Source organism: Xanthomonas euroxanthea (assembly GCF_900476395.1).
GTDB classification, from domain to species: domain Bacteria; phylum Pseudomonadota; class Gammaproteobacteria; order Xanthomonadales; family Xanthomonadaceae; genus Xanthomonas; species Xanthomonas euroxanthea.
In genome coordinates this window covers 57,672-115,342 of the sequence record NZ_UIHB01000001.1, presented here as the reverse complement: position 1 = coordinate 115,342, position 57,671 = coordinate 57,672, and the positions used below count along the sequence as shown (strand labels likewise).

Annotated in this window: 49 protein-coding genes and 1 pseudogene (2 of these 50 cut by a window edge); 29 read left to right on the top strand and 21 right to left on the bottom strand. The window is 66.3% G+C overall.

From position 1 onward, the window contains the following. The 9 genes from CPBF1521_RS00465 to CPBF1521_RS00420 form a co-directional block, all read left to right on the top strand. Positions 1–799, top strand: partial view of a TldD/PmbA family protein gene (locus CPBF1521_RS00465; protein WP_181901048.1) — the end only. It extends 830 nt beyond the left edge of the window; the window shows 799 of its 1,629 coding nt (coding positions 831–1,629); the start codon falls outside the window, past its left edge; the stop codon is at positions 797–799. A 1,159-nt stretch (positions 800–1,958) separates the two neighbouring features. Then, positions 1,959–3,593, top strand: coding sequence for a TldD/PmbA family protein (locus CPBF1521_RS00455; RefSeq protein WP_164740131.1), 1,635 nt, complete (start codon positions 1,959–1,961; stop codon positions 3,591–3,593). Between the two features lie 14 nt (positions 3,594–3,607). Further along, positions 3,608–4,942 carry a TldD/PmbA family protein gene (locus CPBF1521_RS00450; RefSeq protein ID WP_115675549.1) on the top strand — a complete coding sequence of 445 codons (1,335 nt, stop codon included), beginning with the start codon at positions 3,608–3,610 and terminating at the stop codon, positions 4,940–4,942. A gap of 101 nt (positions 4,943–5,043) precedes the next feature. Further along, on the top strand, positions 5,044–5,751 hold the full coding sequence (locus CPBF1521_RS00445) for a DUF4159 domain-containing protein (protein WP_370659357.1): 708 nt from the start codon (positions 5,044–5,046) through the stop codon (positions 5,749–5,751). 239 nt (positions 5,752–5,990) lie between these two features. Then, positions 5,991–6,983 (top strand): AAA family ATPase, encoded by a 993-nt coding sequence (locus CPBF1521_RS00440; protein WP_115675547.1) that lies wholly within the window; start codon positions 5,991–5,993, stop codon positions 6,981–6,983. A gap of 13 nt (positions 6,984–6,996) precedes the next feature. After that, positions 6,997–7,893 carry a DUF58 domain-containing protein gene (locus CPBF1521_RS00435; RefSeq protein ID WP_115676449.1) on the top strand — a complete coding sequence of 299 codons (897 nt, stop codon included), beginning with the start codon at positions 6,997–6,999 and terminating at the stop codon, positions 7,891–7,893. Positions 7,894–7,936: 43 nt separating this feature from the next. After that, positions 7,937–9,124, top strand: a complete 1,188-nt coding sequence (locus CPBF1521_RS00430) for a BatA domain-containing protein (RefSeq protein WP_115675546.1) — start codon at positions 7,937–7,939, stop codon at positions 9,122–9,124. After that, positions 9,121–11,406, top strand: a complete 2,286-nt coding sequence (locus CPBF1521_RS00425; RefSeq protein WP_181901047.1) for a hypothetical protein — start codon at positions 9,121–9,123, stop codon at positions 11,404–11,406. The genes CPBF1521_RS00430 and CPBF1521_RS00425 overlap by 4 nt, the downstream gene beginning before the upstream one ends. Next, a complete protein-coding gene (locus CPBF1521_RS00420) occupies positions 11,403–13,163 on the top strand; it encodes a carboxypeptidase regulatory-like domain-containing protein (protein ID WP_115675544.1) in 1,761 nt (586 codons plus the stop codon). The genes CPBF1521_RS00425 and CPBF1521_RS00420 overlap by 4 nt, the downstream gene beginning before the upstream one ends. Before the next feature lie 125 nt (positions 13,164–13,288). Here the strand turns inward: CPBF1521_RS00420 and CPBF1521_RS00415 are convergent, their stop codons facing one another. Together CPBF1521_RS00415 and CPBF1521_RS00410 are read right to left on the bottom strand one after the other, a co-directional pair. After that, positions 13,289–13,933 carry a DUF938 domain-containing protein gene (locus tag CPBF1521_RS00415; RefSeq protein WP_115676448.1) on the bottom strand — a complete coding sequence of 215 codons (645 nt, stop codon included), beginning with the start codon at positions 13,931–13,933 and terminating at the stop codon, positions 13,289–13,291. Between the two features lie 216 nt (positions 13,934–14,149). Continuing rightward, entirely contained in the window at positions 14,150–14,944 is a 795-nt protein-coding gene (locus tag CPBF1521_RS00410) for an EcsC family protein (protein ID WP_104586091.1), read from the bottom strand. Positions 14,945–15,114: 170 nt separating this feature from the next. Here CPBF1521_RS00410 and CPBF1521_RS00405 point away from each other — a divergent pair, with 170 nt between their 5' ends. Beyond that, complete coding sequence (locus tag CPBF1521_RS00405; RefSeq protein WP_115676447.1) at positions 15,115–15,579, top strand: SRPBCC family protein; 465 nt, start codon at positions 15,115–15,117, stop codon at positions 15,577–15,579. Between the two features lie 127 nt (positions 15,580–15,706). Here the strand turns inward: CPBF1521_RS00405 and proP are convergent, their stop codons facing one another. From proP to CPBF1521_RS00380, 5 genes are all read right to left on the bottom strand, one after another. Then, positions 15,707–17,197, bottom strand: coding sequence for a glycine betaine/L-proline transporter ProP (gene proP, locus CPBF1521_RS00400; protein WP_104586093.1), 1,491 nt, complete (start codon positions 17,195–17,197; stop codon positions 15,707–15,709). Between the two features lie 355 nt (positions 17,198–17,552). After that, positions 17,553–17,888 (bottom strand): thioredoxin family protein, encoded by a 336-nt coding sequence (locus tag CPBF1521_RS00395; RefSeq protein ID WP_104586095.1) that lies wholly within the window; start codon positions 17,886–17,888, stop codon positions 17,553–17,555. Between the two features lie 21 nt (positions 17,889–17,909). Then, on the bottom strand, positions 17,910–18,308 hold the full coding sequence (locus CPBF1521_RS00390; RefSeq protein WP_104586097.1) for a host attachment family protein: 399 nt from the start codon (positions 18,306–18,308) through the stop codon (positions 17,910–17,912). 102 nt (positions 18,309–18,410) lie between these two features. Next, a complete protein-coding gene (locus CPBF1521_RS00385) occupies positions 18,411–19,487 on the bottom strand; it encodes an alpha/beta hydrolase (protein WP_181142099.1) in 1,077 nt (358 codons plus the stop codon). Between the two features lie 371 nt (positions 19,488–19,858). Further along, positions 19,859–20,308, bottom strand: a complete 450-nt coding sequence (locus CPBF1521_RS00380) for an NUDIX hydrolase (RefSeq protein WP_115675543.1) — start codon at positions 20,306–20,308, stop codon at positions 19,859–19,861. Positions 20,309–20,711: 403 nt separating this feature from the next. On the opposite strand from CPBF1521_RS00380, the gene CPBF1521_RS00375 reads away from it, so the two are divergent. The 4 genes from CPBF1521_RS00375 (at position 20,712) to CPBF1521_RS00360 (ending at position 24,369) form a co-directional block, all read left to right on the top strand. Next, positions 20,712–21,368, top strand: coding sequence for an SDR family oxidoreductase (locus CPBF1521_RS00375; protein ID WP_115675541.1), 657 nt, complete (start codon positions 20,712–20,714; stop codon positions 21,366–21,368). Positions 21,369–21,477: 109 nt separating this feature from the next. Next, the gene (locus tag CPBF1521_RS00370) at positions 21,478–22,548 is read left to right on the top strand and encodes a M4 family metallopeptidase (RefSeq protein WP_115675540.1); all 1,071 of its coding nucleotides are present in this window, start codon (positions 21,478–21,480) and stop codon (positions 22,546–22,548) included. Further along, on the top strand, positions 22,545–22,856 hold the full coding sequence (locus CPBF1521_RS00365; RefSeq protein WP_104586106.1) for a protealysin inhibitor emfourin: 312 nt from the start codon (positions 22,545–22,547) through the stop codon (positions 22,854–22,856). Before CPBF1521_RS00370 ends, CPBF1521_RS00365 begins: the two co-directional genes overlap by 4 nt. 367 nt (positions 22,857–23,223) lie before the next feature. Then, complete coding sequence (locus tag CPBF1521_RS00360; RefSeq protein ID WP_181901046.1) at positions 23,224–24,369, top strand: HDOD domain-containing protein; 1,146 nt, start codon at positions 23,224–23,226, stop codon at positions 24,367–24,369. 70 nt (positions 24,370–24,439) lie between these two features. On the opposite strand, the gene CPBF1521_RS00355 is transcribed toward CPBF1521_RS00360, so the two are convergent. Beyond that, a complete protein-coding gene (locus tag CPBF1521_RS00355) occupies positions 24,440–26,695 on the bottom strand; it encodes an ATP-binding protein (protein ID WP_115675539.1) in 2,256 nt (751 codons plus the stop codon). 214 nt (positions 26,696–26,909) lie between these two features. Here CPBF1521_RS00355 and CPBF1521_RS00350 point away from each other — a divergent pair, with 214 nt between their 5' ends. Beyond that, a complete protein-coding gene (locus tag CPBF1521_RS00350; protein WP_102580081.1) occupies positions 26,910–27,089 on the top strand; it encodes a CsbD family protein in 180 nt (59 codons plus the stop codon). A 306-nt stretch (positions 27,090–27,395) separates the two neighbouring features. Here the strand turns inward: CPBF1521_RS00350 and CPBF1521_RS00345 are convergent, their stop codons facing one another. Further along, positions 27,396–27,773, bottom strand: a complete 378-nt coding sequence (locus CPBF1521_RS00345; protein WP_115675538.1) for a winged helix-turn-helix transcriptional regulator — start codon at positions 27,771–27,773, stop codon at positions 27,396–27,398. Between the two features lie 92 nt (positions 27,774–27,865). On the opposite strand from CPBF1521_RS00345, the gene CPBF1521_RS00340 reads away from it, so the two are divergent. After that, the gene (locus CPBF1521_RS00340; RefSeq protein WP_115675537.1) at positions 27,866–28,270 is read left to right on the top strand and encodes a DoxX family protein; all 405 of its coding nucleotides are present in this window, start codon (positions 27,866–27,868) and stop codon (positions 28,268–28,270) included. Between the two features lie 134 nt (positions 28,271–28,404). Here the strand turns inward: CPBF1521_RS00340 and CPBF1521_RS00335 are convergent, their stop codons facing one another. From CPBF1521_RS00335 to CPBF1521_RS00315, 5 genes are all read right to left on the bottom strand, one after another. Beyond that, complete coding sequence (locus tag CPBF1521_RS00335) at positions 28,405–29,019, bottom strand: hypothetical protein (RefSeq protein ID WP_235858369.1); 615 nt, start codon at positions 29,017–29,019, stop codon at positions 28,405–28,407. 457 nt (positions 29,020–29,476) lie between these two features. Beyond that, complete coding sequence (locus CPBF1521_RS00330) at positions 29,477–30,754, bottom strand: pectate lyase family protein (RefSeq protein WP_115675536.1); 1,278 nt, start codon at positions 30,752–30,754, stop codon at positions 29,477–29,479. Between the two features lie 580 nt (positions 30,755–31,334). Then, positions 31,335–32,597, bottom strand: coding sequence for a pectate lyase family protein (locus CPBF1521_RS00325; protein WP_115675535.1), 1,263 nt, complete (start codon positions 32,595–32,597; stop codon positions 31,335–31,337). A 367-nt stretch (positions 32,598–32,964) separates the two neighbouring features. After that, complete coding sequence (locus CPBF1521_RS00320; protein WP_235858368.1) at positions 32,965–33,702, bottom strand: RNA polymerase sigma factor; 738 nt, start codon at positions 33,700–33,702, stop codon at positions 32,965–32,967. 60 nt (positions 33,703–33,762) lie between these two features. After that, complete coding sequence (locus CPBF1521_RS00315) at positions 33,763–34,116, bottom strand: SymE family type I addiction module toxin (RefSeq protein WP_115675534.1); 354 nt, start codon at positions 34,114–34,116, stop codon at positions 33,763–33,765. A gap of 604 nt (positions 34,117–34,720) precedes the next feature. Between CPBF1521_RS00315 and CPBF1521_RS00305 the strand changes: the two genes are divergently transcribed. From CPBF1521_RS00305 to CPBF1521_RS00295, 3 genes are all read left to right on the top strand, one after another. Then, positions 34,721–34,942: an XAC0095 family protein gene (locus tag CPBF1521_RS00305; protein ID WP_181901045.1), complete on the top strand. Its 222-nt coding sequence runs from the start codon at positions 34,721–34,723 to the stop codon at positions 34,940–34,942. Between the two features lie 351 nt (positions 34,943–35,293). Next, positions 35,294–36,583 (top strand): AAA family ATPase, encoded by a 1,290-nt coding sequence (locus CPBF1521_RS00300; RefSeq protein WP_115675531.1) that lies wholly within the window; start codon positions 35,294–35,296, stop codon positions 36,581–36,583. A 1-nt stretch (position 36,584) separates the two neighbouring features. After that, the gene (locus CPBF1521_RS00295; RefSeq protein WP_147295401.1) at positions 36,585–37,487 is read left to right on the top strand and encodes a hypothetical protein; all 903 of its coding nucleotides are present in this window, start codon (positions 36,585–36,587) and stop codon (positions 37,485–37,487) included. A 259-nt stretch (positions 37,488–37,746) separates the two neighbouring features. Here CPBF1521_RS00295 and CPBF1521_RS00290 read toward each other — a convergent pair whose 3' ends face one another. After that, a complete protein-coding gene (locus CPBF1521_RS00290) occupies positions 37,747–38,439 on the bottom strand; it encodes a glutathione S-transferase family protein (protein WP_115675530.1) in 693 nt (230 codons plus the stop codon). Between the two features lie 181 nt (positions 38,440–38,620). Further along, positions 38,621–39,373 carry an SDR family oxidoreductase gene (locus CPBF1521_RS00285; protein WP_039518017.1) on the bottom strand — a complete coding sequence of 251 codons (753 nt, stop codon included), beginning with the start codon at positions 39,371–39,373 and terminating at the stop codon, positions 38,621–38,623. 135 nt (positions 39,374–39,508) lie between these two features. On the opposite strand from CPBF1521_RS00285, the gene CPBF1521_RS00280 reads away from it, so the two are divergent. The 3 genes from CPBF1521_RS00280 (at position 39,509) to CPBF1521_RS00270 (ending at position 44,998) form a co-directional block, all read left to right on the top strand. After that, positions 39,509–40,396, top strand: a complete 888-nt coding sequence (locus tag CPBF1521_RS00280; protein WP_115675529.1) for a LysR family transcriptional regulator — start codon at positions 39,509–39,511, stop codon at positions 40,394–40,396. 172 nt (positions 40,397–40,568) lie between these two features. Further along, positions 40,569–42,650, top strand: coding sequence for a M13 family metallopeptidase (locus CPBF1521_RS00275; RefSeq protein ID WP_115675528.1), 2,082 nt, complete (start codon positions 40,569–40,571; stop codon positions 42,648–42,650). Positions 42,651–42,916: 266 nt separating this feature from the next. After that, positions 42,917–44,998, top strand: a complete 2,082-nt coding sequence (locus CPBF1521_RS00270; protein ID WP_115675527.1) for a M13 family metallopeptidase — start codon at positions 42,917–42,919, stop codon at positions 44,996–44,998. Positions 44,999–45,145: 147 nt separating this feature from the next. On the opposite strand, the gene CPBF1521_RS00265 is transcribed toward CPBF1521_RS00270, so the two are convergent. Together CPBF1521_RS00265 and CPBF1521_RS00260 are read right to left on the bottom strand one after the other, a co-directional pair. After that, positions 45,146–45,853 (bottom strand): hypothetical protein, encoded by a 708-nt coding sequence (locus tag CPBF1521_RS00265; protein ID WP_115675526.1) that lies wholly within the window; start codon positions 45,851–45,853, stop codon positions 45,146–45,148. Between the two features lie 138 nt (positions 45,854–45,991). Beyond that, positions 45,992–46,636 carry a glutathione S-transferase family protein gene (locus CPBF1521_RS00260; protein ID WP_115675525.1) on the bottom strand — a complete coding sequence of 215 codons (645 nt, stop codon included), beginning with the start codon at positions 46,634–46,636 and terminating at the stop codon, positions 45,992–45,994. A gap of 345 nt (positions 46,637–46,981) precedes the next feature. Between CPBF1521_RS00260 and CPBF1521_RS00255 the strand changes: the two genes are divergently transcribed. Beyond that, positions 46,982–48,079: an ATP-grasp fold amidoligase family protein gene (locus CPBF1521_RS00255; protein WP_235858367.1), complete on the top strand. Its 1,098-nt coding sequence runs from the start codon at positions 46,982–46,984 to the stop codon at positions 48,077–48,079. Between the two features lie 196 nt (positions 48,080–48,275). After that, positions 48,276–48,794, top strand: coding sequence for a hypothetical protein (locus CPBF1521_RS00250; protein WP_235858366.1), 519 nt, complete (start codon positions 48,276–48,278; stop codon positions 48,792–48,794). A gap of 13 nt (positions 48,795–48,807) precedes the next feature. Here CPBF1521_RS00250 and CPBF1521_RS00245 read toward each other — a convergent pair whose 3' ends face one another. From CPBF1521_RS00245 to trhA, 3 genes are all read right to left on the bottom strand, one after another. Beyond that, positions 48,808–49,107 (bottom strand): type II toxin-antitoxin system RelE/ParE family toxin, encoded by a 300-nt coding sequence (locus CPBF1521_RS00245; protein WP_104585946.1) that lies wholly within the window; start codon positions 49,105–49,107, stop codon positions 48,808–48,810. Further along, the gene (locus CPBF1521_RS00240; protein ID WP_104585948.1) at positions 49,095–49,352 is read right to left on the bottom strand and encodes a type II toxin-antitoxin system Phd/YefM family antitoxin; all 258 of its coding nucleotides are present in this window, start codon (positions 49,350–49,352) and stop codon (positions 49,095–49,097) included. Before CPBF1521_RS00240 ends, CPBF1521_RS00245 begins: the two co-directional genes overlap by 13 nt. A 67-nt stretch (positions 49,353–49,419) precedes the next feature. Continuing rightward, on the bottom strand, positions 49,420–50,082 hold the full coding sequence (gene trhA, locus CPBF1521_RS00235) for a PAQR family membrane homeostasis protein TrhA (RefSeq protein WP_104585950.1): 663 nt from the start codon (positions 50,080–50,082) through the stop codon (positions 49,420–49,422). Between the two features lie 173 nt (positions 50,083–50,255). Between trhA and CPBF1521_RS00230 the strand changes: the two genes are divergently transcribed. The 5 genes and pseudogenes from CPBF1521_RS00230 to CPBF1521_RS00215 all read left to right on the top strand — a co-directional run. Beyond that, positions 50,256–52,751, top strand: coding sequence for a DEAD/DEAH box helicase (locus tag CPBF1521_RS00230; RefSeq protein WP_166766693.1), 2,496 nt, complete (start codon positions 50,256–50,258; stop codon positions 52,749–52,751). Beyond that, a pseudogene (locus CPBF1521_RS21840) lies at positions 52,748–52,993 on the top strand (hypothetical protein); the annotation flags it as partial. The gene CPBF1521_RS00230 and the pseudogene CPBF1521_RS21840, both read left to right, overlap by 4 nt. Positions 52,994–53,479: 486 nt before the next feature. Continuing rightward, complete coding sequence (locus CPBF1521_RS21835) at positions 53,480–54,463, top strand: ribonuclease H-like domain-containing protein (RefSeq protein WP_370659367.1); 984 nt, start codon at positions 53,480–53,482, stop codon at positions 54,461–54,463. A 473-nt stretch (positions 54,464–54,936) separates the two neighbouring features. Beyond that, entirely contained in the window at positions 54,937–55,767 is an 831-nt protein-coding gene (locus CPBF1521_RS00220; RefSeq protein WP_115675523.1) for a S1 family peptidase, read from the top strand. Between the two features lie 133 nt (positions 55,768–55,900). Further along, positions 55,901–57,671, top strand: the beginning of a protein-coding gene (locus tag CPBF1521_RS00215; protein ID WP_115675522.1) for a glycoside hydrolase family 94 protein. It continues 6,887 nt past the right edge of the window; the window shows 1,771 of its 8,658 coding nt (coding positions 1–1,771); its start codon is at positions 55,901–55,903; the stop codon falls past the right edge of the window.

Genomic DNA, 57,671 nt, shown 5'->3' with positions numbered 1-57,671 from the left:
CGCCAAACTCACCGCGCCATCGGTGAAGGCCGGCAAGTACGATCTGGTGATCGACCCGAGCAACCTGTTCCTCACCATCCACGAGTCGGTGGGCCACCCGCTCGAGCTCGATCGCGTGCTCGGCTACGAGGCCAACTACGCCGGTACCAGCTTCGCCACGCTGGACAAGCGCGATGCCGGCTATCGCTGGGGCAGCGATGCGGTGACCTTCGTCGCCGACCGCACCCAGCCCGGCAGCCTGGGCGCGGTGGGGTACGACGACGAGGGCGTCAAGAGCAAGCAATGGGAGCTGGTGAAGGACGGCATCCTGGTCGACTACCAGTGCACGCGTGATCAGGCGCATCTGCTCGGCAAGACCGCGTCCGATGGCTGCAGCTATGCCGACTCGTGGTCCAGCGTGCAGTTCCAGCGTATGCCCAACGTCTCGCTGGCGGCAGGCAAGACGCCGCTGGCGGTTGCCGACATGATCAAGAACGTCGAGCGCGGGTTGTACATCCACGGGCGTGGCTCGTATTCGATCGACCAGCAGCGCTACAACGCGCAGTTCGGCGGGCAGTTGTTCTACGAAATCGAAAACGGCCAGGTCACGCGGCTGGTGGAAGACGGCGCCTACCAGATCCGCACGCCGGAGTTCTGGAACGCCTGCAGCGCGGTCTGCGACCAACGCGACTTCCGCCTGGGCGGCTCGTTCTTCGATGGCAAGGGCCAACCCAGCCAGGTATCAGCGGTCTCGCACGGGTCGTCCACGGCGCGCTTCGATGGCATCAACGTGATCAACACCGCGCGTGCGTTGGGTTGAGAGAAGCTGGTCGGTCGAGGGCGCGGTGCCCCAGAGATTGAGCTTGCGCACCAGCATCGAACAGCGCGCATCGCGCACTGCTCTTACCGCTCTTAACTGTGCACACCGACCATCGTGACCGGTCCTTGCCCGTCCACCGTCGCGGGACCTTACGCGGCATGGATGCCGCGTAAGAGCCTACATGGACGTACTTGCGGCGTGTCCTGCGATGGTGGGCGGGCAAGGGGCCTGCAGCCAGGGCGCAGATCATCCGCTCTGCAAGTGATCCAGCCGCACTGTCCCTGTCTATCGAGACGAACCACCTAAAGCGATCGGGACTTAGACCGCGGCGGCGTTTAGACGCGATCAGATGCCCAAGTCAAAAGGCCGGCGGGTCGAGGGCGCGGTGCCCTCACCGCTCGCGGGACACGCCGCAAGTACGTCCATGTAGGCTCGGTGGCGGCATCCATGCCGCCACACGGTCCCGCAATCGGCGAGGACACCGCACCAGACAGTTGATCGGCTGTTCTTTCGAAAGCGTGTCACTCGGCTTGCGGTGCGCAGGCGAGACGTTTGTAGATTGGGTGTTGGAGTCCGGTCTGTCGCTCGGCTTGCGATGGAAAATGGTGAGAGGTTGAGCGAATGCCCCGTGATCCAACCAGCGCTCGTCATGCACTGCTTGCAAACACACACACCGACCATCCCGACAGGTCCTTGCCCGCCTACCGTCGCAGGACCTTACGCGGCATGGATGCCGCGTAAGCGCCTACATGGACGTACTTGCGGCGTGTCCTGCGATGGTGGGCGGGCAAGGGCCCTGCAGCAACCCCGCAGACCATCGTTTCGTTTTCAGCCGCCGTGGGCCATGTGAAACAGCGACTGCGCGCGATGGCACGCGCGCGTGCATGCCACGATCGCCAGCGAGAAAGGCACGCGTGGTATCGATCGCACCGAGGGCAACGCGATGAGGCAGCACCACACGCAGCCAGCCGCGCTCGCCACATGTGCAGGCCTGCTGCGCCACCGGGTTCATGCACGTCTTGCGTTTGCAGACCTACCCCTGCCGAAAGTCATTTGACGCAGCGTTCATCGCCCGGCAAGAATCGGCGATACCGTGCAGATAGCGATCTGTGCGTCACCACACTACCTGCGCGCCGCGCGGGATCATTGGGGAGTTGCCGTGCAGCGACGTGATTTCCTGGCCCTGACCGGGCTGACCATGGGCGGGCTGATCGTGCCCGCCTACTTCGGCAAGGCGATCGCCGCCGAGCAGTTGGTGACGCAACTGGATGTGGGCCGCAAGAAGCGCCTGGCCGATGCCGGCCTCAACGCCGCGCGCCAGGCCGGTGCGAGCTATTGCGATGTCCGCATCGGCCGTTATCTGCGCCAGTTCGTCATCACCCGCGAGGACAAGGTGCAGAACGTGGTCAACACCGAATCCATCGGTGCCGGCGTGCGCGTTCTGGTGGCCGGCGCCTGGGGCTTTGCCGCCACCAACGTGCTCACCGAGCAAGGCGTGGCCAAGGCCGCGGCGCAGGCTGCCGCGATCGCCAAGGCCAATGCCAAGGTGCAGGGCACGCCGGTGCAGCTGGCGCCGACGCCGGGCGTGGGCGAGGTCAGCTGGAAGACGCCGATCAGCAAGAACGCGATGGAAGTGCCGATCAAGGACAAGGTGGACCTGCTGCTGGGCGTCAACGCGGCCGCCACCGCGGCCGGCGCCAGCTTCGTCAACTCGATGCTGTTCGTGGTCAACGAACAGAAGTACTTTGCCAGCACCGATGGCTCGTACATCGACCAAGACGTGCACCGCATCTGGGCGCCGCTGAGCGTGACCGCCATCGACAAGGCCAGCGGCAAGTTCCGCACCCGCGACGGCTTGTCCGCGCCGATGGGGCTGGGCTACGAGTATCTGGATGGCGCCGCCTCGGGCAAGTTCGTCTCGCCCAACGGCGTGGTCAATTACGGCCTGTCCTACGACATGAAGGAAGATGCGATTGCCGCGGCCAAACAGGCGCAGGAAAAGCTCAAGGCGCCGTCGGTCAAGCCGGGCAAGTACGACCTGGTGCTGGACCCCTCGCACACCTGGCTGACCATCCACGAGTCGGTTGGCCATCCGCTGGAGCTGGACCGCGTGCTCGGCTACGAGGCCAACTACGCCGGCACCAGTTTCGCCACGCTGGACAAGCTCAAGGCCGGTTTCCAGTACGGCAGCGACAAGGTGCATATCCTGGCCGACAAGCTCCAGCCCGGCAGCCTGGGCGCGGTGGGCTACGACGATGAAGGCGTCAAGACCAAGCAGTGGGACCTGATCCGCGACGGCAAGCTGGTGGACTATCAAGCCATCCGCGACCAGGCGCATATCCTCGGCAAGACCGCCTCCGATGGCTGCTGCTATGCCGACTCGTGGTCCAGCGTGCAGTTCCAGCGCATGGCCAATGTGTCGCTGGCCGCCGGCAAGACACCGCTGAGCGTGAGCGAGTTGATCAAGGACGTGGAAAACGGCATCTACATTATCGGCGACGGCTCGTTCTCCATCGACCAGCAGCGCTACAACGCACAGTTCGGTGGCCAGCTGTTCTACGAGATCAAGAACGGCGCCATCACCCGCATGCTCGAGGACGTGGCCTACCAGATCCGCACGCCGGAATTCTGGAATGCCTGCAGCGCCGTGGCCGATCAACGCGACTACCGCCTGGGCGGCTCGTTCTTCGACGGCAAGGGCCAGCCGAGCCAGTCCTCGGCGGTCTCGCATGGCTCGTCCACCGCCCGTTTCGACGGCATCAACGTCATCAACACCGCCCGCTCGCTCGGCTGACAGGAGAAACCCACATGAGCATCCTTACCGAAGCGCAGGCCAAGGCCATCCTGGACAAGGTCATCAAGCTGTCCAAGGCCGACGAGTGCACCGCCACGCTCAGCGGCTCGATCGACGGCAACATCCGTTTCGCACTGAATAACGTGTCCACCAGCGGCATCGTCGACAACACTGACCTGCAGGTGCAGGTGGCGTTCGGCAAGCGCGTGGGCGTCGCCACCATCAACGAGTTCGACGACGCCGCGCTGGAGCGCGTGGTGCGGCGCGCCGAAGACCTGGCACGGCTGGCGCCGGAAAACCCGGAGTTCATGCCGGCGGTGGACAAGCAGACCTATAAACCCAGCCCCACCTTCAGCGACTCCACCGCCGCCATCGACCCGGCATTCCGCGCGCAGGTGGCCGCCGATTCGATCGCCCCGTGCAAGGGCAAGGGATTGATCGCGGCCGGCTTCCTGGAAGATGGCCAGAGCTTTACCGCGTTCGCCAACAGCAAGGGCAACTTCGGCTACCAGCGCGGCGCGCGGTTCGACTACACCTGCACCGTGCGCACCGAAGACGGCCGCGGCTCGGGCTGGGTGGGGCGTAACCTGAAGGATGCCGCCGACTTCAAGGCCGAGCAGGACATCCGCATCGCCATGCGCAAGGCCAGCGATTCGTCCGAAGCCAAGGCGCTGGAGCCGGGCAAGTACACGGTGATCCTGGAGCCGGCGGCGGCAGCAGGCTTGATCTCCTTCATGATGCGCTACTTCGATGCGCGCATGGCCGACGAGGGCCGCAGCTTCCTGTCCAAGAAGGGCGGCGGCAACAAGCTGGGCGAACAGGTCTACGACCCGCGGGTGAACATCACCGCCGACCCGTGGGATGCGCGTGCCGCGGTGCTGCCGTGGGACGAGGAAGGCCTGCCGCGCGAGAAGATGGCCATCGTGGAGAACGGCAAGATCGCCAACCTGCAGTATTCGCGGTTCTGGGCGCAGAAGAACGGCAAGCGCGCGGTCGGTGAGCCGGGCAACCTGCTGATGGCCGGTGGCGAGAAGAACATCGCCGAGCTGGTGCGCGGCACCGAGAAGGGCATCCTGGTCACGCGCACCTGGTACATCCGCATGGTCGACCCGCAGACCGTGCTGCTGACCGGGCTGACCCGCGACGGCACCTTCTACATCGAGAACGGGCAGATCAAGTACCCGGTGAAGAATTTCCGCTTCAACGAATCGCCGATCATCATGCTCAACAACATCGACGAGCTGGGCAGGCCGGTGCGCGTGGCCGGCGATGAATCCAGCTACGTGATGATGATTCCACCGATGCGGCTGCGCGACTTTACGTTTACCTCGTTGTCGGATGCGGTGTGAGGAGGAGCCGGGAATCGGGATTGGGGAATCGGGAATGGGAGAGCAAGAGCCGCTCCTCCCAACCTGATTGTTTACCAGCGCTTCCGGTTCCCTGTTTCCTCATGGCCCCGACATCACGTCGTCATTTCCTTGGATTGCTGCTCGGTAGCGTCACTGCGTTGGCGTTGCCGCTGCGTGCGCGGGCGGCGGGCAATTACGATTTCTGGTTTACCCGGCTGCGTTATGATTCGGGCGATTGGGATGTGGATGCGCGCATGCCGTCCAACCTGATCACCTCGCTGATCGACTACACCCAGCTGCGCGTGGACCCGCAGGAGCACGTGCTGGACCTGGCCGATCCGCGCATGTTGCAGGCGCCGTTCTGCTACCTGTCCGGGCACAAGTTGGTGGAGTTCAATCCGGCCGAGCGGCGCAACTTCGAACGCTATGTGCGCAATGGCGGGTTCGTGTTCGTGGACGATTGCAATCACGATATCGACGGCCTGTTCGCCACCTCGTTCGAGGCGCAGATGGCAACGATCTTCGGCAAGAGCGCATTGCAGAAGCTGCCCAAAAGCCACCGTCTGTACAGCGCATTCTTCAAGTTCCCCGACGGCCCGCCGGCCACCAGTTTCGAGCTCAATGGCTGGGGCGACGATCTGGTGCACGATTATCTCAGGGGCATCAGCATCGATGGCCGGCTCGGCGTGTTGTACAGCAACAAGGACTACGGCTGCGAATGGGATTACGACTGGCGCAACAAGCGGTTTCTGGCCGAAGACAACACCAAGTTCGCAGTGAACATCGTGATGTATGCATTGACCAACTGAAATCGATCCGCAGGAGCGCGCTTGCGCGCGATGAGGCTTTATCGGTAACGCCACATCGCGCGCCAGCGCGCTCCTACAGGAATCACGCGAGATTTTCCCAGGCACGACACCACCGCCCGTCGCATACGCAAGCCGCGCACGCCTTTGTAGGAGCGCGCTTGCGCGCGATGAAGATTGACCGGTAACGCATCGCGCGCAGGCGCGCTCCTACGCCAGCAGCCAGACAACGAGACATCCCCATGACTTCCCCCAGCGACGACATCCTCACCGCACAGCTCTCCCAACTCGGCGCGCTGCGTGCAGCCCTGGCCCAGGCGGTGGTGGGACAGGACGCGGTGGTGGAGCAACTACTGATCGGCCTGCTGGCCGGCGGCCACTGCCTGCTGGAAGGCGCGCCCGGCCTGGGCAAGACGCTGCTGGTGCGCTCGCTGGGGCAGGCGCTGGAGCTGCAGTTCCGCCGCGTGCAGTTCACCCCCGACCTGATGCCCAGCGACATTCTCGGCACCGAGTTGCTGGAAGAGGAGCATGGCACCGGGCATCGGCAGTTCCGGTTCCAGCAGGGCCCGATCTTCACCAACCTGCTGCTGGCCGACGAGCTCAATCGCACCCCGCCCAAGACCCAGGCCGCGCTGCTGGAGGCGATGAGCGAGCGCACGGTGAGTTATGCCGGCACCACCTATGCGTTGCCGGCGCCGTTCTTCGTGCTGGCCACGCAGAACCCGATCGAACAGGCCGGCACCTATCCATTGCCGGAAGCGCAGCTGGACCGCTTCCTGCTGCATGTGCGGGTGGATTACCCCAGCGAGCAGGAAGAGCGCGACATCCTCACCCAGACCACCGGCACCACCAGTGCGCAGGTGCCCAGGGTGATGGATGCCGACAGCGTGCTGGCGCTGCAGCAACAGGTGCGGCACGTGCATGTGGGCGCGGACCTGCTGACCTGGATCAATCGCCTGGTGCGGGCCAGCCGCCCCGGCCCGCAGGCCAGCGAGGAGGTGCGCCAATGGATCAAATGGGGCGCTGGCCCGCGCGCCGGGCAATCGCTGGTGCTGGCGGCCAAGGCGCGTGCGTTGTTGCACGGCCGCCTTGCCGCCACCCGCGAGGACGTCACCGCGCTGGCCGCGCCGGTGATGCGCCATCGCCTGTTGCTGTCGTTCGCGGCCGAGGCCGAACAACGCAGCGCCGACGATGTGGTCGCCGCGCTGCTGCGCGCCGTGCCGTTCCCGGCGTGAGGCGCGCGGCAACGTGAGCGAGGACGTGCCGGCACTGCTTCCTGCCGAGCTGCGCAGCCGCCTGCGCGGCCTGCAGCTGCGCGCGCGGCAGGCGCAGGGCGCGCAGGGCATCGGCCAGCACGCCAGCCGCAGCCGCGGCGCCGGGCTGGAATTCTCGCAATACCGCGCGTACGAACCCGGCGATGCACTGCGCCAGATCGACTGGAAGCTCTACGCCCGCTCGGACCGCTTCTTCGTGCGCGAAGCAGAGCGCGAGAGTCCGCTGACGCTGTGGGTGTTGCTCGATGCCACCGCCTCCGCCGGCCAGGCCGATCAGGCGCGCCCGCACTACACGCGCCTGCAGGCGATGGCGACCCTGGCCGCGTGCGCTGCCGACGTCGCGCTGCGCCAGGGCGACCAGGTCGGCCTGTTCGCCGTGCATGGCGGCGGCCTGGTCGCCGTGCCGGCCGCTGGCGGGCCGCGCCAGCGCGACCGGCTCTGGCTGGCCCTGCACGGGCTGCGCGCCGGTGGGCGCTGGCCGGGCATGGACGCAGTGCGTCCGCTATGGGAACGCATTGCCGCACACACCCTGGTGCTGTCGATTGGCGACGGCTTCGACGAAGAACTGCTCGGCGCCCTGGAAAAACTCGCCGCCGCACGCCGCGAGGTGATGCAGCTGCAGGTGCTGACCTGCGACGAACGCGATTTCCCTTTCGACGGCGGGCATCGCTTCCGCGACCCGGAAACCGGCGAAGAACTGCTTGGCGATGGCGCTGCGATGCGCGCGGCGTATCTGCAACGCTTCGGCGCGGCCCAGCGCGCGCTGCAGGCACGCTGGCAGGCGGCCGGCATTGCGCACGCGGTGCATTATCTGGATGCGCCACCGGATGCGGCATTGCGCGCGCTGTTTGCGCACGGTGCGCGGCGATGAGCCGGCGCACCGGCGCGACCGCCGCAGCTGAGGGGGCGCAGCGGTGAACCTGCTCCTGCTGTTCCCCGCCGGCCTGGCCGCGTTGGCCGCGTTGCTGCTGCCGATGCTGATCCATCTGGCCCGACGTAGCGAACACCGCCCCACCGACTTTGCCGCACTGCGCTGGCTGCGCGCGCTGCCGCGCCCCCGGCACCGCGTTCGATTCGACGAATGGCCGCTGCTGCTGGTGCGCCTGCTGTTGCTGGCCGCCATGGCGCTGCTGCTGGCCGAGCCGGCGTTGCGCGAGCACCGGCAGGCGCGCCCGCGCATCGCGGTCAGCCCCGGCGTGGATCTGGCCGCCGCCCGGGCACTCACCCACGCGGCCAACGCGCAGTGGGTCTGGCTGGCGCCAGGCTTCCCGCCGATCGCTGCCGATGCGGCACGCCCACCCGCCACGCCCGCCGGCACCGCGCCGCCGGTCGGCAGCCTGCTGCGCGAACTCGATGCCAGCCTGCCGCCGGAGACCGCGCTCAGCGTGATCGTGCCCAGCCAGTGGGGGCCGCTGGATGCGCAACGCCTGCAGCTGTCGCGCGAGGTGCACTGGCAGGTGTTGCCCGGCCAGTCGCCGGCGGCCGCCGTGGCGGCCGTTCCACCGTTGCGGCTGCAGGCCATCGCCGACGCTCCCGCCGATCCGGCCCTGCGTTATCTGCGCGCGGTCCATGCCGCCTGGGCACTGCCCGGCGCACTGCCGGTGGGCACGCCCGCGGACGCCGCGCCGGCACGCTGGCCGGCCGGCACGGTGGTGGCCTGGCTGTCGCAGCGCCCACCGCCGGCGCCGGTCATCGCCTGGGTCGCCGCCGGCGGGCAACTGCTGCTCGCGGCGCAGACGCCGGCCCCGCCCGCACTCGCCGGCCCGCTGCAACCGCTGCTGCAGGATGCACACGGCGCCCCGCTGATCGATGCCAGCGCTGTGGGCCGCGGTCGCCTGCTGCGCTGGGCCGCGCCGCTGCAGCCGCAGCAGCTGCCGGCGCTGCTGGAGGCCGATTTTCCCACCCGCCTGCACAACGCGCTGCAGTCGGTACCCGCACCGCAGCGCGCGCTGGCGCAGACCCAGCAGCCGCAACGCGGCCCCGCCATCCGCCTGGCCAATGCCCCCCGACCGCTGGCGCCGTGGCTGATCGGCCTGGTGCTGCTGCTGTTTGCGGTCGAACGCTGGCTGGCCACCGCGCCGCGCCGGGGCACCGCGGCATGAGCACGCCTGCCCTGCACCGCGCATGGCAGGCCGCGCGACGGCGGCAGGCCGCAGGCGTGCTGCTGTGCGGGCTGCCGCTGGCCGTGCTGCCGGCGCTGCTGGCCTGGCGCGCCGGTGCGCAGCCGGCGCTCCTGCCGATGCTGCTGGGCCTGCTGGGCCTGCTGGTTCTGCTCGGCGTGGCAGTGCTGCCGGCACGCCGGCTCGACCAGGTCTGGCTGATCCGCCGGCTGGATCGCGATACGGATCTGGAAGACAGCAGCGACCTGCTGTTCGCCCCGCCCGGGCAGCTCGGCCCATTGCAGGCCCTGCAACGCCAGCGCCTGGAACAGCGCCTGCGCAGCACGCCGCGCGACCTGCGCCCGGCCTGGCCCTGGCGGCGCGGCTGGCCGTGGAGCCTGCTCGGCCTGCTCGCCTGCGCCGCCGTGCTGCTGTGGCCGCACTCCGCCCACCGGCCCACGGCAGGCAAGGACCGGATCGCCGCAACAGCCGGTGCCAACACCGGCACCCCCACGTTGGGTCAGGCACGGCTGCACAGCACCCCGCCCGCCTACACCGGCCTGCCGCCCACCCGCCTGCCCGGCCTGGATGCGCGCGTGCCGGCCGGCACCCGGCTGCACTGGCAGCTGCAGGTCCACCCGGCGCCGCGCAGCGTGGCGCTGCGGCTGACCGACGGACGCAGCGTCGCGCTGGCCCGGCAGGGCACTACCGATCACTGGCAGGGCCAGTGGATCGCCGAGCGCGCCAGCCTGTACCGCATCCTCATCGACGGCGCGCCGGCCGACCGCCGGCTGCACCGCCTCGACGTGCTGCCGGACCGCCCGCCGCAGGTGCGCGTGCTGGCGCCCGAACAGAGCCTGGTGCTGTGGACGCCCTCCAATGGCGGCTGGACGCTGCGCTTCGAGGCCAGCGACGACTACGCGGTGGCCGCCAGCGCCGAGCTGCGCCTGACCCTGGCCCAGGGCAGCGGCGAGAACATCACCTTCACCACCCAGCGCCGCACGCTCACCGGCAGCGGCCCGGCCAACCGCCGCAGCTTCGCCACCGCGCTGCAGCCGCAGGCGCTGGGCATGGCCGCAGGCGACGACCTGATCGCCCAGCTCATCGTCCACGACACCCGCCAGCCCGGCCCGCAGGAAGGCCGCAGCGCCAGCGTGATCCTGCGCTGGCCACCGCCGGAGCAGACCATGGCCGCCGGCCTGGAGGCCAGCATCAAGCAGACCTTGCCGGCCTACTTCCGCAGCCAGCGCCAGATCATCATCGACGCCGAGGCGCTGCTGAAGGAAAAACCGCGCCTGGACGCGGCCACCTACCTCAAGCGCGCCGACGCCATCGGCGTGGACCAGCGCCTGCTGCGGCTGCGCTACGGCCAGTTCCTGGGCGAAGAAAGCGAAGGTGCGCCCAAGGGCCCGCCGACCGCCGACGCGCCGCCCACCAGCGACGCCCCGGCCGACGATCTGCCCACCGCCGACATGCCCACCGCTGATGCACCGGCCGCCCCTGCGGCGGCGGCGCCCGCGCCCGCCCGGGACGAACACGGGCATGACGCGCACGACCACGACCACGCTGCCGCATCCGAGGCCGGCGCCGCCGCGCTGGACGACCACGACCATGCGCACGGCGACGGCGGGCCCGAACGCCACGGCTTCGGCCAGGCGCAGGATGTGCTGTCCGAGTTCGGGCACACCCACGACCATGCCGAAGCCGCCACCTTGCTCGACCCGCAGACCCGCGCGTTGCTGCGCGCCGCGCTGGACCAGATGTGGCAGTCCGAGGGCGAGCTGCGCCAGGGCCACCCCGAACGCGCCTTGCCGTTTGCCAACAAGGCGCTGGGCTTCATCAAGCAGGTGCAGCAGGCCGAACGCATCTACCTGGCGCGGGTCGGCACGCAGTTGCCGCCGATCGACCCCGGCCGGCGCCTGAGCGGCGACCGCGCCGGCCTGGGCGACCGCGCCGCCGGCCTGGACACCCGCCCGGATCCGGATCCGTCCGCGCTGCAGCTATGGGACGCGCTGGGCGAACAGGCGCCGGTCCCGGAGGCCGCCCTGGCCCGCTACGCGCAGTGGTTGCAGACCCGGCAGGACCGCCTGCCCGATCCGCTGAGCCTGGCCGCCGCGGTGGAAACCCTGCGCGCCGAACCGGACTGCGCCAGCTGCCGCGCCCAGCTGCGCGCCCAGGTCTGGCGCACGCTCGTTGCCCCGCCGGCGCCGGTCCGCCGGCGCCCCACGCCGGACGCGCGCGGCCAGCGCTATCTGGATGCCCTGCGCCGGGAGCCGCAGCCATGACGCTTTCGCTGCCCTGGCTGGTCGGCAGTGCCTTGCTGCTGCTGGTGCTGCTGAGCTGGTGGCGGCTGCTGCGCGCGCACGCGCGGCAGCCCCATGCGCGCTTCCGGCTGTGGCTGTTGCTCGCCGCCCAGCCGCTGCTCGCCGGCCTGCTCTACCCGGTGCTGCTGCCGCCGCCACGCGCCGGCAGTGCAAGCGAGCTGCATGTCGCCACCGCCGGCACCCAGGCAGATCGGGTTCGCCCCAATGCCGCGCCGTGGGTCGCGCTGCCCGAGGCGCCCGCCTTGCCAGGCGTGACCCGCATGCCGGATCTGGCCACCGCGTTGCGGCGTGCGCCCGGCACCACCGCGCTGGTCGTGCATGGCAGCGGCCTGCTCGCACGCGACCGCGACACCCTGCGCATCCCGGTGCGGCTGGCGCTGACCCCGGCGCCGGCAGGCCTGGTCGCCGTCTCCACGCCGCCCCCGGTCGCACCCGGCGAACGCATCGCGATCAGCGCGCGCGTGCAGGGCCTGCCGGGCGCGCGGGTGGAGCTGCTGGATCCCGCCGGGCAGGTAGTCGACACCGCCACCGCCGATGCGGCCGGCCAGGTGCAGCTGCGTGGCCAGGCGCGCGCACCCGGGCAGGTGGTGTTCGCGCTGCGCCTGCGCGATGGCGCAGGCGCAGAACGCGGCCGCGTGCCGGTGCCGGTGCTGATCGCCGCGGTGCCGTCCGCACGCGTGCTGGTGCTGGCCGGCGCCCCGCAGCCGGACCTGAAATACCTGCGCCGCTGGGCCAGCGATGCCGGCATGCAGGTGCGCAGCCAGATCGCCGTCGGACCCGGCATGCAGCTGGGCGAGGTGGCCGCCCTGGACGCAGCCAGCCTGGACACGCTGGACCTGCTGGTCATCGACCAGCGCCGCCTGCAGGCCCTGGGCAACGCGCAGCGCCAGGGCCTGCGTGCCGCGATCGGCCGCGGCCTGGGCGTGCTGGTGCGCACCGACGGCCCCGTGGATGCGGCCGCCCGCGCCGCGCTCGGCGCGCTGGGCCTGGCCGTGACAGGCGGCAGCAGCAGCGCCGCGGTCGCCGCGCCACTGGCGCTGGCAGCACCCGGCGCCAGCAATCCGGCCGCAGCGCCGGCCGACGCCACGCCCCTGCCGCCGCTGCAACGCCGCGAGCTGCAAGCGCAGGACGCCGACGCGGTGATCGCCGCACGCGCAGACGATGGCAGCGCGTTGGGCTGGTGGCGCCAGCAAGGCCGCGGCCGCATCGGCATCGGCCTGGTCGAAGACAGCTTCGCCCTGGTGCTGGCCGGCCGCAGCGACCTGCATGCCGCGCTATGGGCGCAGCTGTTCGGTGCGGTCGCCCGCGCCGGCGGCACGGCGCCCGCTGCGGTGCAGACAGGCTGGTCGCACCAACGCATGGCGCTGTGCGGTGTCGCCGCAGACGCGCATGTCACCGACTCCACCGGTCGCTCCCAGGCGCTGCTGATCGATGCCGCCAGCGGCGCCCGGGCCTGCGCCGGCTACTGGCCGACCAGCGCAGGCTGGCATCGCCTGCAGACCGGCACACAACAGCGCTGGCTCTATGTGCGCGCGCCCGGCGATGCCTCCGCGCTGTACAGCCAGCAAACCCGCGACGCCACCGTTGCGATGGCCGCCATCGACGCGCGCGCAGGCATCGGCACGCCTACATCGCTACCCGGTACCCGCTGGCCCTGGCTGCTGGCCTGGCTCACGCTGGCCGCAGCCCTGTGGTGGCTGGAACGGCGCAGGCGCTGACTGCCGCAGCGCACCGCCCTCTCCGTGCATGATCGGGTGCAGTGCGCTTCCCGGTCCTGGCCCTTGCAATCCACTGCACTGGAAAACAGCGCCGCTGCCGCATCGGCAACGTGTCGGCGACACACTCACCGCGACTGCCGCGACCACACCCGGCAACAGTTGTTCGCCGGCAACGCCACGTCGTCGATCAGCTGCAACCCCACCGACGCCGCCAGTGCGTCCACTGCTTCGGCATCGCGGATTCCCGACGCAGGGTCGCGCTCGCGCAACATCGCATCGAATGCGCGGTTGCTCTCGCTGGTGAATTGCCCATGGCGGTTGAACGGCCCATACACCACCAGCAGCGCATCCGGCGCCATCACCGCCGGCAACCCGGCAAACAAGGCCTGCACCTGCGGCCAGCCCATGATGTGCAAGGTGTTGGCGCTGTAGACCGCGTCATAGCCGGCAGGCACACCGGCCCGCGCGGGCGGCAATGGCGGTGCGGGCGCCAGGCCGGGCATCGGTGTCAGCACCGCCTGCAATGCGATCGGTGGCGGCGTGTTCGGCAGTGCCGCCTCGTCCAGCCACTGGCTCATTCCCGGCAGATGATCGGCATGGTCGCTGGCCTGCCAGCGCAGCCACGGCATCGCCGCCGCAAAATGCACCGCGTGCTGCCCGGTTCCCGCACCGATTTCCAAGACATTGCGACGGTCGGCAACGTGTCGTTGCAGCACCTCCAGGATCGGGTCGCGATTGCGTGCAGAAGCTGGCGAAAAAGACTTGGTCATGAAAAACGTCCGGGAAGAGCGAACGCGATTGTCGCGCGCGCAGACGGCGGCGTGCAGCCACACGACTGGATCGATGCAACGCCAGACCAGCATGCGGGTGCCAGTGCATCAGCGCAGGCCTGCAAATTCTGCGTTCTTGCATGTTGCCGGGATGGCGCGTACGCCCATCCGCCGCGCGATGTGCAGCATCGCCGTGCGCTACGCCGTGCATTACGTTCAACGCGCCGCAGGCAGCGCCTCATACGCACGCCGCACCGCATCCTGGCCATACCGTCGCTCCAGGCGGCGCACGATGAAGTGCCCGCGCGCCATTGCCTGGAAGTGGCGCATGAACACCGTATTGAGCGTGGCGCCGCTGACCGCTCCGACCAGCGGCACGGCCTGCACGGCGAGTTTTTCGCCGACATTGACCGAGAACTTGGCCGCAACACGCGACACCAGCGATACCAGCACCGGCGCGCCCTTGCTGGCAAACCCGTGCGCGGCAACGTAATGCGCCGCGGCGCTGAGTTGTTGCGCCATCGCGGCGCGCACCGCGAAGTAGCCCGATTCGGCGCCGTCGTCGCCGACACTGCGCCCACCATGCGCCAGCACTTCCAGGCAGGCCAATGCGGTCTCCGGATCGTGCAGCGATTCGCCCTCGGAACGGGCGATATCGGCGATGGAGCGCAGCATCACCGTGGTGGTCACCGGCAGCTCCACCAGCAGGCCGGGCAGGCCGAAGAATCCGCCCGCACCACCGGCGACGGCCACCGCCATGGTGTGGCGTGCGGTGGACGCGGGCTGTTGCGCATCGGTGCTGCCACGCAGGCTCAGTAATGCCGATTTCATCGCCACCTGCAGCGCGCGGCGGGTGACGCCATCGATGCTGCGGGTGACCAGTTTCGGTAGCCGCCGGGTCATCAGGTTCTCGATCGGTGCGCCCAACGCATTGGCCAGCTGGGCTGCCACACCGGGGTTTTCCAGCAGCGCGTGCGCGGTGGCCAGATCGCGTTGCGCGGCAACGTCCATCACCGTTATCGGAAGCGTCGTCATGCCTGCTCTTCGTTGTTGGGCTCGCGCCGATGGTACCCAGCGCCATGTGAGCGCCGGACGAGCGAACCCGGCAGTCAGGAAAAAGCATTCTGCAATCGGCCGGCAAAATGCGCGATCATCGGGATCAGGCAGCCAATGCTGGTCAGATGAATCGTGAGATCCGCCACAGCATCGTCATCGCGGCCGCACCGGAAGTGGTCTGCGTCGCGTTGTCCGAGCCCATGCAGCTGGCCTGCTGGTGGACGCGTGAGGTAAGCCTGGTCGGGAACCGGGTGCGGCTGGAGTGGAGCCGGCAGGGCTGGCGGGTGGAGCTGAGCATCGACGACGGCGCCGACTACCGCCTGGTGCTGTGGCGCTGCCACGCCTCCAACATGCTCGACACCGATGCCTGGGAGGGCACGGTGATGCGCTTCGATCTGCATTCCACCAGCCAGGGCACGCAGGTGGAGTTCGCACACTCCGGCTATCGCGACTCGCCCTGCAGGGACGCCTGCGTCCGCGGCTGGCGCTTCTTCCTGGGCAGCAGCCTCAAACGCTATGTGGAAACCGGCCAAGGCATGCCCTCGGCCGATATGCGCGCCCCCGAGCCGCACGGCCACGCGCCGCGCTAGCGGCGGCAACTGCAGGCACCCGGTGGCAGGGCGGCTGCACGGTCGCCACCGCTGCGCCGGACCATGGCCTTGCGTGCCAACCGCACAGGCGGGCCGGTGACGGCCCGGCCGCGCGCCCCGAGCCCGCCTACGCCGTGCGTGCCGGGCCGATGGACGGTGCCGTGCTGCCGGGCAGCTGCGCATCCACCGTCACCGGGCTGTCGGCGCGCAGCAAAGCGCGTGCCTCGGCATCGCTGGCCACCGCCGGCGGCGAGCCACGCAGCGGCAGGCCGGCGGTTTCGCGCACGAACAGCATGGTCACCAGGCCGATCGCCGCCGCGCCCATCAGGTAGTAGGCCGGCACCAGCGGGTCGCCGCTGCGCTCCACCAACCAGGCCGTCACCAGCGGCGTGGTGCCACCGAACAGCGACACCGACACGTTGAACGCGATCGACAGCGCGCTGTAGCGCACCGGCGTGTAGAACAGCGCCGGCAGCGTGGACGGCATCGAACTGGTGAAGCACACCAGCGCCAGGCCGAGCAGCATCAGGCCGGCGAAGATCAGCCCGTCGTGGCCGCTGCCGATCAGCAGCAGGCAGGGGATGGCCAGCGCGAACAGCGCGATGCAGGCACCGATGATCATCGGCCGGCGCCCCAGCCGGTCGCTGAACAGGCCGCCGACGATGTTGAGCGGCATCATCACCAGCATCACCAGGATGATCAGCAACAGGCCCTTGCTCTCGGCATAGCCCATGGTGACGCTGAGGTAGCTGGGCATGTAGGTCAGCAGCATGTAGTCGGTGACGTTGAAGACCAGCACCAGGCCCACGCACTTGAGCAGCTGCGGCCAATGCAGGCGCAGCATGGTCAGCAGGCCCTGCGCGGCGGTTTCCCGTTCGCGCTGTTCGGATTGCTCGGCATAGGCGCGAAACGCCGGGGTTTCTTCCAGCTTCATGCGCATGTACAGGCCCAGCAGCCCCAGCGGGCCGGCAATCAGGAACGGCACCCGCCAGCCCCAGTCGAGCATCTGCGCCGGGGTCACGGTCATGTGCAGCGCCGTCACCGTGGCCGCACCGGCGATGTAGCCGCCCAGGGTGCCGAATTCCAGCCAGCTGCCCATCAATCCCCGATTGCGGTCGGTGGCGTATTCGGCAATGAAGGTGGCCGCGCCACCGTATTCGCCACCGGTGGAAAACCCCTGCAGCAGCCGCGCCAGCAACAGCAGCGCCGGTGCCCACAGGCCGATCTTGGCGTAGGACGGAATCAGGCCGATGCTGAAGGTGCCCAGCGCCATCAGGATCATGGTGGCCGCCAGTACCTTCTGCCGCCCGTAGCGGTCGCCGAGCGGGCCGAACACCAGCCCGCCGATCGGCCGCACCAGAAACGCGACGGTGAACGTGGCAAAGGTGGCGATCAACTGCGCAGTGGGATTGCTGGCCGGGAAGAACACCTGCCCCAGCGTCACCGCCAGATAGCCGTACACGCCGAAGTCGAACCACTCCATCGCATTGCCCAGCGCCGCAGCGCCCACGGCCTTGCGCAGCATGCCGCGATCGACCACCGTGACCTCGTCCAGTTGCAGTTGGCGGCGGCGCTTGAACCAACCGAAGTGCGAGGCAATTGCGCGCGTATCGTGCATATGTCGTGTCTCCAGGTGCGGCCATCGCTGCCCACTCGCCCTGGCAACGCACAGGACACGGCGCATCAGTCAGGCATGGCAATGGCACAGGCACTGGATGACGCCGGAGGCATTCCCGGACGGCCGCGTGAACTCAGCGACGCTGCGGGACAGACGACCAAGGGATGGGCAATGCCCAAGGGCTTGATCAGCCCGCTATGGTACTACAGCGCGCAGGTCGCTGCAGGCGGGATGCCGCCAGATGGCGAAAACCCGCTTGTTTCAAGGCATCTGGCGCAATGCGCGCCTGCATCGCGTCATCGATGCGCAGGGCATCTGCACGCCATGGCGAGCCATCGATCAGGCGCGTTGCGCGCTAGACCGGCGCCTCGCCCAGCTGCGACAGCAGCGGCTGCAGGTCTTCGCGCGTCTGCGGGCGCACGGCGCGTGCGACTTCCACGCCGTCGCGCAGCAGGATGATGGTTGGCCATAATTTGACGCGAAACGAGCGGCCCAGGGGCCGCCCTTTTCCATCTTCGACCTTGCGGTAGTCCAGCGCCGCAATGCCACCCAGCAACTTCTGCAGCAGCGGCTGCGCGGCGATGCAGTGGCCGCACCAGTCGGTACCGAACTCCAGCACCTGCAGGCCGGCCTGTGCATCCACCTCGCTACGTTCGGGCGCCTGGGTGGCGTAGTCGCGAACAAACCCCATCGTCTCGCCGCTCCGGTGTGCTTACGACAATGCGCGCTGGATGTCTTCCAGCGGCAGGTTGGTCAGGTCCTTGGCCAGGTCGCCCACCAGGCGCTGCTGGGTTTCCTTGTGCAGCAGCGGGCGCACGCGGCCCAGCGTGGTCGGGTCGGCCACCAAGACCAGATGCGTGTACTCGTGCTTCAGCGCGCCATCGTTCAGGGCATGCGAGAGCTGCTTGGCAAAGGTCATCTCGTCCATGTCCGCCTCGCTGAGATCCTGCGGCGCCTTGCCGGCCGGGCCATCGTCGTCGACGTTCTGCACATCGGTGCGCGCGTGCTGGCGCAGCACCACGTTGGCTTCGTTGCCGGTATTGGTGAACCAGCGTGCTTCGCCGCCATCGGCCACCACCACCAACGCACCTTGAGGAATTTGCAGACTCATTCGATTCTCCTGATCAACGGCGGCGTTGCATGTGCAACGCCAGTCGGCCTCAACCTAGGTTAGAGGATGTAAGCACCGCGCCTAGCCGGTGTCAGCGTGGCGTTAGCGTGGCGCGGCCAGCGTCGGTGGCGGCAGGCCCAGGTGCTTGCTGAAGAAACGCGCGGCCACTCGCAGCGCCTGCTGGCTTTCCGGCAGTGCGTTGGTGAGGTGGAAGGCGTGGCCCAGCCCGTCCCACACATGCAGATCCGATTCACGGCCCAGGTCCACCAGGCGCGCATGCGTGTAGGCGGCATTGCTCAGCTCGGCCGCACGCGTGGCGGTCAGAAACAGCGTTGGCGGGAACTGCTGCAGCACCGCATCGGAAAACACCGGCGACACCAGCGGGTCGTGGAAGTCCACGTTGTCGCCGTAGTACAGGTCTTCCCAGATCGGCAACGCACCGGCCTTGTCCGGCAACAAGGCATCGTTCACTGCCGCCACCACGATGCGCGAATCGCCGCGGTAGCGTGCATCGCCTGCGGCGCAGAACAGCCCGGCCGCTGCCGGCATCGGCAACTTTTCCTTGGCGAACCATGCCAGCGATTCGCCGGTGAGCACGCCGCCGGCCGAACACCCGAACAAGCCGATGCGCTCGGGCGCGTAGGTCTTGAGCGCGGCGCGATACACCGCCGCCACGTCCTCGCTGGCGGCCGGGAACTGGTGCTCGGGGCCCATCCGGTAATCCACCGCGACCACCGTCATGCCGGTCATTGCCGCCAGCGGAATGGCCTCCATCAACCCGAACGAGGCGGCGCTGCCCATCACGAAGCTACCGCCATGCAGCTCGATCAATACGCGCCTGGCCTGCTCGGGTGTGCGCGTGCGCGGCTCCACCCGCAGCACCGGCACGCCGTTCCAGGTTTCGGGCGTGATCTCCACCGCGTAGCGCGTGCGCAGCTGCGCAATCACGCCCTTGGCCCACCGTTCGGTGTCGGCACGGATGCCCGGCAGTTGCTTGAGCAAGGTGGCGTTGTCGGCCTTGTCCAACGGATCGGCGCGGGCCACCCCGTTGGCCATATGCGCACGTGCAGCCGGGCTCAGAAACTCCGACACCGGCAGGTCGAATGCAGGCACGTGCCGGATGCCATCCGGGGTGGATGCGGTGGCCGGTGTGGCCGGCTCGGCGGCGGTTGCGTGCATGCTGCACGCGGTGCAGGCCAACGTGAGCGCTAGCGTTTTGTTCAACCAATGACGTGTCATGCGGTGCCCTCCCAGGCAAGTCGAACCGGCGAGGATAGCGCCAGCAGACAGCGCAGATGATGTGCTGGAAGTCGTGCAGACACGCACGTTGCATGTAACGACGCGATGTAACGCAAATGCGGCAACTACGCACACCGCAGCGCGCAATCAGGCCACCGCATCAAACGTACGCAAGCGGTCGGCATCGCAGGCAGCGCACGCGTCGCCCTGCATCCGCGCGGACATCGCGTTGCTGCAAGCATCAGCACCAACACTGCGCAGGCCGGTGCATCGCCGCCGGCACCGGGTCCAGCGGCATCGATGCATCGCACTCAGGCGGCAGGTGCCGACGCCGCAGTTGGCAGATGCTGCAACGCCTGCAACGTGGAGGTGGTCAGCGGCGACGGCAGCGCGTCCAGCGCAAACCAGCCGATGTCGGCAATCGCCTCGGGCTCGCGCCGCACGGCGTGCTCGCTGCCCTGGATCGCGGCCAGATACACCGGCGCGACCCAATGCTGCGGCGGCGCCAGGTCCGGCTCGAAGTAGCTGACGATGCACAGCACGGCCTGCAACTGCACGTGCAGGCCGGTTTCTTCCAGCACTTCGCGCACCACGGCATGTTCCACCGTTTCCATCCAGTCCACCTTGCCGCCGGGCAGGCCCCAATGGCCCTGCTCGGGCGCACGCCCGCGCTGCACCAGCAGCAGGCGGCCATCGGAGCGGCGGATGAACGCGCCGCATCCGACGCGTGGACGAAGATCGCTATCGATTGGACTGGACATGGGCATCCCGAAGGTGTGGCGCCGTAGTGTCCCAGATGTGCGGCAGGCAGGCGCCACCCCGATGATCGGCAGCGGGCTGACCGAAAGGATCGTGGGCGACGGTCTACCTTGCATCTGCGCCTTGCACGCTGGTAGCGACAGCCGAGAGATGCCAGCGCTGCTGCGCGATGCCGCCTGATCGGCGCAGTGCATCGCCTGCGGGTGGTTGCGTGATGCGCAGGGTGGTCGCGATGCCGCTGCACTGCGTGCGTCACCGCCCCCTCGCATCCGGACCTCCACGCACCGCATGCCGGGAAGCAGCGTTTGGCCATGCGCCTGCGCGGCCGATAACGCTGCCTTAGCGCCCTGTTGGCGAGGATGCGGGCAGTCCGCGCCGCGAGGGCGCGCCGTCTTGGAGGTTGGGATGTCTCGTATCGTGTTGATCGGCGGCCATGGCAAGGTCGCACGCCTGCTCACGCCGCTGCTGGTGCGCGGCGGGCATTCGGTGACTGCACTGTTTCGCAATCCTGCGCACGCAGACGATGTGATTGCCGACGGCGCCACCCCGCAGCTGTTCGATATCGAACAGGCCGACACCGACGCCATCGCCGCGCAACTGGCCGGCCACGATGCGGTGGTATGGTCGGCCGGCGCCGGCGGCGGCAATGCCGCGCGCACCTACGCGGTGGACCGCGATGCGGCGATCCGCTCGATGCAGGCCGCCGAACAGGCCCGCGTGCGCCGCTACGTGATGGTGTCCTATCTCGGCGCCGGGCTGGAACACGGCATTGGCCCGGACGATGCCTTTTTCGCCTACGCGCAGGCCAAGGCCGCGGCCGATGCACACCTGCGCACTACCCCGCTGGACTGGACCGTGCTGGGGCCGGGGCGCCTCACCCAGGACCCGCCCTCGGGCCGCATCACCCGTGATCCGGGCGGCGATGCCGACGGCGGCGTGTCGCGTGCCAACGTCGCGCAGGTCATCGCAGCGGCATTGGCGCTGCCGGCCACCATCGGCAAGACGGTGGGCTTCATCGACGGGCAGACGCCGATCCAGCAGGCCTTGTCGCAGCTGGAATGAACGCCAGGCCTATCGCGATGCCTGCGCGGGGCGCACAGTGGGCCTGCCTAACGAATTCCTAAAGCCGGCCTCGGCATAGTCGCGGGCGCAGTCCTTGTGGAGGTCGCTCATGTCTGCAGTTGTCACCCCACGCCGTGCCGGCATCCTGCCGCCGTATCTGCTGGACCATGTGGCCCAGGCCGCACCCGAGCGTGCGCGGCAGTGCGCGCGGTTGTCCCGGCAGATCACCGCCCAGCTGCGGCAGCAGCGCGCGCTCGGCCTGCTTGCACGCACCCGGCCGTCGGCCGCCGATGCAGCGAGCGCGCCCACTGAGCAAGCAGTACAGCGGCAGATCTACGATGCGCAGCAAGGCACCGCACTGCCCGGCACCCTGGTCCGTGCCGAAGGCGCGGCCGCCACCGACGATGTGGCAGTGACCGAGGCCTACGACTATCTCGGCGCCACGCACGCCTTCTTCCAGACCGTGTACGCGCGCAATTCCATCGACGGCGACGGCATGCCGTTGATCGGCACCGTGCATTACGAGCGTGGCTACGACAACGCCTTCTGGAACGGCGAGCAGATGGTGTTCGGCGATGGCGACGGCGAGATCTTCAACCGCTTCACCATCGCCATCGACGTGGTGGGCCACGAGCTGACCCACGGCGTCACCGAGCGCACCGCCAACCTGATCTACCAGGACCAGTCCGGTGCCTTGAACGAGTCGCTGTCGGATGTGTTCGGCGTGTTGATCAAGCAGTACACATTGCAGCAGCAGGCCAGCGAGGCGGACTGGATCATCGGCGCCGGCTTGCTGATGCCCGGCATCAACGGGGTGGGCCTGCGCTCGATGCGCGCGCCCGGCACGGCCTACGACGACCCGGCGCTGGGCAAGGATCCGCAACCGGCCAGCATGGACGGCTTTGTCGACACCCAGGAGGACGATGGCGGCGTGCACTACAACTCCGGCATTCCCAACCACGCGTTCTATCGCGCTGCGGTGGCCATCGGTGGTTACGCGTGGGAGAAGACCGGCCGCATCTGGTACCGCGCGCTCACCGGCGACGAGCTGGCCGCCGGCGCGGACTTCGCCACCTTTGCCGCGCTCACCGTCCGCATCGCCGGTGCGGACTATGGCGCCAGCAGTGCCGAGGCAACCGCGGTGCAACAGGCCTGGCGTGACGTGGGCGTGCTCACATGAGTGCACAACGTCCGCCGGTGGAGGCAGGCGTGACCTTGCGGCTGGCCCGCGAAGGCGGGGTGGCCGCCTTCCCCGCCATGCGGCGCGAACGGCAGCTGGTGATGGACGAGCTGGACGATGCCCAGCGCCTGCAGCTGCGCAGCGTGCTGGACCAGTGCCTGGCGCATGCGCTGCCGCGCCCGCAGGCCGGTGGTGGCGATCGCCGCTATTTCAGCATTGCCTGGGACGGCGCCAGCGAGCCGCTGCGCATCCCCGAAGAACATGCACCGGCCGCGATCGTGCGGCTGTGGAAGCAGGGCACGCTGTAGCGCGTTTGTGCCGCGATGCCGCCGCCCGCGACATCGCGTGCGCATCCATCCCCCGCGCACAAACGAAGACACCGCGCCATGCGCGGTGTCTGTCGTATCGAAAGTGGTCCAACTGCGGATGCCTGCACCCTTTAAGCTGCCTAGATGCTCTAGGGCTGCACAGCTGGTGACGCATAGTGCTGCCTGCTCCGTTAGCGCCACGTGCAGCGCAGTGGTCAGCTGGAAGACACGCCGCTCATCCCCGCAGTGCAGCATGGCAGTGCCGGTGTGCGGGTCTGCCTGCACCGCGCGCCACGCACGCCTGCATTGCCGTGAACAGCGGCTTCGCGGATAGTCGCTGCACCGATCAGACGACCCCTGGACCTCCGTGATTGTGTTGCTGCTTGCTGCCGGACTGCTTGCCGGCCTGGGACTGGCCGGCGTCATCACATGGCTGCTGCTGCGCCAGCGTGCGCGCACCGCCAGCGCTGCGGCCGCGCCTGCCGCCGCCGACACCGGCCTGCAGGACGCACCCGCGGCGCCCGCGCCCGGGCACACGCAGGCACAGGCGCAGCGCGCGGCTACACCCCACCCCCTGCTGTGCGGGCCGCCGCCGATGCAGCCGCTGCTGCGCCGCATGTATGCCGCAGTGATGTCCAACCCATCGCTGGCCGAGGGCCGCCTGCCCACCGACCCGGCCCAGGCCGCGGTGCTGGATGCGGTCGGCGCTGCGCTCGCCCATGTCGACCTGCGCCCGCAGCTGTTGCCACGCCGCCCGCAGTTGTTGCCGCAGCTGATGCGCGCGGTCAACGACCCGGATGCCTCCGGCCGCGGCATCGCCGCGATCATCGCGCAGGACCCGGCGCTGGCCGCCAACCTGTTGCGCATCGCCAACAGCGCGCTGTACCGCCCGCAGGGCGGTCCGCTGGAAAGCCTGGAGCGGGCCGTGGTGCATATCGGCACCGAGGGCGTGCGCCAGATCGTCGCTGCCGCCGTCATGCAGCCGGTGCTGAGCCTGGAGGGCGGCCTCTACGCGCGCCTGCCGGCCGCGGTTTGGGATTACGCCCTGCGGACCGCCGCCGCCGCGGCTGCCTACATGCGCGAGCGCGCCGGCGATACCTTGGCGGCGCAGCTGGCCGGCCTGCTGCAAGGCCTGGGCGCGGTGGTGATCCTGCGCGTGCTGCGCGATGCCTACGCCGAACGCCCCAGCGTGCCCTATAGCCTGGAGGTGGCCGCCGTGCTGGTCGAGCGCCATACCGCCGCCGTCGCCAAGACCATCGCCACCACCTGGGAGCTGCCCGCCGCGCTGGGCACCGCGTTGGACGAGCAACGCCCCGGGCACGACCCCACCCTGCTCACCAGCTCGCTCGGCATGGCGCTGCGGTACGGCCGGCTGGCCGCCGCGCTGGCCATGCTCGCCCGCCACGGCGCCGAGCAGCAGGAGCATGCGCTGAGCGTACTGTCCACGCTGGAGCCGGACCACGCCGCCAATGCCGCGCTATGGCAGCGGCTGGTCGCCTCCAGCGTGGAGTGAGGCCGGCGCGGTCGCCGCAGGCCGGGCACACGCGCGCGCGCAGGCAAGCGCCTGCACAGCACCGCATCACTCAGCACTCGCTGGCGATCATCTCCTTCACCCGCGTGGCGAGCACGCTCACGCTGAAGGGCTTGGCCAGCACCGCCATGCCCGGCTCCAGGTGGCCGTCGTTCAATTGCGCGTGTTCGGCAAAGCCGGTGACGAACAACACCTTGAGGTTGGGCCGGCCCACGCGCGCGGCGTCGGCCATCTGCCGGCCGTTCATGCCGCCGGGCAGGCCCACGTCGCTGATCAGCAGGTCGATCCGCACCGGCGACTGCAGGATGCCCAACCCCGCGGCGCTGTCGCCGGCCTCCAGCACGGTGTAGCCCAGCTCTTCCAGCACCTCGGTGAACAGCAGGCGGATGGAGGGTTCGTCGTCCACGATCAACACCGTTTCGCCGGCCAGCGACGGCGCCAGTTCCAGCGCGGCGGTGCTGCCATCGCTGCTGTCATCGGCACCGGCGTGCCGCGGCAGGTAGATGCACACCGTCGAGCCCTTGCCCACTTCCGAGTGGATGCGCACCTGCCCGCCGGATTGCTTGGCAAACCCGTAGATCATCGACAGGCCCAGGCCGGTGCCTTCGCCGATCGGCTTGGTGGTGAAGAACGGATCGAACGCGCGCGCCACCACCTCCGGCGGCATGCCGGTGCCGGTATCGCTCACGCACAACGACAGGTAGTGGCCTTCCGGCATGCCCAGTTGCTGGCCCATCTCGCGGTCGATCCGGCGGTTGCTGGTCTGCACGCGCACGCGCCCGCCGTTGGGCATCGCATCGCGCGCGTTGATGCACAGGTTGAGCAGCGCGTTCTCCAGCTGCGGCGCGTCCACCAGCGCCAGCCACAGTTCGGCGGCGACGACGTTTTCCACGCAGATCCCCGGGCCCACCGTGCGCTGGATCAGCTCCAGCATGTCCACCACCAGCCGGTTGACGTTGGTGGGCTTGGGCAACAGCGTCTGCCGCCGCGCAAACGCCAGCAAGCGGTGCGTCAGCGCCGCCGCGCGCGTGGTGGCGCCCTGCGCGGTGGCCACGTAACGCTCCAGTTCGCAGAAGCGGCCTTGCTCGATGCGCAGGCTCATCAGCTCCAGCGCACCGGAAATACCCGCCAACAGGTTGTTGAAGTCGTGCGCCAGCCCGCCGGTGAGCTGCCCCACCGCTTCCATCTTCTGCGATTGGCGCAGCGCTTCTTCCACCGTCATCAGCTCGCGCGTGCGCTCGGTGACCCGCTGCTCCAGCGTGTCGCTCAACTCGCGCAAGGCCGCCAGCGCGCGGTCGCGCTCTTCCGACAGCGCGTGGCGCGCCTCGATGTCGAGCAACACGCCGGGAAACCGCAGCGGCGTGCCATCGGCAGCCTTTTCGACCCGGCCATTGGCTTCCAGCCAGTAGTACTTTCCGTCGCGCCGTTTGACCCGGTACTGGTGCGCGTACGCACCGCCGCGGGCGAGCGCCTCGCCGATGGCCGCGCGCAGCCCCTCGCGGTCGTCCGGGTGCACCGTCCTGATCACCTGTTCCAGTGTCAGGCCGTTGCGGCTGCTGGACGGATCGAAGCCGAAGTTCTGCGCAAAGGCCTCATCCACCGAAAACGCGTCGGTGGGCAGGTCCCAGATCCAGGTGCCGATGATCGCCCCGGCCGCCAGCGCCAGCTGCACCCGCTCGGCATTGCGGCGCGCCACGGTTTCGGCCTCCAGCGCACGATCGCGCTCGCTGGTGCGGTTGACCACCTCGTGCACCAGGTGCGTGTTTTCATCGCTCAGCAGCGCGTGCTGGAGGTCGCGGTTGCGCGCGTCCGCCACCTGCGCGGTGGTTTCGATGGCGATATTCATCAGCCCCACCACGCTGCCGTCCTCGCCGCGGATCGGCGAGGCGGTGGCATTCCAGTAGGTCATCTCGCTGACACCGTTGCGCAGCATCGGCAAGGTGATCACTTCCTGCCCGAAGCCTTCGCCGGTCTGCATCACCCGCGCAAAGGCCTGCGCGATGGGCGCGTAGGTTTCCTTCCATACCTCGGTCACCGGCTGGCCCAGCGCCTGCGGATGACGCTCGCCCATCGATTGCACGTACACGTCGTTGTAGAACAGGCGCAGCTCCGGCCCCCACAGCACCGCACCGAGCAGGGTGGAATTGAGCACCACCGACAACGACGAGCGCAGCGACTGCGGCCAGGTCTCGGGCGCGCCCATCGGCGTGGCCGCCCAGTCGTGGGCGCGCATCAAGGCCCCCATCTCGCCGCCCCCCGCAAGAAACTCCAGGCCAATGGGCTCGATGGCGGGGCGCACTGTGCTCACGTGACGGCATTGCCTGGCAAAAAAGTGCGCGCATTGTGGCACGCAGCGGTCTCAACAAGACGTGCAGAACAACGCCCTGCTCGCGCACAGGCCGCGCACGCGCCAGCGCAGCAGCCAAACGTCCTGACGCGCGGATGACGGCATGCCCACATCGCACTCACACCACCGGGGTCCAGACTGGCCTTCAACATCCCCAACCGTAAGAGGCACACCCATGGACAAGAACCGTATCGAAGGCACCGCGAAAGAGATCAAGGGCTCGATCAAGGAAACCGTCGGCCGTGTCACGGGCGACAAGAGCACCGAGCTGGAAGGCGCCACCGAAAAGAACGTCGGCAAGGTGCAGAACAAGGCTGGCCAGGTCGCCGACAAAGTGCGCGACGCCTCCAAGTAAGTCGATCGAAGCTGTCCACGTCGACTGCATTGCCCGCGGGTGTCACGCCCGCCGCGGCGAAGCAGTGGACTGGTCAGCAGCCGTAACGCACGAGAGTGCGGACGGCAACGCCCACTTCGGCGAGATCGCACCAACGCCCCGACATGATCGGGGCGTTGGCGTTTGTGGGGTCTGGACAGGTGTTGATCTACAAGCCTGATCGCCAGGATTGTGCGCAGACTGCTGTAACGATTCTTGGGGCAGGTGCGCGCTCGTGCCGGCATAGGTCTGCGCATAAACCCGCCCAGAAGGACCAGCCGCTTGTCTCTAACCGCTTGGCTTGCGCCCACGTGTAGCAGGCCGCTTCGCAATGCTGTCGCCGTACTGTTGCCACCACGCGGTCAGCGCTTCCATGGTTGGCCCCAGTCCATGCGCCTTTGGCGTGATGGCGTATTCCACGCGTGGCGGCACCTCTGCAAAGACGGTGCGTGTGACCAGGCCATCTGCTTCCAGCTCGCGCAATTGCGCCGTCAGCATGTGTTGAGTGATGCCGGGGATTGCCGCGCGCAGCTCGCCAAAGCGATACATCCGCTGATTCAGCAGCCACATGATTTCCAGCTTCCATTTCCCCGACAGCAGCGCAAACGCACGGCGCATTTCTACATGCATATTGGGCTCGCCTGTATCAATGGTCTGCTTTTTCATACTAAGCCCCAGTGATTCATCCTACTTTTCAATAGGTATCTTAGGCGACATTCTGATTGCCGGTTGCATTTACATATTGACCGGCAAACACCATGAGCATCTCTGTCTATTGGATCAGTACCGCCCTGCTGTGCCTGCTGTATCTCGCCTCTGCCTGCATGTATCTGGCCAAGGGCGAGTTCGTGCGCAAGGCGCAGGCCGAGCTGGGCTATCCGGCGCCGTTGCTGGTGCCCTGGATGATCGTCATCAAGATTCTGGGCCCGGTGGCGATTGTGTGCCGCTTCAACACCGCGTTGAGCGATCTTGCCTACGCCGGCATGTTCTACCACCTGCTGTTATCCGGCATGGCGCATCTGGGTGTGCGCAAGCCCAAGGGTGCGGTACCGGCCGCGCTGGGCCTGCTCTTTCTGCTCGCCTCGTTTGGCATGCAAAACGCCGCGCGCCAGCCGCCGTCGCCGTATGCGCCGACGGCAGCGGCCATCCACGCAATGCTGTAGTGATTCGATGCCTGGTTGAGCGCTGTCGGCTGGGCCGCTGCAACGCGCCCGGCCCAGCCAGCACCCTCACCCTCGCGCTAACTCGAGGTGAGCGAACAGACAGGACAGTGGTTAGCCGATGGGTGGGCGGGTGACTACCCAGGTTTCTGCCAGTTCGGATTGTTCCCCAGTTTCGGGTAATGCCTGACCAGTGTGTGCAGTGCGTCGGCCAATGCGAGGGGATCTCCGCGTAATACTTTTACAGTGTCCAAGACGCCTCGTGGCAGGGGCGCCATTTCCGTCAGGTTTTTAAGAAGATTCAGGATGCGTCTGCCGTGTTCTTCGTTCGGCGCATCGTATGTCTCCTCGATCCCAGACACCATGTTCGCAACCTGCGCTGCCACGCCTTGCTTGAGGATCAGGCCCTCCTGGAGCTGCAAGAACCTTTCATCGCCGCCTGCCTTGATCACCTGGATCTCAAGATCGACATCTGCTACGAACTGCCGCATCTTTCTGAACATGGCGCGGCCTGCGTCTTGCTCGCTGCCTTCAGCAGGCGCCTCGGCTGCGCCTGGATGCGCGTAATGGCTGGCAATCCGATGCTGGATCTGCCTGATCTTTTCAGCGATGTCGTCGCTACCACCAACGGCTCTTTTTCCAAGCGCGCAATCACTCATGCGCTTGAGTAACTTGAATGCCGATGTGTGCTCGGCATGAAGGGCTTCGTTAGCGAGGATGGGAGCAATCTCATCGAGCAACGTGTGTGCCATCTCCTGCATCCTGACCAGCACGCGCGTTTCCAGGCCCGATCGTTGTAGCCGCATTGGCTGTGACGTCGTGGGCCGTGATGGGGTTGCCGGCCGCGACGGGCGCTGCGGGCGACGCTGCAGCCCCTGCAATGGCGACTGATTTGGCAAGGGTGTGGATGGCGCGGGCCGCGGCGGCGTTACCTGGGGCGTGTGTTCTTGCTGCGTGTAGGTCACTGGCGCATGAGTGCTACTGACATTGTTTGAAAAACAGTTTCCCATCGCTTTTTGCCAATACTTCAATGACGGGCGGCAAGTAGACCAGGGCCACTTCCGGCAATGCGCAAGCAGACGCGAATGAACGATTGTGCATCCGAAGCTACGCCCTGCTGGTCAGCAATGTGGCAGGGCCCTGTCATCACAGAGCAGGCGCGCAGCCACGGGCAAGGCGAGCACGTGCGTCTCGCCCCCCCGCTTGAGGCTACCGGCTAACGCTGTCCGGATCGGCTCTTGGCCCTGCGTTGGCGGCCACCGATTTGGCGACGTCGTTGGACATCATCGGCCTGACGCTGCCTATCGCATTCTTCCAGGTCGCATTGCCGGCAATATTGGCCATCACCGTGGTTTCCAGCAGAAACGATTCCTGTCCGGTTTCCGTGTAACTGGTGACACAGGAACGCCCCAGCGTCTGCGAGCAGAGCGACCCCGTGGAGGACACGTTCTCATCCAGTGGCGCGAAAACGAGATCGCCAGGTGTGTCCGTGATCGGGACAAAGAACTCGCCTCTAGGAGTGAAGTAGTTACCCTCCATCAACAGGCTGACGGTCGTTGTCGCAGAAGCGCCAATGTAAAAGTTTGAGGTGTAAAGATTGTTCACCAGATGAATGACGCCACCAGTGCCTCCCGCTGGCGTGCCCATTTCCGGAGAACGCCCTGCGGTGGCATAGAAGTGATTCGCTACCAAAGTGATTTCTTGAGCATCTCCGTTCAGCAGCAGGATCCAGGAGCTTCGACCATTGCAGAAGTGCCCATACTCAGTCTCGCCGTCAAACGTGTTGTTGGAGATGGTCATCGCTTTAGCAGCGCCCCAGCCCGTCACGATCATCTGTCGGCCAATCCGTGCGAACGCGTTATGGTCGATCCAGATGCTGCTTGCGTTATCGACGGTGATCGCATCGCCAGCAAAGACGATGCCCTCATTGATATCGGTGATCGACAGGTTCCGCACAATGATGTTTGACACGCCCCCGGTCATCGTCAAGCCTTTGCCCTTGATCCCCGCCGACGCCCCAATACCGATCACCGTCTTGTTCGAACCCACCAGCAACGCCGATGCTGCTGCGCTGTCATAGGCCATCGGGAACGTTGGGCCAGTGCCACAGTATCCGAGCACATCCAGAATCTTTTCCTGTTTGCCGGTCGGCCCCACGCATTGTCTGTCAGAGTAAACGCAGCCCTTTCCGGAAATGGTTCCCTCCGTTCCCCTGAAGTCGATGACTGTATTCAACCGGATGATGCGAGGCGTATCGTCTATGCAGTTAGCGCCCTGGTAACGCTGGCACAGAGCGTCCTTAAGCTCTGCTGGCGTCGATACATCGACCACCTCGCCCCCCGTGCCTCCGGTGGTTCCCGCGCCGAAGCCGACCGGCTCGCTTGCCAGTGCCGCGGTTGTCGTTCCAGCCAATAGCATGACGGTGGAAAACACGGGTCCCATGACCGAACGTCTTGAGAAGATTTGCCGCTTGATGACATCGATCATGAAGAACCTTTGCGCTGGGGGCGCTGTGTTGTTGGGGGGGGCGATTGCGTCTGACTGGCAATCGGCGGCGAGCCGAGTGACTCACTTTTGCCGTCGCTGCCTGTCGGAACACTAGGGAAATTCTCGCGTTGGGTCCCCGTTGCGCGTCACAGTCGTCGTCGCTCAAAGAGAACCCGAGGAAACGGGAGCGAAGAGCAAGGAACGGAGTCTTGACCGGATGAGGTGGCACGCCCTGCGTCTACTTCACCAGAATCGTCATGCCACCGACGAAAGAGGCGCGGTGTCGGCTTGAAAAGTGTCAAAGCACGTCGTCATTTGCGCAGGCCACCGCTTCAACAGGCCAGGCCTCACCCGGTTATCGGCACCGAGCTTCGGTGTAGAGACCATTGAAACAGATGTTGGCGCAGCCGCCGCCAATGTTTTTTTGATCCGGCCTGCCGCTCGCGCTGGGTCATGCACCTGTCGGACGATGTAGTACAGCGCCAAGCGACATGCTTGGGTAAGACACCAAATGTCGGCGCAGCAGGTGCCTGCGACATCGCGCACCTCACGCCGCCAGATATCCCTTACCCGCTTGAAACTACCGGCTAACGCTGTCCGGATCGGCTCTTGGCCCTGCGTTGGCGGCCACCGACTTGGCGACGTCGTTGGACATCATCGGCCTGACGCTGCCTATCGCATTTTTCCAGGTCGCATTGCCGGCAATATTGGCCATCACCGTGGTGTCCAGCAAAAACGATTCCTGTCCGGTTTCCGTGTAACTGGTGACACAGGAACGCCCCAGCGTCTGTGAGCAAAGCGACCCGGTGGAAGACACGTTCTCATCCAGTGGCGCGAACACCAGATCGCCGGGTGTACTGGCGACCGGGAAGAAGTATTGGCCCTCTGGATTGAAGTAGTTCCCTTCGGCCAACAGGTTGACGTCCCTTGACGCAGTGGCGCCAAAATAGAAGTTGGACGTATACAGATTGTTCACCAGATGAATCATGCCGCCCGTGCCGATTTCCGGCGAACGCCCTGCGGTGGCGTGGAAGTGATTTGCCAGCAGGGTGATTTCTTCAGCTTCGCCGATCAGCAGCATGATCCAGGAGCTTCGACCGTTGCAGTAGTGCCCATACGCGGTCTCGCCATCAAACATGTTGTTGGAGATGGTGACTGCCTTGGCCGGCCCCCAGCCCGTCACGATCATCTGCCGGCCGATGCGTGCGAAGGCGTTGTGGTCGATCCAGATCCTGCTTGCGTTATCGATGCTGATTGCATCGCCGCCAAAGACGATGCCCTCATTGAGATCGGTGATCGACAGGTTCCGCACGATGATGTTCGATACACCGCCGGTCATCGACAAGCCCGTGCCCTTTATCCCCGCCGATGCCCCGACACCGATCAGCGTCTTGTTCGAACCCACGGACAGCAGTGACTTCGCTGCGTTGTCGTAGGTCAGTGGGAACGTTGTACGACCGCTGCAGTATGACCCGTTGTCCAGAACCCGCTCCTGCTTCCCGCTCGGCTCTGCACACTGTCTGTCAGCGTAAACGCAGCCCGTTGTGGACGTGGTTCCCAGCGTTGCCGTGAAATCGATGACGGTGTTCAGGCGGATGATGCGAGGCGTATCGTCTATGCAGGTATAGCCCTGGTAACGCTGGCACAAGGCATTCTTGAGCTCTGCCGGTGTGGAGACATCGACCACCTCGCCCGCCGCGCCTCCGGTGGTTCCCGCGCCGAAGCCGACCGGCTCGCTTGCCAGTGCCGCGGTTGTCGTTCCAGCCAAGAGCATGACGGTGGAAAACACGGACCCCATGACCGAACGTCTTGAGAAGATTTCCCGCTTGATGACATCGATCATGAAGAACCTCGCGTTGGGGGCGCTGTGTTGTGGGGTGATGCGCGTTTGTCTGCAATCGGCGGCGAGCCGAGTGACTCGCGTTTGCCGTCGTTGCCTGATGCAACACTAGGGGAATTCTCGCGCTGGGTCCCCGTTGCGCGTCACAGTCGTTGGCGCGCAAAGAGAACCCAAGGAGACGGGAGCGAAGAGCAGAGAACGGAGTCTTAACAGGATGACATGGCGCACCCTGACCGAATGAGCACCACCCTATTAGTGACCGGTGGAGCCGCTTGCCGCTAACGTAGCCGAATAGCTAAGCGCGATGAACCGGGTCAGTGCCCGGCTGTTCGTGATGCACCGCGAACCTACGCAGTGCGATGCCCTGGCGTCACTCACCCACCGCCGCGCGGCAGGCGGCCAGGGCGCGGCTGATGTGTTTTTCCACCATCTTGACCGAGATGCCCATGACGGCGGCGACTTGCGGGTAGGTGAGGCCGTCGAAGCGGTTGAGCATGAAGGCCTGGCGGCATTTGGGTGGCAGCGCGGGCAGCGTGTGGGTGTGCAGGTGCTGCAGGGTGCGGCGGGCGTCCACCAGCTGGTCCACCGCCGTGCCGGTGGCGGCGAGCGGTTCGCTGTCCTCCAGCGGCACATGGCGCGAGGCGTGCCTGCGGTGGCGCGTGCGCCAATGCTCCAGCACCACGTTGTGGGCGATGCGGTACAGCAGCAGCTTGTAGCTGTGGATGTCCGGCGTGTTGCGGTAGGCCAGCAGGCGCAGCAGCGTCTCCTGGGCGAGGTCGGCGGCGGTGTGCGGGTCGCGCAGCCGCCGCCGCATGTAGGTGAGCAGCTCTGCCTGCAGCTGCACCACCGCCTGGTCGAAGCGTTCCCTGGCCGGCGCGCGCTCCTCGCGCACGTGCCAGCGTGTGGTGACGCGGCCAAGCCCGTAGATGCCCGCCGCGAGCGCGCGGGCCGGCAACTCGCCCACGGCGTAGGCGCTGCGGTGGCGCCACGGGCGGCTGCCGTAGCGCTCAACCGGCACCGCGGTTGCGGTGTGCATGCGTGCCGCGACCACCTGGCCGATGACACCGTGGCGGTCTGCACGCGACGCGCCGGTCATGCCTTCACTCATCATGCGACATCTCCAGCAACGGGCCGGGCGCATGCGGCGCGCGCATGCGCTGCGGCGTGATCAATGTGGGTCTACAAGGCTGATGACCAGTTCGCCATCGCGCTGGCGGATGTGCAGCTTGCTGCCGATGGCAAAGCCCAATTGTTCCAGCCAGCGGCCGCGCAGGCGCAGGGTGGGAACACGCTGGTGACTGTCGGGATAGTACCCATAGCCAACGGTGCACTGCTGCGGCGCACGCGGCCGGCCGGGCCGCCGTGGTGTGCGGGGTTCGGCGCGGGGTTCGGGGATGGGCGTGCGCTCGAGGTAGCGCCGCGGCGGGATCGAGGGATCCAGCGAGCGCCAGACGACTTCGGTAGGCGGCGGCACCGTGGCGCGCTTGCGCGCAGGCGTGGGGCGGGATGAGGATCGACGCATGGCAAAGCCCTCCTTGACGAACAGGCCCCGTCGCACGACGCGACGGGATGTCGGGAGGCTAGAAACCGCACACAGGCGGGAGGCGTTCTTCTCGAAGAGATGCGCATTCGCCGCTTTCCGACGCAAGTGTCACGCCGGTTACGCCTGCAAGAACTGCAGGCACAAAAAACCCACCGGTCTGACGGAGGTGGGTGCCGCTGTGTGAGGAGTTTCTAGGCTCCTTGCAGCGAGATTGCTACGCGTTGGGTGGTGTGTCAACTGGTTGCGGCGACTCATTCCAGTGCTGCGCTTAGCAAGGAAATTCTTTTAGGTAGGCGGCTTCTCCGCACCCGGAGACTTACCCCAGCTTGACCCTGCCCTGCGCCACCCGCACACTTCCAGCCGGAGCCTAGAAACTCCTCACACAGCGGTACCCACCTCCGATTTCTGGTGGGTTTTTTGTGCTCGGCCATCTGGCTTGGCACTGCTCGGCGTTCCTACGCCGGGAGGGCGGCGAATACAACACCCGCAAGGGGAATAAGCCCGCCGGCTGTGTGCGGTTTCTAGCCTCCCGGCATCCCGCTGCGTTGTGCAGCGGGAGCTGCCTCACGGCAAGGAGAGCGGCATGCACGACGAACCCGGCTACTGGATGTCCGAAGGCACGCAGTACCACCTGCTGCGCGTACGCGACCAGCTGCGCTTGCTCGCTACCTTGGCCACACCGCGTTCGCGCGACGAAGGCTCGCTCAGTGCACCAGCGATTCCGCTGCAGCAGTGGGCACACTGCCTGCAGCACCTGGCCGAGCAGGTGGATCATGTGCTGGATGATTTAGGCAGCGGGCTTTAGCCATATACCTTTGTATGGGTCGCAAAGTGCGCGAAGAAAACACAGAGCATCAAGCGAACTGAACCACCCGCACATGCAGCGCGTACGCTAGGATCGGTGCATCAAGTGGGAAAGCACTGTGGACAAGACTACAGCTGTCCGCCATCTCCGCGTCTTTCAAAGCATAGTGGAGAGTGGACAGATCTAAGCCAAAGTAGTCATCGCGGCTTGAGGTTAGCCGCTTGAAGCGCAGGCATAGCCGATACAGCGGAAATCAGAAGGAGATGTAGGAATGGTTGTAGGCGCCATGAATAACCTAACAGATTCGAAAAGAATCAGATGGCCTAAGGGCACCTTACGGAGTCGCGCACAATGATTGCTTTTCCACCGGCAAATTACGTGCGCCGAATCGAGATTGATGATCTTTTTGGTGAGCGAGACGAAATTCGTATCGCAAAGAAATCGGCATCTGATCCTAGAGTTTTTGTTCTCTACGGAAGAAACGGTAGTGGCAAGACTACGATTCTCAAAATTCTAAATAGCCTGATGTCCGCCGAGGATAATGCCGGCCATAGAAGTCGCCTGGCAAAAATCCCATTTACGAGGGCTAGTGTACATTTGGATGGTGGCGCAGTAATTGAGGCCAAGAAGAAGGATGGCTTGTTGGGAGCATACGACTGGTCTATTAAGCGACCTAACTCGGCAGAATCCTTCCATCTAAATCTCCGGCCTCGCCGTGGCCGGATCGCAGCAGAGGATTGGGATCTTAGTCATCAGCAGCGATACGCTCAGATGACACGCGAACTCCAGGCATTAAACAACGGCGTTATATTTCTTGACGACAGGCGCACTTTCACTCGTGAATTAGATTACAGAAAACAGCAGAACTCACGAGTTAATTTCATTGGAAGTGATTTCGTCATGGAGGATGTAGAAGATATTGAGACTGACCCAGTTCATGTTGGGTTGAAGGCTGTTGCAAACTCTATTAGGCGTGAAGCAATCCTTCTCTCCAATCGTGGGAATCAGAACGCTCAGTCGATCTATACAACGCTTGTTAAAGGCATATCCTCCTTTCCTGAGATTCAACAAAATTCAAGCGATGACCTTAGGGGCCGCCTGAAAGACTTGGAAAGCAGTAGTCGCGTGCTTTCTTTGTACGGACTGGGTTCAGTGGCGGAACATTCCGAGCTCTTGGGCGCATTGGAACAAGCAAACGATAAGAATCTTCCTCTTGTACGCGCAGTTCTTAATCCTTACGTTGAAAGCTTGTCTGCACGCCTACTCGAGATCGGGAAGCTTCACAAGCAACTCGACTCTTGGATAAAAAACATTAACGAATTTATTGCGCCAAAGTATCTTTCGTTTCGTGTTGGTGAGGGATTTGAAATTAAGAATGGCAAGGGAATTCCAATTCCAGCAAGCGTGATGTCGTCAGGCGAGAGACATCTTCTTGTGCTTATGACGCGAGCAATTCTAATGCGTACCCTCGGCGGGCTACTGATCATTGATGAGCCAGAGCTTTCCCTAAATTCCGATTGGCAGCGTAGCCTAATCAGATCTCTAATAGAGGGATTTGGGGGAGGTCCTTGCCAGCTTTTCGTTGCATCACACTCACTTGAAATCTGCAGTCAATATCAAAATGAGATGGTGATTGTTTGACATGAGCACCTTACCAAAACGCACTGTAAGCGAAATTTTATTTTATTATAAAACAGCTTCACGGCAAAATGGCAGCGACATTTTTGTGGAAGGAGCAGGAGATAAGTTGCTTCTAGACACCTACATTGAATTGCGCCAAACAGTGTCTTGCCCAGTTTACACGATGGATATGATTGACTTTTCAGGAGTTGATTTTGGTGCGTTCGGATTGCCCGCACCCTCAGCCAGAAGCAGTGTGATTGCACTCAGGAAGATTCTCAAAGATGAGAACATTGATGTTGGCAAGCATGTCTTCCTTGTCGATCGGGATGTTGAGGATCTCTGTGAAACACCTTTAATCGACGGTATTGAGCTTACCGATTCGGGAGCCCTTCCAGTTCACTTGTATGATAATGTCACGGAGAGAAAATTTGCAGACTTGGTCTTTGAGGGAAAAATTGATTTAAATGTTTTGAAATGTTCGGTTAACGCTATCTGCACTGACGTATACCTACTTAGAGTAGCTGCAAAAGCGCTTCACCTTGGAATTCGCATACTCCCGCCCAGTGACTTGATAACTGGGTCACGGATAGATGGTTACAGTCTCGATTTCAGAGGATATGCCGAGCGATGCCTTAACGCATCATGCCATATTGATCGCTTGGACGACGTTCTGGCTCACGCTGAAATTTCAAGAGATATAATCTCTAAGAAAAATCTTAAGAGCTTTTCGCTTATAAACGACCACACCTTATGGGATGTACTTAAAACAATTGGGTCGCGCGTAAGTGCATCCAACAATCGTTCTAGCAAGGACGTTGAAGAGATGGTTAGGATGACGTTTGACCCAGCTCAACTGTCAGAACACCGGCTATTTCAGGCAATAGAAAGGCTAGCCATTGGAACCGCATTGCGAGCAGCATAACCCTCTAAATTTCAAAGGGATAATGTCCTTGGGGTTGCAATAATTAGCTCAGACTGCCCGTTCTCCAACCAGTCAGGAACGCCCGAATTCCACACCCCAAGACTTTTTTGACCTATTGTCTCAAGTGAGGTTCTTATTTACTCAGTTTATGCTCAGTGACGGCGAGATGCCTAGGTAAGCGCAATCAGGCCCGTTCACAAGTACCCCGCTGCGAAAAGAAGATTCAACGCAGTCCGCCATGCAAGCTGGCGTGTACCGTTTACAGTGCTGATATACGCACCGCCTCTGCCAGCAGAGCGCGCTGCCTGTGCAGATGCTGCTGGAAGCGGCTGGCATAGTCCTGCGCCACCGCGCCGATGACGCTGGGCCGCGCGGCCAGGGCGGCGCGCCATGCGCCGACGCGTGGCAGCCCTTCAAAGATGGGTGCACAGACATCGGCGGGCAGCAGGCCGAAGTAGCGCAGCAGCGGGGCGAACACCACATCGACCATGCCGAACGTGGGGCCGGCGAAATACGGGCCCTGGCCCAGCACGTCTTCGAGCTTTTGCAGCTTGCCGCGGAAGGCGGCGCTGGCGGTGTCGGCGCTGGCCTGGTCGCTGGCATTGAGGAACTGCCAGGCGTCGGCAAAGGTGGGCGCGGCAAACTCGATCCAGGCGCGTTGCTGCGCACGTTGCAGCGGGTCGCGCGGGTACAGGCTGGTGCTGCCGCTGGTCTCGTCGAGGTAGTCGCAGATCACCACGCTCTCGAACAGGGTGGCCACGCTGCCGTCCGGCTGGCCGATGCGCAGCAGCGGCACCTTGCCGGTGGGCGACAGGGCCAGGAACCAGTCCGGCTTGGCGTGCAGGTCGATGTCCACGCGCTCGAAGGCGACATCGTGTTCCAGCAGCACGATGGCGGCGCGTTGCACGAACGGGCACAGCGGGTGGCTGATCAGGGTGAGGGTGTTGGGCATGGGCAATGGCTCGCGTTGCGAAAGGGGGGTGCCAGGGCAGCCGTGGGCCGGCCGTGCCTGCATGGCAGAAAACGCCTGCGCATCGCCATGCAACGGTGCATGGCGATGCGCAGGCGCAGGTGGGTGCCGGCAGGGCGGCGATGCGCGCCGCCTGCCGGCGCCTGGCGGGGGGCCGCCAGGCTCAGCCGTTGAGCAGGCGCCCGCCGTCGACCACGATTTCCGAACCCACCGTCCAGCTGGATTCGTCCGAGGCCAGGTACAGCACGGCCTTGGCCACCTCTTCCGGAGTGCCGAAGCGGCCCATCGGGATGCTGGCGGCGATTTCCTCGTTGAGCTTTGCACGGTAGGCGTCGGGCACGCCGAGCTTGTCGTACAGCGGGGTTTCCACCGGGCCGGGGCTGACGGCATTGACGCGGATGCCGCGGCCCAGCAGCTCGCTGGACAGGGTCTTGGTCATGCTGAGGAAGGCGGCCTTGGTGGCGGCATACACCGACGAGCGGGCCATGCCGGCATGCACGTTGACGGAGGTGTTGAGCACCACCGAGGCGGGGTTGGCCAGCACCGGCAGCAGCGCCTGCAGCAGGAAGTACGGGCCCTTGACGTTGATGGCGAAGGAGGCGTCGAAGGCCTGCTCGGTCCACTCTTCGATCGGCACCCAGACCGAGACGCCAGCGTTGAGGAAGACAACGTCCAGCTGGCCGTAATGGGCCTGCACCGCCTGCGCCAGCTCCTGCTGGGCGGCAACGCTGGCCGAGTCGGCGCGCAGCACCGGCACGTCGGGCCCCAGGATGGCCTGGGCCTTGGCGATGGAGTCGGGGTTGACGCCGGTGACGATGACGCGGGCGCCTTCGGCGAGGAACTGCTTGGCGGTTTCCAGGCCAATGCCGGTGGTGCCGCCGGTGATGAGGGTACGTTTGCCTGCAAGACGTGACATGGTGTGCTCCTGATGGTGCGGTGCCCGGCCGCCGTATGGCGGCCTTCGATGCGGCATCTTCGCCCCATGCGCCGGCTGCTATAAGATCCTGCGGGAACATAACCTTCATGCGCTGTGCGCATGAATCGAGGACGCATGGACCGGTTTCTGCTGATGACCTGCTTTGCCCGCGCGGTGGAGACGGGCAGCTTTTCCGCCGCCGGGCGCGACCTGGGGCTGGGCCAGCCCAATGTCAGCCGGCATGTGGCGGCGCTGGAGCAGCACCTGCAGACCCGGCTGCTCAACCGCTCCACCCGCAAGCTGGTGCTCACCCCGGAGGGCGAGCGCTATTACGCGGAGGTGCGCCGCATCCTGGATGCGGTGGGTGAGTCTGAAATGGCGCTGCGCGACGATGTGCAGCCCTCTGGGCTGTTGCGGGTGGCCTGCCCCACGGCGTTGTCGCACACCTTCGTGCTGCCGCTGGTGCCGGCGTTCTTGCAGCGGTTTCCGGCACTGGAGCTGGACCTGCAGATCAACGACCGCTACGTGAACCTGCTCGACGAAGGCGCGGAGCTGGCCATCCGCATCGGTCACCTGGACAGCAGCGCGCTGCGCGCACGCCGCATCGGCGCGTTCACGCGGGTGACGGTGGCCAGCCGCGCCTACCTGGACAGGCGCGGGGTGCCAGCCGTGCCCGAGGACCTGCGCCACCACGACTGCGTGCTGTACACGCTGCTCAGCACCGGGGCGAGCTGGCGTTTCCGCGATACCGACGTGCCGGTGTCCGGCCGGTTCCGGGTCAACTCGCCCGAGGCCGCGCGCGCGGCGGTCAGCGCCGGGCTCGGCATCGGCCTGGGCCCGGCGTGGCTGTACGCCGAAGGCCTGGCCTCGGGCGAACTGCAGACCGTGCTGGATGCCTTTGCGCCGCCGCCGGCACCGATGCAGATTGTCTACGCCGCCAACCGGCTGGTGCCCAAGCGCGCGCTGGTGTTCATGGATTTCATTGCCGAGGCGTTTGCAAAGATTCCGCAGCTCAACCGTTAGCGACACCTGCGCTGCGGTGGTGCCGGCGCTGGTGCGCCGCCGGCGCTTCGCTTTCCTGCACGCATGTGCCGTTGCGGGCGCGGGAATGCTCAACTTTGTTCGCCCGCGCGCAGCCTGCGCGCAAGGCTCGCCTAAGCTCGCGGCACCTTCCCCATGCACGGCTGCCACGCCCATGTTGAGCAGACACAGTCTCGCGCTTGCCACCTTCATGGCATTGAGCGGTTGCAAGCAGGCCAGCGAGCAAGCGACCGCGCCCACCACACCCACGCCTGCGGCGGCAGCCACCGCGGCGGCACCGGCACTGGATATCAACGAACTGGATCGCGCTGCCGACGCCTGCCAGGATCTGAATGCATTCGCCAATGGCAAGGCGCTGGCCAAGGGCATCCCCGACGACGAGGTGGGCATCGGCACCTCGTATGACGTCTACAACGCCAGTTATCGGGATCAGCACGCCATTGCAGAGGCCTTGCTGAAAACGCAGCCGGCCAGCGGCTCGGTGGAGCAGCTGGTCAGGACGTTCTACGCCTCGGGCATGGACGAGGCGGGCATCGAGCGCCTGGGCGCGGCGCCCATCCAGCCGCGGCTGGCGGCGATCGATGCCTTGAAAGATGCGGGCGACATTGCCGGCTTCATCACCCAGCGCCACGCCGAGGGCGCCAACGTGCTGTTCCAGTTCGTTGCCCAGCCCGACGCGCAGAGCGTGTCGAAGATGGTGGGCTATGCCCTGGTCGACGGCATGACGCTGCCCGCAAAAAATTATTACGTAGACGCGCAGTACGCTCCCATCCGCAAGGCCTACCTTGCGTACATCCAGCGCACGTTCGTCCTGGCCGGCGTGCCGGCCGAGCAAGCGGCCGTGCAGGCCGGGCAGGTGCTGCAGCTGGAAAGCCGCCTGGCCGCCGCACTGCTCACACCGGCCGAGCAGCGCGAGCCGAAGAACATGTACCACTGGCTCACCACCGCGCAGGCCAATGCGCTGACGCCGCACTTCGCCTGGGACCGCTTCATGGCCGCGCAAGGTGTCACCGGGGAAAGCGGCCTGGCGCTGTCGCAGCTGGCGTTCTTCAAGGCATTCGATGCGCAGTTGCAGCGCGCGCCGGTGGCGCAGTGGAAAGCCTACCTGCGCTTCCGCACCATCGACGATGCGGCACCGGCACTGAGCAAGCCGTTCGCGCAGAATCACTTCGCGTTCCACTCCACAACGCTGGAGGGCCGGCAGGTGCAGCAGCCGCGCTGGAAACAGGTGATCACCACGTTGAACCAGACGATCGCCGAGGCAATGGGCCAGCTGTATGTCGCCCAGAAATTTCCCCCGGCCTCCAAGCAGCAGGTGTTGGCGCTGGTGGAGAATGTGCGCGCCGCCATGAAGCTGCGCATCGCGCACGCCGACTGGATGAGCGCTGCGACCAAGGCCAAGGCATTGGACAAGCTGGCCAACATGATGCCGAAGATCGGGTATCCGGACACCTGGCGGGCGTGGTCGGGCCTGCAGCTGGACACCGGCACCTACCTGCAGAACATCGAACGGGCGGCGGCGTTCAATCACCGCGCCGAGATGGCCAAGGTCGGCAAGCCGGTGGACCGCAAGAGCTGGGGCGATGTGGCGCCGCAGACCGTGAATGCCTTCTACGCACCACGCGAAAACAGCATCTACTTCCCCGCGGTGATCCTGCAGCCGCCGCTGTTTGCGGCAACGGCCGACGATGGCCTCAACTATGGCGGAATCGGCGGGTTCATCGGCCACGAGATCAGCCACGGCTTCGATGACGAGGGCAGCCAGTTCGATGCCATCGGTGCCAACCGGAACTGGTGGCTGCCGGCGGACCGGGCGGCCTTCGAGGCGCGCACCGGCAAGATCAAGCAACTGGTGAGCCGCTACGTGCCGCTCAAGAGCAGGCCGGACCTGCACGTCAACGGGCAGCTGGTGCTGGGCGAGAGCATCGCCGACTTCACCGGGGTCACCATCGCCTACGACGCGCTGATGCTGGATCTGCAGCAACACCCCGAGCGCAATGTCGCCGTGGATGGCTACACGCCCGAGCAACGCTTCTTCATCAACTGGGCTCGGCTGTATCGCAATGCGCGCCGGGAAGAAGTGCAGGTGAAGGCGCTCAACGCCGACCCGCACCCGCCCAGCGTGGTACGCGTCAACGCCGGGCCGTCCAACATGCCGCAGTACGCCAAGGCGTTCTCGTGCAAGGCCGGCGATGCGATGGTGCGCTCCGATCAGGAGCGTGCGCAGGTCTGGTGAGGCGGGCGTTTTGCCGCGTGGTGGGTTGGTGGCCGTGGATGCATGGATGGCATTGCAGCGGCATGTGCGAACACTCTACAGCGCATGGTGGCATCGCGCCCTCGACGCGGGCCGTGATGCGGTCGTCGTGACGGCACCACTTCGTTTTTGCGCATACGGGCCGCTGATCGCGTTGGGGGAATGCTCAACTTTGTTCGTCTGCGCGCAGACTGCGCCAAGCGCTCGACTAAGCTCGCTGCACTCCCCCATGTACGGCTGCCACGACCATGTTGAGCAGGAACCTTCTCGCGCTTGCGACCTTCATGGCATTGAGCGGTTGCAAGCAGGCCAGCGAGCAGGCAATCAACGCCAAACCTGCAGCGCCGGTTCCGATGGCCACTGCCGCTGCACCGGCGTTGGATATCAACGAACTGGATCCCGCTGCCGACCCCTGCCAGGATCTGAATGCCTTTGCCAACGGCAAGGCGCTTGCCAAAGGCATCCCTGACGACGAGGTTGGCATTGGTACCTCGTTTGATTTCTACAACCGCGCCTATCGGGATCAGCACGCCATTGCAGAGGCGTTGCTGCAGTCGCAGCCGACAGCCGGTTCGATCGAGCAGCTGGTCAGGACGTTCTACGCCTCGGGCATGGACGAGGCGGGCATCGAGCGCCTGGGCGCGGCGCCGATCCGGCAACGGCTCGCCGAGATCGATGCGCTGAAGGATGCGCGCGCCATTGCCGGCTTCATTACCCAACGTCATGCCCAAGGCGCCACGGTGCTGTTTCAGTTTGTTGCGCATCCGGATGAAAAGGACGTTTCGACGATGGTGGCCTATGCCAACGTCGAAGGCATGACGCTCCCCTCCAAGGATTACTATGCCGATGCGCAATATGCCGGCATTCGCAAAGCCTACCTGGCGTATATCGCGCGGTCGTTCGTGCTGGCGGGAACACCGGCCGCACAGGCATCGGTGCAGGCAGCGCAGGTGCTGCAACTGGAAAGCCGCCTGGCCGCCGCGCTGCTGACGCCGGCCCAGATGCGCGAGCCCAGCAACACCTACCACTGGCTCACCACGGCACAGGCCAATGCGCTGACGCCGCATTTCGCCTGGGACCGCTTCATGGCCGCGCAAGGTGTCGAAGGGGAAAGCGGCCTGGCGCTGTCGCAGCTGGCGTTCTTCAAGGCATTCGATGCGCAGTTGCAGCGCGCGCCGGTGGCGCAGTGGAAAGCCTACCTGCGCTTCCGCGCCATCGACGATGCGGCACCGGCCCTGAGCAAGCCGTTCGTGGAGAACCATTTCGCGTTTTACGCCAAGACGCTGGAGGGCCGGCAGGTGCAGCCGCCACGCTGGAAGCAGGTGATCGATGCGTTGAACACGACGATCGCCGAGGCGATGGGCCAGCTCTATGTGGCCCGCCACTTCTCTCCTGCCTCCAAGCAGCAGGCGCTGGCGCTGGTGGAAAACGTGCGTGCCGCCATGAAGCTGCGCATCACGCATGCCGACTGGCTGAGCGCTCCGACCAAGGCCAAGGCATTGGACAAGCTGGCCAACATCGTTCCCAAGATCGGGTATCCGGACCGGTGGCAGGATTGGTCGGGCTTGCGGCTGGAAGAGGGCGCCTATCTCGGCAATATCGAACGTGCGACCGCTTTCAGCCACCGCGCCGACATGGCCAGGATCGGCAAGCCGGCCGATCGGATGAGCTGGGACGATGTGGCGCCGCAGACCGTAAATGCCTTCTACGCGCCGCGCCAGAACAGCATCTTCTTTCCTGCGGTGATCCTGCAGCCGCTGTTGTTCAGTGCCACTGCCGACGATGGCCTCAACTATGGCGGGATCGGTACCATGATCGGTCACGAGATCAGCCATGCCTTCGATGACGAGGGCAGGCAATTCGATGCCATCGGCGCCACACGCAATTGGTGGTTGCCCGCGGATGTTGCCGCGTTCGACACCCGCACCGACAGGATCAAGCAGCAGATGAGCAGCTACGTGCCGCTCAAGAACCGCCCGAACCTGCACGTCAACGGGCAGCTGGTGCTGGGCGAGAGCATCGCCGACTTCACCGGGGTCGGCACCGCCTACGATGCGTTGATGCTGGATCTGCAACAGCACCCCGAGCGCAACGTCGCCATCGATGGGTATACGCCCGAGCAGCGCTTCTTCATCAACTGGGCGCGGAAGCACCGCAGTGCGCGCCGGGAAGAAGCACAGGTGAAGGCACTCAACGCCGACCCGCATCCGCCCAGTGGCGTTCGCGTCAATGCCGGGCCGTCCAACATGCCGCAGTACGCCAAGGCGTTCTCGTGCAAGGCCGGCGATACGATGGTGCGCTCCGATCAGGAGCGTGCGCAGGTCTGGTGAGGCGGGCGTTGGGCGGTGTGGCGGCCGCGCAGGCCGCCGTGCTGCGTTGACGGCCTGCCGGGCCGTGCCCGGTGAGGCGCCGGGCTGCTGCAGCTGCGCCGGCAGTGGCTCCTGCACGGCCGTGCATTCGGGCCGCGCATTGCACGCTTAGTCGAGCGGTCTGGGCGCCGGGCGCTGGTAGTTGGAAAACGTCTTGTAGAGCGCTGCGGCGCGCTCGTCGGCAACGGCGTTTTCGACGCCGCTGAGTCCTTTCGCCGCGATGGCGCGCGCGGCTTTGCCATCACCCAGCAGGGACGCCAGGCGCAGGTAGGCCAGGCTGTCGACCAGGTTCTTGTGCTGCGTGTCGCTGGCGTACACCTCCGACAGGCCGTAGTAGGCATACAGGTTGCCGGCCAGTGCGGCCCGCCGCAGGATGCCGACGCCGGTGGAGAAGCGGCCGGCAACTGCGGTCTTGATGCCATAGACCACCGTGGCGGCCTGGTTGCCTGCCTGCGACGCTGCCTTGAGCTGGTCCAGGTGCAAGGTATCCAGGCGTGCGCGCTCGCTCTCGGTGGGGTAGCCGTGGGTGAGCAGCCACTGTGCTTCTGCCTCGGAGTCGGCCACCAATGGCCCACTGGCCTTGCACGCGCCCGGACCCTGCGGGCACAGGTAGCGCCGTGCCTGCTGGCTCACGCCCTGGGTGAGGGCGGTTGTTCGATCCGGCGACGGCGCTGCTGCGCCGGGGCCTGCCGTGGCTGCGGCCGCTGCAGGCGTGGCCGCTGACGCTTGGTCGGTAGGCGCTGGCCGGCCTGTGTCTGTGCAGGCGGCGAGCGCACTGCACAGGGCGGCCAGGGCCAGGACGTGGGTTGTGCGCATGGGTCACTCCATTCCGTTGAAGACGGCGATGGTGCGCGATGTCGGCGCGCCATGCGACTGCGCGTGCCTGTGGGCATGGGAAGCAGACACTGCCCCGAGGCGGGCGGGCAGCGAGCTCCCTGCCGTTGGCCCCTTCGCTCAGGCACCTGCGCCGTTGATCGCCCACTGCGCCGCAAAGGCGCGTTGGTAGGCCGGCCGGCGTTCGGCGCGGGCGACATAGGCCAGCAGTTCGGGGAAGGCGTCCAGCAGGCCGAAGTGCCCGATGCGCAGCAGCACCGACGCCATCAGCAGGTCGCCGACGCTGAAGTCGCCATCGAGCCAGGCGTTGCTGCCCAGGTGCGCGGTGAGGTGCTGCAGGCGCCGGCGGATGCGCCTTTGCAGCAGCGGCATGCGCTCTGCGGTCCAGGGTTTGTCCGCTTCCAGCAGCGTGGCGGTGGCCAGCTCCAGGCTGGGCGGCTCCACCGTGTTGAGCGCGGCAAACATCCAGGCGATGGCACGGGCGCGGGCGTTGGGGTCGGCCGGCAGCAGGCCGGGATAACGCTCGGCGATGTGCAGGACGATGGCGCCGGTTTCGAACAGCACCAGCGCGCCCTGTTCGAAGGTGGGGATCTGGCCGAACGGGTGCAGGGCCAGATGCGCGGGTTGCTTCAGCGCGGCGAAGGGCACCCGCCGCACCTGGTAGGGCTGGCCCACCTCTTCTAGCGCCCAGCGCACGCGCAGATCGCGCACCAGGCCCTTGCCGCCGTCGGGCGAGCGTTCGAAGGCGGTGATGGTGATGGTCATGCAGACGGCTCCGTTGAGGTGAGCGGGCTACGGTGCCGGTTGCCGCCGGTGCGTGCAAAGGGCAGACCGGGCCATGCCACGGCCGGCCCGGTGGCCGAAGGGTGCCACGCCCCGGCCCGGCCCGGCGGCGCAGCGGACCGGGCCATGCCTGGCGCTGGCAGGCCCTTGCGGCGCCGGCTTGCTGGCTGGAGGCGGCCGGCCGGGGCGCGAAAGCGACCTGATTCAGGCCAGCAGGCGGTTTGAGACAAATTGCTCCCCTGGTCTCGCCTTTTCCGTATATCGTGCGCTACGTCACAATAAAATGTGACTGGTGTCGCACTTTATTAGCGGATCAAGGATTTCCACATGACCGACAACATGCTGGCGCTCACCACGCCGTTGGTGGGCGGGCGCGGTGCGCCAGCGCAAGGATGGTTGGCCATGCCGCCGCCGTTGATGGCCTCGTTCGACGAGCGCTGCGTGGCCCCGGCACCGCAGCTGCCCGCACCGGCCTCGGACATCCCGGGCCTCAGGCGCCTGCTGCGCAAAGGCGCGCGCGGCCTGCTGCGTACCCTGCCCTGGCGGCACCAGGACCGGCTGTATTACCTGCACACCTTCGGGCGGCTGCCGGACCTGTATGCGCCCAAGTGCTTCAACGAGAAGATCCTCTACCGCAAGTGCGTGCACGGCGATTACCCGCTGTACCAGCGGCTGGCGGACAAGTTTGCGGTGCGCCCGTATGTGGCGGCCAGGATCGGCGAGGCGCACCTGATCCCGCTGCTGCTGGACAGCACCGACCCGCAGGAGCTGTTGCGCCTGCCGCAGTGGCGGCAGACCGTGATCAAGGCCAACCATGGCGCGGCGATGGTGGAGGTGGTGCGCGAGGAGCCGGACGCGGTGCAGAAACGGCGCATCATCGAGCGCTGCGGCCAGTGGCTGCGCACCGACTTCTCCGACATGGTGCGCGAGATCCATTACCGCGATATTCCGCCGCGGATCCTGGTGGAGGAGTACATCGGCGATGCGCAGCAGGTGCCGGTGGACTACAAGTTCCACATGTTCCGCCAGGCCGACGGCAGTTTTCAGTACGTGCTGCAGGTGATCTACGGGCGCTTCGACACGCCCAAGCTGGCGATGACCTTCTTCGTGAACAACCTGCACACGGCCTTCCACCGCATCCGCGACGACGGGCGCACGCCGCCCAGCCCGCCGGCGCTGCTGGAACAGGCGCTGGAACTGAGCAAGCGGCTGGCGGGCGATGTCGATTACGTGCGGGTGGACTGGTACATCCAGCGCGGGCAGATCTACTTCGGCGAGCTGACCTTCACCCCGGGTGCGGGGCTGGTCACCGGCCTGGACCGCGGGCTGGACCGGATGATGGGCGACATGTGGGTGCAGCGGCGGGCGCCGCTGGACCCGTCCTTTGCGACGGACGGCATCCGCATGCGGGTGCCGACGCGGTGAGGTGAGTACGGCCGCGGCACGCCACGCGGCTGCGGGTGAGGGAAACGTGCACCGCGCCGTCGCGACGCGGCCGGCCACAGCGCGCCTGGCGCGCCAGCCGGCAGCGGTGGATACTCCACGGCCGCCGATGCGCCCGCATCCGGCGCACCGCCGACCGCGGTGCCGCACTTGCCCCCTTGCTTGCATGGACGCCCCCTTGCCGAACCTTCGCCTACACCGCTGCCTCCCACTCGGCCTGCTCTGCGCGTTGTGCGCCTGTACCGGCGCCGGCACCCCCGGCGCGCCGCGCCCGGAAGCCGAGCACTTCACCCTTGCCAACCTGCAGCAACTTGGCTGCACGGTCACCGCCACGCCCAAGCGCACCAGGCACAAGATCCCGCTGATGGGCGAGGTCGATGGCTATGGCGTGACCAGCACCAGCGCCTGCGCGACGCACCTGATCAGCCTGCTGCAGCCGATGACCTACGAGGACGCGGTGTGGGAAGGCGCACGTACCGCCGCCGGCAACTTTGCCAAGGAGCACGGCTTCGATCGCGAAAGTTACGAAGGCCGGCTTGGCGAGTACAGCGAGATCGAGGTGTTCAGCCACGGCGGCACGCCGGTGGGCTTTGAGTACAACGTGCAGGCCCGGGGCACGCTGCATTCGGTGATCGTGCTCTCCGACAGCATCGCGCCGGACGCGGCCTTCGAGGCGGTGTTGAAGACCAAGTTGTAGGGGGGGGGCGCTGTCAGCGCGAAAGACGATTTCTCCGGAGTAACCGCTCCGAGCGCATCACGTGAACCACGACGACGCGCTGCCCATCCACACGGTAGAACACGCGGCACGGTGGTTCGACGATTTGACGGTAGCGGGAGCGCTTGAGCTCCTGCGGGCGGCTCCCGCTCTCCGGGTGCTCGGCCAATTGCTCGACATGCGCAACCACCCGTCTCACCAGTGCCGCTGCGGCGGCTGCGTCCTCAAGTGCAATGTAGTCGGCAATCGCGTCCAGGTCGGCCACCGCCGGCTCCGACCAGACTATTTCAGCCATCGCGCCAGGCGTTGTTTGGCCTGCTCGTGGCTCAGGCTGCGGCCTTCCGCTACCGCCATTTCACCACGGGCGATACCTTCGAGGATCGCCATCCGCTGCTGCAGGCGCTCATAGCTGGTGACATCGACCAGATATGCGCTGGGCAGACCATGCTGGGTAATCAGGATCGGCTCCTTGTCGCGCTCGACATCAGCGAGGAGTTCGGTGGCCTGACGCTTGAGCGTGGTGACAAGTTCTGTGCGCATGGAGTGACACTAAAGTATCACTCCGGGTGAGGCAAGTCGGCTGCGCCGGGCGAGGCGGCCGACCTGGCTACACCCCGCCCAACGGCCGCAGGCACAACCAGATGGCGCACCAGTGCGAGAGCGCGCCGCCCAGCACGTGGGCGTGCCAGATGGCGCGGTTGTAGACCAGCGACTTGCGCACGTAGAAGGTGACGCCCACGGTGTAGAACGCGCCGCCGGCGGCGATCAGCCAGAGCACGGTGCTGTCCAGGCCGGCGACGAACGGCTTGATCACCACGATGCCGGCCCAGCCCAGCAGCAGGTAGATCGCCACCCAGAAGCCCTTGGCGATGCCGGGCAGGAACAGCTTGGCAAACACGCCGAACAAGGCCACGCCCCACACGCCCAGGATCATCGCCCAGCGCCAGGTGCCGTCCAGGGCGACCAGCAGGAACGGCGTGTAGGAGCCGGCGATCATCACGAAGATGCCGGCGTGGTCGAACTTGCGCAGCATCGGCTGGCGCTGCGGCGGGGCGAAGTTGTAGGCCGCCGAGCAGCCGAACATCACCAGCAGCCCCAGCGCGTACACGCAGGTGGCCAGCAGCATGGTCTGGTTGGCATGGGCGCGCCAGACCATCCAGGCACCGCCGACGATGGCCAGGAACAGGCCGGCCGCATGCACGATCACATCGGCACGGCGGGCGGAGCGGGTCTTGTAGTGCGGGGCGGTGATGCTGGGGGAAACGGGCACGGCGGTTCTTCGAGAGGGGGGAGCCCACGCCGTGCAGGCAACGGTGACGCGGCGGGGGCAACAGAATACCCGGCTTGCTGAATCCGCTCAGTGACACAGGCTCGCCGGTTTGGCCCCGGTCTCATACCCTGAGACACCTCCCCTGTCTCATGCCCCTCTTTGGGAGCCGCCGTATGCCTCCGTTTGCCCTCGCTCCCCGCACCGAAACCGCCGAACGCGCGCTGGCCACCACCGATGGCCGGCCCAGCCGCGATGGCGCACTGCTCACCGAACGCCTGGAACGGCGTTACCACGACCGCATCACCGGCAGCTTCACCCTGCCCGGCCGCGAGGGCCGCTATGCGCCGATCCCGGACGATGTGCCGGCCGCGCTGGCCGATGCCTTGCGCGCGCGCGGCATCGACCGGCTCTACAGCCACCAGGCCGACGCCTGGGCGGCCACCCAGCGCGGCGAGCATGTGGCGATCGTGACGCCCACCGCCTCGGGCAAGTCGCTGTGCTACACGTTGCCGGTGGTGAGCGCGGCGATGACCTCCGGCGCCAAGGCGCTGTACCTGTTCCCGACCAAGGCGCTGGCACAGGACCAGGTGGCCGAGTTGCTGGAATTGAACCGCGCCGGCGCGCTGGGGGTGAAGGCCTTCACCTTCGATGGCGACACGCCGGGCGATGCGCGCCAGGCGATCCGCCTGCATGGCGACATCGTGGTGAGCAACCCGGACATGCTGCACCAGGCGATCCTGCCGCATCACACCAAGTGGGCACAGTTCTTCGAGAACCTGCGCTATGTGGTGATCGACGAGATCCACACCTACCGCGGGGTGTTCGGCAGCCACGTCACCAACGTGCTGCGCCGGCTCAAGCGCATCTGCGCGTTCTACGGTGCCAACCCGCAGTTCATCCTGTGCTCGGCCACCATCGGCAACCCGCATGCGCATGCGCAGGCCTTGATCGAAGAGCAGGTGCACGCGATCACCGAGTCCGGCGCGCCCACCGGCGACAAGCACGTGCTGCTGTGGAACCCGCCGGTGGTCAATGCCGACCTGGGGCTGCGCGCGTCGGCACGCTCGCAGAGCAACCGCATCGCGCGCATCGCGATCAAGAGCGGGCTGAAGACGCTGGTGTTCGCGCAGACGCGGCTGATGGTGGAAGTGCTGACCAAATACCTCAAAGACATCTTCGACCACGACCCGCGCAAGCCGCCACGCATCCGTGCCTACCGCGGCGGCTACCTGCCCACCGAACGGCGCGAGGTGGAGCGCGCGATGCGCGCGGGCAACATCGACGGCATCGTCTCCACCTCGGCACTGGAGCTGGGCGTGGATATCGGCGCGCTGGATGTGGTGATCCTCAACGGCTACCCCGGCAGCGTGGCGGCGACCTGGCAGCGCTTCGGCCGTGCCGGGCGGCGCCAGCAACCGGCGCTGGGCGTGCTGGTGGCCAGCTCGCAGCCGCTGGACCAGTACGTGGTGCGGCACCCGGATTTCTTCGCCGATGCCTCGCCCGAGCACGCACGCATCGCGCCGGACCAGCCGCTGATCCTGTTCGACCATATCCGCTGCGCGGCGTTCGAGCTGCCGTTCATTGCCAGCGAACCGTTCGGGCCGATCGACCCGCTGGTGTTCCTGGAAGCATTGGCCGAAAGCGAGGTGATCCACCAGGAAGGCGACCGCTGGGAGTGGATCGCCGACAGCTACCCGGCCAATGCGGTGAGCCTGCGCTCGGTGGCCGACGGCAACTTCGTGGTGGTGGACAAGAGCGACGGCAAGCAGCAGATCATTGCCGAGGTGGATTACTCGGCCGCTGCGCTGACCTTGTACGAAGGCGCCATCCACATGGTGCAGAGCACGCCGTACCAGGTGGAGCGGCTGGACTGGGAAGGCCGCAAGGCCTATGTCACGCGCACTCACGTGGACTACTACACCGACAGCATCGACTACACCAAGCTCAAGGTGCTGGACCGCTTCGACGGCGGCGTGGCCGGGCGCGGCGATTCGCATCATGGCGAGGTGCATGTGGTGCGGCGCGTGTCCGGCTACAAGAAGATCCGCTACTACACGCACGAGAACATCGGCTACGGGCCGGTCAATCTGCCCGACCAGGAACTGCACACCACCGCGGTGTGGTGGCAGCTGCCGCAGGCCACCCTGGGCAAGGCGTTTGCGTCCAAGCAGGACGCGCTGGATGGTTTCCTGGGTGCGGCCTACGCGCTGCACGTGGTGGCCACGGTGGCGGTGATGGCCGATGCGCGCGACCTGCAAAAAGCCGTGGGCAATGGCGACGGCGCGTGGTTTGCGGTGGCCGACCAGACCGGGCGCGGGCAGCTGCGTGGCGTGGACGAGGGTGAAGAAGGCGCGGTGGAGTTGCAGCAGGCGTTTGTGCCCACCGTCTACCTGTACGACAACTTTCCTGGCGGGGTGGGCCTGAGCGAGCCGCTGTGGCTGCGCCAGGCCGAGCTGCTGCAGCGCGCCGACGAGCTGGTGCGGCGATGCGATTGCAGCGCCGGCTGCCCGGCCTGCGTGGGCCCGGTGCTGGCCGCGCACGAGGAAGGCAAGGGCGAGTCGCCCAAGTCGCTGGCATTGACCGTGCTGGCGCTGTTGTTCGATGCCGATGCGCCGTTGCGGCATGCCACCCAGGTGGACGAGGACCTGGCGCTGGACGTGCTTGCATGAGTGTGAGTGCGGACCGGCTGCGGCTGTTGCGGCGCCAGGCCGGGCATGCCGATGTGCGTGCGCCGGTGGCGGTTGCAGACGGCGATGCAGCGCATGGCGCGCAGGCAGCGCCTGTGGTTGATGCGGATGCCGGAATTCTTGGTGGAGTGCCCCAACTGCATTCCAATGCAGGCGCGCCTGTTGCGCCGCATGCAGCGATGGCACGCGCAGTCGCGGATCCTGCTCCTATTAGCGACATTGCCGCACGTGAGGTGCGTCGTGGTGCATCTTCGCCCTGCGATGCGCCGGCGATCGCGCAGACCGGCGTGGACGATGAAACCTCAGCGTTCGCGACCGAATGCATGATGCTTTCGCCTGCACAACAGATGCACTCCGCAGTGGTCGGACGAACATCTGGTGAAGCAGTTGTTGTGGGCGATGCGCGCACGCGTGCCGCAAGTGAAATGTCTGCAACGGCACCGACGCGTGCGCCGGCAGCACCGGTGCCTGGCAGCGACCCTGGCGTGAGCGCAGAACGTTTGCGCCTGCTACGCCGTCAGGTCGGCGGGCTGACGCCTGCACCGCGCAGGGACGATGCGGTGATGCCCACGCGTGCCCAACGTCAGCCTGCACCGGGTGCGGCTGCGTCTGCGTCACGCGCCCTGACGCGCGGTGCGATTACGCCAAGCGCGCAGCCCGGCAGCGCAGAGGCTGTCCCTGCACCCCGTCCCCAGCCCGCCGCAGCGGCGATGACGCGCCGCGCCTTGCAGGCGCCGGTTGCGGCGCCGCCTGCGCGCGATACCTCGGCGTTTGCCTGGGTGGAGCACGAGGTGCGCCACAAGCCGGCAGGCGCGGCGGCCGATGCGGCCGCGCGTATGCCGGCGGTGCGCGCGACACCGGCTGCACCCACATCACTGCCGGCACCGCAGCGACGTACCGATATCGCCGGGCTGCGCCGGATGATCGGCCTGCGCGAGCGCGCGGTCTCGACGCACGCACCGCTGCGTGCGGCCTCCACCGACCGGCAGCTGCCCGGCAACGAGATCGCGCCCGGCCTGCACCTGATCGAAGCCTTCCTGCCGCAGGCGATTCCGCACCAGGCGCTGTCGCTGGCCTTCGCCAAGCGCGAGGACGCGGTGGACCCGATGGACCTGCTGTTCTTCGACACCGAGACCACCGGCCTGGCCGGCGGCACCGGTACGCGCGCCTTCATGATCGGCGTGGCCGATTGGCACATCGACGCTGCGCAGGGCAGCGGGCTGCGCGTGCGCCAGCTGATGATGTCCACGATGGCGGCCGAAAGCGCGATGCTGGACCTGTTCCGCAGCTGGCTGTCGCCGCAGACGGTGCTGTCCAGCTACAACGGCCGCTGCTACGACGCGCCGTTGTTGAAGACGCGCTACCGGCTGGCGCGCCGCGGCGACCCGATCTCCGCGCTGGACCATGTGGACCTGCTGTTCCCCACGCGCCGGCGTTACCGCGGCACCTGGGAGAACTGCAAGCTGGCCACCATCGAACGGCAACTGCTGCGCGTGGTACGCGAGGACGACCTGCCCGGCTCCGAAGCCCCGGCGGCATGGCTGAGCTACCTGCGCGGCGGCAGCGCGCGCAACCTGCGCCGCGTGGCCGAGCACAACCACCAGGACGTGGTGACCTTGTCGCTGCTGCTGCAGCGCCTGGTGGCGGTGGAGGCACAGGACCGCGAGGTGATTCCGTTGATGGACGCGCCCTGAGGTCGATGCGCGATCGGTCGCGCAATCAGCGCAGCATCGGCCCGTGATTGCGATGCTGGATGCACCCTGGAGCGCTCCCGACCGCCTTGCAGTGCGCACGTGAGAGCGACGCCCAGCCGAGCGCGCGGTGTGCCCGGAGCCGGTACCGCTGCGGCAATGCCATCGGAAAAGACGGCCGCGTTGGCGACGGGAAACATGCTGCGCCGCGCCGCGGCTTGCCGTGATCAGCCCTCGATCTGCGTGGCCAGCCCCTGTGCGATCGCCTCGCGCATGAGGCGCCGGGCTTCCTTGGACTGTGCGGGAGTTAACGACTGCTATCGGCTTCAGGCATCGTTTCCTGCACTTCGTCGTCCCCCAGCCCACTTCGTCGGATCGCGTGCCCTATCTCTAGCCTGCTCAGCTATCGTGTGGCGGGATTTGCAAACGCGTTGCAGATAGGCCTCAGATCAAGACCTACAGGGAAGTGCGGATACATGAAACGCTGGCTGTTTGTCGCTTTGCTCACCCTTTCGTTCGCGGCGAAGGGGGTTGTCATCCGCGCCGATGTTGACGACTCAGAATATCGCATCGAACAATCAGCGTTTCCTGCGCTGGCGGACATGCCAGGCGAAGGGCATGGCGTGCTCATCGCGCCGAAGTGGGTCGTCACCGCCGCACACGCGGCTCCCATGGAAGGCATGGATGCGGAGGTAGCCATCAACGGGAACGCCTACAAAGTTGCTCGGGTATTCGTCCATCCTGGCTACAAGCACATGCCCGACGCATTGGGCCAAGACGCGTTGAAGTCGGGCGATCCGTCCAGGATTCACGCCTTTCTGGCAGGTTCGGATGACATCGCGTTGATCGCGTTGGATGCGCCTGTTGAGCAGGTTGCACCGGTCGCTCTCTATCGAGGCAGCGATGAGGTCACGGAAGTCGCCATGTTTGTAGGAAAGGGGGCAACCGGCAATGGCATTGAAGGGCAGATTCCCAACTCTCCACATCGTGGCGCGCTGAGGCGGGCGTACAACGCCATTACTGGCGCCAACGACCGCTACCTCTGGTATCGATTCGATCCCCCCGCACAAGGCCTGCCACTCGAAGGTGTGTTGGGAAGCGGTGACAGCGGCGGCCCCCTCGTTGTGCAAGGTCAGGGCACTTGGCGACTCATCGGGCTGGGGTCGTGGATCACGGCAGTTCCGGAACACGCGCTAGAGGCTGGCTTTTATGGGCAAATGGTCTACAACGTGCGCATCTCGCGATATGTCAGCTGGATCGATGGCGTGATGTGCGCGGCAGATGGAGCCTCCTGTGCGGGCAATTAGCCAACGCGGCTGCCTCTAGCGCGTGCCAGGAAGAAACCATCGCGATGAAGTGACCTGCCTTCACATGCGCCACCGGGCCAGCGCGCATGATCACAACCTCTAGCGGCGCACCTGCTGCACAGGTCATGTCTCGATGCCGCTACAGCGGAAGGCTTCTGCGTTCTCCCTCTGGTGGCAGTCGATCACGCAGCCAGCCGCAACATTGCAACAGTCTCCGGTCGATCCAGCGCCGCAAGGCGCGGCCCTGTTCGGCGACGAACAGATGCAAGCGCTGGGACAGGCGCTGGCGCAGGCCCATGTGCTGCATACCGGGCCCACGCGCGAGCTGCTGCTGGCGCAGCTCAAATCCAACCAGCGCTCGCTTGGCAGCACCGCTGCACGATTGAGCGAGATGGCGGCCGACGGCGTGCAGCTGCACCCGGCCGGCGAATGGTTGCTGGACAATTATTATCTGGTCGAAGAACAGATGCGCCTGGCGCGCCAGCATCTTCCGCCCGGTTACAGCCGGCAATTGCCGCGCCTGCGCACGCCCACCTCGGTGGGCCTGCCGCGCGTGTATGAGCTGGGCTTGCAGGTGGTGGCGCATGGCGACGGGCGCGTGGACGTCATCACGCTGAGCCGTTTCATCGCCGCCTACCAGCAGGTGGTGCCACTCAAGCTCGGCGAGTTGTGGGCGATTCCGATCATGTTGCGGCTGGCGCTGATCGACAACCTGCGCCGCATTGCCGACGACATCATGCACGATGGACGCGACAGCAGCCTGGCGGCGCATTGGGCGGCATTGCTCAACACCACTGCCGCCACCCAGCCCAAGGATGTGGTGGTGGTGGTGGCCGACCTGGCACGCTCGCAGCCGCCGGCCACCGGTGCATTCGTGGCCGAGCTGACGCGTGGCATCCAGGGCCGCGGGCCGGTGTTGTCGATGGCCAGCGCCTGGGTGGAGCAATGGCTGGCAAGCGAGGGCCACAGTGTGGAAGCGCTGGTGCACGCCGAAAGCCAGCGCCAGGCAGCCGAGCAGGTATCGATCAGCAACAGCATCGGTAGCCTGCGGTTCCTGGACGAGATGGATTGGCGCGACTTCGTCGAGGCCATGAGCGTGGTCGAGCAGAGCCTGCGCAAGGATCCGGCCGACGTCTACGCACGCATGGATTTCCATACCCGCGATAGCTACCGGCATGTGGTGGAACAGCTGGCGCAGCGCCTGGAGCGCGACGAGCCGGCCGTGGCCGAGGCGGTGCTGCAGCTGGCCGCGCACGCCGATGCCGCCACGCCGGTGGCCAGCCACGTGGGCTATTACCTGGTGGATGCGGGCTTGCCGCGGCTGCGCGCCGCGCTGCGCGACCCAGCCGCGTCAGGCACGCCGGCGCCACTGCGCCCACGTGCGCGTCGCGTTGCGCTGCCGGTCTACCTGTTGCCGATCGCAGCGGTCGCGTTGCTGTGGACCGGCGTGCTGCTGCAGGGCATGAGTGCAGCGCCGCCAATGCTGCGGTGGATCACCGCCGGCATCGCGCTGCTGGCCGCCAGCGAGCTGGGCATTGCGCTGGTCAACTGGGTGGCAACGCTGTGGGTGCGCCCGCGTCCGTTGCCACGCATGGACCTGCGCGCCGGCATTACGCCCGATTGCCGCACGCTGGTGGTGATGCCGAGCATGCTGGCCAACCACGAGGCCATCGACGAGCTGGTCGGCGCGCTGGAGGTGCACTACCTGGCCAACCGCGACGCGCAGCTGTACTTCGCGCTGCTCACCGATTTCCTCGATGCCGGGCAGGCAGTGCTGCCCACAGACATGGCGCTGGTGGCGCATGCGGCGCAGCACATCGACCGGCTCAACGCGGCCTATGCCGATGCGCACGGCGACCGTTTCTTCCTGCTGCACCGCGCACGCCAGTGGAACGCCGGCGAGG

Excerpts from the sequence above, each read along its gene's own strand:
- CPBF1521_RS00450 (WP_115675549.1), top strand. The coding sequence starts at position 3,608 with ATGAGCATCCTTACCGAAGCGCAGGCCAAGGCCATCCTGGACAAGGTC.
- CPBF1521_RS00445 (WP_370659357.1), top strand. The coding sequence starts at position 5,044 with ATGGCCCCGACATCACGTCGTCATTTCCTTGGATTGCTGCTCGGTAGC.
- CPBF1521_RS00440 (WP_115675547.1), top strand. The coding sequence starts at position 5,991 with ATGACTTCCCCCAGCGACGACATCCTCACCGCACAGCTCTCCCAACTC.
- CPBF1521_RS00425 (WP_181901047.1), top strand. The coding sequence starts at position 9,121 with ATGAGCACGCCTGCCCTGCACCGCGCATGGCAGGCCGCGCGACGGCGG.
- CPBF1521_RS00420 (WP_115675544.1), top strand. The coding sequence starts at position 11,403 with ATGACGCTTTCGCTGCCCTGGCTGGTCGGCAGTGCCTTGCTGCTGCTG.
- CPBF1521_RS00415 (WP_115676448.1), bottom strand. The coding sequence starts at position 13,933 with ATGACCAAGTCTTTTTCGCCAGCTTCTGCACGCAATCGCGACCCGATC.
- CPBF1521_RS00410 (WP_104586091.1), bottom strand. The coding sequence starts at position 14,944 with ATGGACGTTGCCGCGCAACGCGATCTGGCCACCGCGCACGCGCTGCTG.
- CPBF1521_RS00405 (WP_115676447.1), top strand. The coding sequence starts at position 15,115 with ATGAATCGTGAGATCCGCCACAGCATCGTCATCGCGGCCGCACCGGAA.
- proP (WP_104586093.1), bottom strand. The coding sequence starts at position 17,197 with ATGCACGATACGCGCGCAATTGCCTCGCACTTCGGTTGGTTCAAGCGC.
- CPBF1521_RS00395 (WP_104586095.1), bottom strand. The coding sequence starts at position 17,888 with ATGGGGTTTGTTCGCGACTACGCCACCCAGGCGCCCGAACGTAGCGAG.
- CPBF1521_RS00390 (WP_104586097.1), bottom strand. The coding sequence starts at position 18,308 with ATGAGTCTGCAAATTCCTCAAGGTGCGTTGGTGGTGGTGGCCGATGGC.
- CPBF1521_RS00385 (WP_181142099.1), bottom strand. The coding sequence starts at position 19,487 with ATGCACGCAACCGCCGCCGAGCCGGCCACACCGGCCACCGCATCCACC.
- CPBF1521_RS00380 (WP_115675543.1), bottom strand. The coding sequence starts at position 20,308 with ATGTCCAGTCCAATCGATAGCGATCTTCGTCCACGCGTCGGATGCGGC.
- CPBF1521_RS00375 (WP_115675541.1), top strand. The coding sequence starts at position 20,712 with ATGTCTCGTATCGTGTTGATCGGCGGCCATGGCAAGGTCGCACGCCTG.
- CPBF1521_RS00370 (WP_115675540.1), top strand. The coding sequence starts at position 21,478 with ATGTCTGCAGTTGTCACCCCACGCCGTGCCGGCATCCTGCCGCCGTAT.
- CPBF1521_RS00365 (WP_104586106.1), top strand. The coding sequence starts at position 22,545 with ATGAGTGCACAACGTCCGCCGGTGGAGGCAGGCGTGACCTTGCGGCTG.
- CPBF1521_RS00350 (WP_102580081.1), top strand. The coding sequence starts at position 26,910 with ATGGACAAGAACCGTATCGAAGGCACCGCGAAAGAGATCAAGGGCTCG.
- CPBF1521_RS00345 (WP_115675538.1), bottom strand. The coding sequence starts at position 27,773 with ATGAAAAAGCAGACCATTGATACAGGCGAGCCCAATATGCATGTAGAA.
- CPBF1521_RS00340 (WP_115675537.1), top strand. The coding sequence starts at position 27,866 with ATGAGCATCTCTGTCTATTGGATCAGTACCGCCCTGCTGTGCCTGCTG.
- CPBF1521_RS00335 (WP_235858369.1), bottom strand. The coding sequence starts at position 29,019 with ATGGCACACACGTTGCTCGATGAGATTGCTCCCATCCTCGCTAACGAA.
- CPBF1521_RS00330 (WP_115675536.1), bottom strand. The coding sequence starts at position 30,754 with ATGATCGATGTCATCAAGCGGCAAATCTTCTCAAGACGTTCGGTCATG.
- CPBF1521_RS00325 (WP_115675535.1), bottom strand. The coding sequence starts at position 32,597 with ATGATCGATGTCATCAAGCGGGAAATCTTCTCAAGACGTTCGGTCATG.
- CPBF1521_RS00320 (WP_235858368.1), bottom strand. The coding sequence starts at position 33,702 with ATGAGTGAAGGCATGACCGGCGCGTCGCGTGCAGACCGCCACGGTGTC.
- CPBF1521_RS00315 (WP_115675534.1), bottom strand. The coding sequence starts at position 34,116 with ATGCGTCGATCCTCATCCCGCCCCACGCCTGCGCGCAAGCGCGCCACG.
- CPBF1521_RS00305 (WP_181901045.1), top strand. The coding sequence starts at position 34,721 with ATGCACGACGAACCCGGCTACTGGATGTCCGAAGGCACGCAGTACCAC.
- CPBF1521_RS00300 (WP_115675531.1), top strand. The coding sequence starts at position 35,294 with ATGATTGCTTTTCCACCGGCAAATTACGTGCGCCGAATCGAGATTGAT.
- CPBF1521_RS00295 (WP_147295401.1), top strand. The coding sequence starts at position 36,585 with ATGAGCACCTTACCAAAACGCACTGTAAGCGAAATTTTATTTTATTAT.
- CPBF1521_RS00290 (WP_115675530.1), bottom strand. The coding sequence starts at position 38,439 with ATGCCCAACACCCTCACCCTGATCAGCCACCCGCTGTGCCCGTTCGTG.
- CPBF1521_RS00285 (WP_039518017.1), bottom strand. The coding sequence starts at position 39,373 with ATGTCACGTCTTGCAGGCAAACGTACCCTCATCACCGGCGGCACCACC.
- CPBF1521_RS00280 (WP_115675529.1), top strand. The coding sequence starts at position 39,509 with ATGGACCGGTTTCTGCTGATGACCTGCTTTGCCCGCGCGGTGGAGACG.
- CPBF1521_RS00275 (WP_115675528.1), top strand. The coding sequence starts at position 40,569 with ATGTTGAGCAGACACAGTCTCGCGCTTGCCACCTTCATGGCATTGAGC.
- CPBF1521_RS00270 (WP_115675527.1), top strand. The coding sequence starts at position 42,917 with ATGTTGAGCAGGAACCTTCTCGCGCTTGCGACCTTCATGGCATTGAGC.
- CPBF1521_RS00265 (WP_115675526.1), bottom strand. The coding sequence starts at position 45,853 with ATGCGCACAACCCACGTCCTGGCCCTGGCCGCCCTGTGCAGTGCGCTC.
- CPBF1521_RS00260 (WP_115675525.1), bottom strand. The coding sequence starts at position 46,636 with ATGACCATCACCATCACCGCCTTCGAACGCTCGCCCGACGGCGGCAAG.
- CPBF1521_RS00255 (WP_235858367.1), top strand. The coding sequence starts at position 46,982 with ATGACCGACAACATGCTGGCGCTCACCACGCCGTTGGTGGGCGGGCGC.
- CPBF1521_RS00245 (WP_104585946.1), bottom strand. The coding sequence starts at position 49,107 with ATGGCTGAAATAGTCTGGTCGGAGCCGGCGGTGGCCGACCTGGACGCG.
- CPBF1521_RS00240 (WP_104585948.1), bottom strand. The coding sequence starts at position 49,352 with ATGCGCACAGAACTTGTCACCACGCTCAAGCGTCAGGCCACCGAACTC.
- CPBF1521_RS00230 (WP_166766693.1), top strand. The coding sequence starts at position 50,256 with ATGCCTCCGTTTGCCCTCGCTCCCCGCACCGAAACCGCCGAACGCGCG.
- CPBF1521_RS21835 (WP_370659367.1), top strand. The coding sequence starts at position 53,480 with ATGACGCGCCGCGCCTTGCAGGCGCCGGTTGCGGCGCCGCCTGCGCGC.
- CPBF1521_RS00220 (WP_115675523.1), top strand. The coding sequence starts at position 54,937 with ATGAAACGCTGGCTGTTTGTCGCTTTGCTCACCCTTTCGTTCGCGGCG.